52 protein-coding genes and 1 rRNA gene are annotated in these 56,540 nt (G+C 72.7%); 37 read left to right on the forward strand and 16 right to left on the reverse strand.

Annotated elements, in window-relative coordinates:
• A 5S ribosomal RNA gene (gene rrf, locus ACIRSS_RS38535) occupies positions 1-92 on the forward strand; the annotation flags it as partial.
• 326 nt (positions 93-418) lie between these two features.
• Here the strand turns inward: rrf and cobF are convergent.
• Positions 419-1,183, reverse strand: coding sequence for a precorrin-6A synthase (deacetylating) (gene cobF, locus ACIRSS_RS38540; RefSeq protein ID WP_400904068.1), 765 nt, complete (start codon positions 1,181-1,183; stop codon positions 419-421).
• A gap of 78 nt (positions 1,184-1,261) precedes the next feature.
• Here cobF and ACIRSS_RS38545 point away from each other — a divergent pair, with 78 nt between their 5' ends.
• From ACIRSS_RS38545 to ACIRSS_RS38555, 3 genes are read left to right on the forward strand one after another with little or no spacing between them, the layout of a single operon-like run.
• The gene (locus tag ACIRSS_RS38545) at positions 1,262-1,468 is read left to right on the forward strand and encodes a heavy-metal-associated domain-containing protein (RefSeq protein ID WP_400904069.1); all 207 of its coding nucleotides are present in this window, start codon (positions 1,262-1,264) and stop codon (positions 1,466-1,468) included.
• A gap of 3 nt (positions 1,469-1,471) precedes the next feature.
• The gene (locus ACIRSS_RS38550) at positions 1,472-3,514 is read left to right on the forward strand and encodes a heavy metal translocating P-type ATPase (protein WP_400904070.1); all 2,043 of its coding nucleotides are present in this window, start codon (positions 1,472-1,474) and stop codon (positions 3,512-3,514) included.
• Positions 3,515-3,571: 57 nt separating this feature from the next.
• Positions 3,572-3,853 (forward strand): metal-sensitive transcriptional regulator, encoded by a 282-nt coding sequence (locus tag ACIRSS_RS38555; RefSeq protein ID WP_086678475.1) that lies wholly within the window; start codon positions 3,572-3,574, stop codon positions 3,851-3,853.
• Here ACIRSS_RS38555 and ACIRSS_RS38560 read toward each other — a convergent pair.
• From ACIRSS_RS38560 to ACIRSS_RS38570, 3 genes are all read right to left on the reverse strand, one after another.
• Positions 3,850-4,533, reverse strand: coding sequence for a CPBP family intramembrane glutamic endopeptidase (locus tag ACIRSS_RS38560; RefSeq protein WP_400904072.1), 684 nt, complete (start codon positions 4,531-4,533; stop codon positions 3,850-3,852). The two genes, ACIRSS_RS38555 and ACIRSS_RS38560, sit on opposite strands and share 4 nt — an antisense overlap.
• A 127-nt stretch (positions 4,534-4,660) precedes the next feature.
• Complete coding sequence (locus ACIRSS_RS38565; RefSeq protein WP_400904074.1) at positions 4,661-5,923, reverse strand: DivIVA domain-containing protein; 1,263 nt, start codon at positions 5,921-5,923, stop codon at positions 4,661-4,663.
• Between the two features lie 120 nt (positions 5,924-6,043).
• The gene (locus ACIRSS_RS38570; protein WP_400904078.1) at positions 6,044-6,763 is read right to left on the reverse strand and encodes an MgtC/SapB family protein; all 720 of its coding nucleotides are present in this window, start codon (positions 6,761-6,763) and stop codon (positions 6,044-6,046) included.
• Positions 6,764-6,874: 111 nt separating this feature from the next.
• On the opposite strand from ACIRSS_RS38570, the gene ACIRSS_RS38575 reads away from it, so the two are divergent.
• Positions 6,875-7,540: a maleylpyruvate isomerase family mycothiol-dependent enzyme gene (locus ACIRSS_RS38575; RefSeq protein ID WP_400904083.1), complete on the forward strand. Its 666-nt coding sequence runs from the start codon at positions 6,875-6,877 to the stop codon at positions 7,538-7,540.
• 3 nt (positions 7,541-7,543) lie between these two features.
• Here the strand turns inward: ACIRSS_RS38575 and ACIRSS_RS38580 are convergent, their stop codons facing one another.
• The 3 genes from ACIRSS_RS38580 to ACIRSS_RS38590 form a co-directional block, all read right to left on the reverse strand.
• The gene (locus tag ACIRSS_RS38580) at positions 7,544-8,878 is read right to left on the reverse strand and encodes a copper resistance CopC/CopD family protein (protein ID WP_400904084.1); all 1,335 of its coding nucleotides are present in this window, start codon (positions 8,876-8,878) and stop codon (positions 7,544-7,546) included.
• A complete protein-coding gene (locus tag ACIRSS_RS38585; RefSeq protein WP_400904086.1) occupies positions 8,875-9,447 on the reverse strand; it encodes a hypothetical protein in 573 nt (190 codons plus the stop codon). Before ACIRSS_RS38585 ends, ACIRSS_RS38580 begins: the two co-directional genes overlap by 4 nt.
• Before the next feature lie 138 nt (positions 9,448-9,585).
• Positions 9,586-10,281 carry a winged helix-turn-helix transcriptional regulator gene (locus ACIRSS_RS38590; RefSeq protein ID WP_400904087.1) on the reverse strand — a complete coding sequence of 232 codons (696 nt, stop codon included), beginning with the start codon at positions 10,279-10,281 and terminating at the stop codon, positions 9,586-9,588.
• A 297-nt stretch (positions 10,282-10,578) separates the two neighbouring features.
• Between ACIRSS_RS38590 and ACIRSS_RS38595 the strand changes: the two genes are divergently transcribed.
• From ACIRSS_RS38595 to ACIRSS_RS38605, 3 genes are all read left to right on the forward strand, one after another.
• Positions 10,579-12,888 (forward strand): TOMM precursor leader peptide-binding protein, encoded by a 2,310-nt coding sequence (locus tag ACIRSS_RS38595; protein WP_400904089.1) that lies wholly within the window; start codon positions 10,579-10,581, stop codon positions 12,886-12,888.
• 45 nt (positions 12,889-12,933) lie between these two features.
• Positions 12,934-14,388 carry a SagB/ThcOx family dehydrogenase gene (locus ACIRSS_RS38600; protein WP_400904091.1) on the forward strand — a complete coding sequence of 485 codons (1,455 nt, stop codon included), beginning with the start codon at positions 12,934-12,936 and terminating at the stop codon, positions 14,386-14,388.
• Between the two features lie 76 nt (positions 14,389-14,464).
• A complete protein-coding gene (locus tag ACIRSS_RS38605; RefSeq protein WP_400904093.1) occupies positions 14,465-15,658 on the forward strand; it encodes a sensor histidine kinase in 1,194 nt (397 codons plus the stop codon).
• 53 nt (positions 15,659-15,711) lie between these two features.
• Here the strand turns inward: ACIRSS_RS38605 and ACIRSS_RS38610 are convergent, their stop codons facing one another.
• Complete coding sequence (locus ACIRSS_RS38610; protein ID WP_364466069.1) at positions 15,712-16,317, reverse strand: response regulator transcription factor; 606 nt, start codon at positions 16,315-16,317, stop codon at positions 15,712-15,714.
• 224 nt (positions 16,318-16,541) lie between these two features.
• Complete coding sequence (locus ACIRSS_RS38615) at positions 16,542-17,291, reverse strand: helix-turn-helix domain-containing protein (protein WP_400904094.1); 750 nt, start codon at positions 17,289-17,291, stop codon at positions 16,542-16,544.
• 456 nt (positions 17,292-17,747) lie between these two features.
• Here ACIRSS_RS38615 and ACIRSS_RS38620 point away from each other — a divergent pair, with 456 nt between their 5' ends.
• Both ACIRSS_RS38620 and ACIRSS_RS38625 read left to right on the forward strand, forming a co-directional pair.
• Entirely contained in the window at positions 17,748-17,933 is a 186-nt protein-coding gene (locus ACIRSS_RS38620; protein WP_400904095.1) for a hypothetical protein, read from the forward strand.
• A 512-nt stretch (positions 17,934-18,445) separates the two neighbouring features.
• Complete coding sequence (locus ACIRSS_RS38625; RefSeq protein WP_400904097.1) at positions 18,446-19,051, forward strand: DNA-binding response regulator; 606 nt, start codon at positions 18,446-18,448, stop codon at positions 19,049-19,051.
• Positions 19,052-19,615: 564 nt separating this feature from the next.
• Here the strand turns inward: ACIRSS_RS38625 and ACIRSS_RS38630 are convergent.
• Both ACIRSS_RS38630 and ACIRSS_RS38635 read right to left on the reverse strand, forming a co-directional pair.
• Positions 19,616-21,976 carry a sensor histidine kinase gene (locus ACIRSS_RS38630; RefSeq protein WP_400904099.1) on the reverse strand — a complete coding sequence of 787 codons (2,361 nt, stop codon included), beginning with the start codon at positions 21,974-21,976 and terminating at the stop codon, positions 19,616-19,618.
• 186 nt (positions 21,977-22,162) lie between these two features.
• Positions 22,163-22,675: a DUF899 family protein gene (locus ACIRSS_RS38635; protein WP_400904101.1), complete on the reverse strand. Its 513-nt coding sequence runs from the start codon at positions 22,673-22,675 to the stop codon at positions 22,163-22,165.
• Between the two features lie 145 nt (positions 22,676-22,820).
• Between ACIRSS_RS38635 and ACIRSS_RS38640 the strand changes: the two genes are divergently transcribed.
• Entirely contained in the window at positions 22,821-23,441 is a 621-nt protein-coding gene (locus ACIRSS_RS38640; protein WP_400904103.1) for an L-threonylcarbamoyladenylate synthase, read from the forward strand.
• 6 nt (positions 23,442-23,447) lie between these two features.
• On the opposite strand, the gene ACIRSS_RS38645 is transcribed toward ACIRSS_RS38640, so the two are convergent.
• Complete coding sequence (locus ACIRSS_RS38645) at positions 23,448-24,110, reverse strand: maleylpyruvate isomerase family mycothiol-dependent enzyme (RefSeq protein WP_400904105.1); 663 nt, start codon at positions 24,108-24,110, stop codon at positions 23,448-23,450.
• A gap of 144 nt (positions 24,111-24,254) precedes the next feature.
• Here ACIRSS_RS38645 and ACIRSS_RS38650 point away from each other — a divergent pair, with 144 nt between their 5' ends.
• Positions 24,255-24,638 carry a YciI family protein gene (locus ACIRSS_RS38650; protein ID WP_400905850.1) on the forward strand — a complete coding sequence of 128 codons (384 nt, stop codon included), beginning with the start codon at positions 24,255-24,257 and terminating at the stop codon, positions 24,636-24,638.
• 1 nt (position 24,639) lies between these two features.
• Positions 24,640-25,890, forward strand: coding sequence for an RNA polymerase sigma factor (locus ACIRSS_RS38655; protein WP_400904106.1), 1,251 nt, complete (start codon positions 24,640-24,642; stop codon positions 25,888-25,890).
• Positions 25,891-26,135: 245 nt separating this feature from the next.
• Here the strand turns inward: ACIRSS_RS38655 and ACIRSS_RS38660 are convergent, their stop codons facing one another.
• A complete protein-coding gene (locus ACIRSS_RS38660; RefSeq protein ID WP_400904107.1) occupies positions 26,136-26,834 on the reverse strand; it encodes a winged helix-turn-helix transcriptional regulator in 699 nt (232 codons plus the stop codon).
• A 63-nt stretch (positions 26,835-26,897) separates the two neighbouring features.
• Positions 26,898-27,704, reverse strand: coding sequence for a BTAD domain-containing putative transcriptional regulator (locus tag ACIRSS_RS38665; RefSeq protein ID WP_400904109.1), 807 nt, complete (start codon positions 27,702-27,704; stop codon positions 26,898-26,900).
• A gap of 486 nt (positions 27,705-28,190) precedes the next feature.
• Between ACIRSS_RS38665 and ACIRSS_RS38670 the strand changes: the two genes are divergently transcribed.
• From ACIRSS_RS38670 to ACIRSS_RS38750, 17 genes are all read left to right on the forward strand, one after another.
• On the forward strand, positions 28,191-29,096 hold the full coding sequence (locus ACIRSS_RS38670; RefSeq protein WP_400904111.1) for a helix-turn-helix transcriptional regulator: 906 nt from the start codon (positions 28,191-28,193) through the stop codon (positions 29,094-29,096).
• 30 nt (positions 29,097-29,126) lie between these two features.
• A complete protein-coding gene (locus tag ACIRSS_RS38675) occupies positions 29,127-30,122 on the forward strand; it encodes a DUF1702 family protein (protein ID WP_400904113.1) in 996 nt (331 codons plus the stop codon).
• Between the two features lie 95 nt (positions 30,123-30,217).
• Complete coding sequence (locus tag ACIRSS_RS38680) at positions 30,218-31,201, forward strand: DUF1702 family protein (protein WP_400904115.1); 984 nt, start codon at positions 30,218-30,220, stop codon at positions 31,199-31,201.
• Positions 31,198-33,171 carry an FG-GAP repeat domain-containing protein gene (locus ACIRSS_RS38685; protein ID WP_400904117.1) on the forward strand — a complete coding sequence of 658 codons (1,974 nt, stop codon included), beginning with the start codon at positions 31,198-31,200 and terminating at the stop codon, positions 33,169-33,171. Before ACIRSS_RS38680 ends, ACIRSS_RS38685 begins: the two co-directional genes overlap by 4 nt.
• Before the next feature lies 1 nt (position 33,172).
• Positions 33,173-34,177, forward strand: coding sequence for an enediyne biosynthesis protein (locus ACIRSS_RS38690; protein ID WP_400904119.1), 1,005 nt, complete (start codon positions 33,173-33,175; stop codon positions 34,175-34,177).
• Positions 34,174-35,550, forward strand: a complete 1,377-nt coding sequence (locus ACIRSS_RS38695) for a cytochrome P450 (RefSeq protein ID WP_400904121.1) — start codon at positions 34,174-34,176, stop codon at positions 35,548-35,550. The genes ACIRSS_RS38690 and ACIRSS_RS38695 overlap by 4 nt, the downstream gene beginning before the upstream one ends.
• A gap of 59 nt (positions 35,551-35,609) precedes the next feature.
• Positions 35,610-36,179 (forward strand): DUF5987 family protein, encoded by a 570-nt coding sequence (locus ACIRSS_RS38700; protein ID WP_400904123.1) that lies wholly within the window; start codon positions 35,610-35,612, stop codon positions 36,177-36,179.
• On the forward strand, positions 36,176-37,828 hold the full coding sequence (locus ACIRSS_RS38705; RefSeq protein ID WP_400904124.1) for a GMC family oxidoreductase N-terminal domain-containing protein: 1,653 nt from the start codon (positions 36,176-36,178) through the stop codon (positions 37,826-37,828). The genes ACIRSS_RS38700 and ACIRSS_RS38705 overlap by 4 nt, the downstream gene beginning before the upstream one ends.
• A gap of 71 nt (positions 37,829-37,899) precedes the next feature.
• Complete coding sequence (locus ACIRSS_RS38710; RefSeq protein ID WP_400904126.1) at positions 37,900-38,958, forward strand: carboxymuconolactone decarboxylase family protein; 1,059 nt, start codon at positions 37,900-37,902, stop codon at positions 38,956-38,958.
• A gap of 193 nt (positions 38,959-39,151) precedes the next feature.
• Complete coding sequence (locus ACIRSS_RS38715; protein ID WP_400904128.1) at positions 39,152-39,949, forward strand: TIGR03084 family metal-binding protein; 798 nt, start codon at positions 39,152-39,154, stop codon at positions 39,947-39,949.
• A 245-nt stretch (positions 39,950-40,194) separates the two neighbouring features.
• On the forward strand, positions 40,195-46,023 hold the full coding sequence (locus tag ACIRSS_RS38720) for a type I polyketide synthase (protein ID WP_400904130.1): 5,829 nt from the start codon (positions 40,195-40,197) through the stop codon (positions 46,021-46,023).
• Positions 46,024-46,025: 2 nt separating this feature from the next.
• Positions 46,026-46,478 carry an acyl-CoA thioesterase gene (locus tag ACIRSS_RS38725; RefSeq protein WP_400904132.1) on the forward strand — a complete coding sequence of 151 codons (453 nt, stop codon included), beginning with the start codon at positions 46,026-46,028 and terminating at the stop codon, positions 46,476-46,478.
• Between the two features lie 2 nt (positions 46,479-46,480).
• Positions 46,481-47,044, forward strand: a complete 564-nt coding sequence (locus ACIRSS_RS38730; protein WP_400904133.1) for a flavin reductase family protein — start codon at positions 46,481-46,483, stop codon at positions 47,042-47,044.
• A gap of 13 nt (positions 47,045-47,057) precedes the next feature.
• Entirely contained in the window at positions 47,058-48,116 is a 1,059-nt protein-coding gene (locus ACIRSS_RS38735) for an NAD-dependent epimerase/dehydratase family protein (protein ID WP_400904135.1), read from the forward strand.
• The gene (locus ACIRSS_RS38740) at positions 48,113-48,292 is read left to right on the forward strand and encodes a DUF6222 family protein (protein ID WP_400904136.1); all 180 of its coding nucleotides are present in this window, start codon (positions 48,113-48,115) and stop codon (positions 48,290-48,292) included. The genes ACIRSS_RS38735 and ACIRSS_RS38740 overlap by 4 nt, the downstream gene beginning before the upstream one ends.
• The gene (locus ACIRSS_RS38745; RefSeq protein ID WP_400904138.1) at positions 48,289-49,998 is read left to right on the forward strand and encodes an acyl-CoA carboxylase subunit beta; all 1,710 of its coding nucleotides are present in this window, start codon (positions 48,289-48,291) and stop codon (positions 49,996-49,998) included. Before ACIRSS_RS38740 ends, ACIRSS_RS38745 begins: the two co-directional genes overlap by 4 nt.
• 16 nt (positions 49,999-50,014) lie before the next feature.
• Positions 50,015-50,209, forward strand: coding sequence for an acyl-CoA carboxylase subunit epsilon (locus ACIRSS_RS38750; RefSeq protein WP_400904140.1), 195 nt, complete (start codon positions 50,015-50,017; stop codon positions 50,207-50,209).
• Between the two features lie 513 nt (positions 50,210-50,722).
• On the opposite strand, the gene ACIRSS_RS38755 is transcribed toward ACIRSS_RS38750, so the two are convergent.
• On the reverse strand, positions 50,723-50,935 hold the full coding sequence (locus ACIRSS_RS38755) for a hypothetical protein (protein ID WP_400904141.1): 213 nt from the start codon (positions 50,933-50,935) through the stop codon (positions 50,723-50,725).
• Between the two features lie 134 nt (positions 50,936-51,069).
• Here ACIRSS_RS38755 and ACIRSS_RS38760 point away from each other — a divergent pair, with 134 nt between their 5' ends.
• From ACIRSS_RS38760 to ACIRSS_RS38785, 6 genes are all read left to right on the forward strand, one after another.
• Positions 51,070-51,195 (forward strand): hypothetical protein, encoded by a 126-nt coding sequence (locus ACIRSS_RS38760; RefSeq protein WP_400904143.1) that lies wholly within the window; start codon positions 51,070-51,072, stop codon positions 51,193-51,195.
• 129 nt (positions 51,196-51,324) lie between these two features.
• Positions 51,325-51,675: a DUF6235 family protein gene (locus ACIRSS_RS38765; protein ID WP_400904144.1), complete on the forward strand. Its 351-nt coding sequence runs from the start codon at positions 51,325-51,327 to the stop codon at positions 51,673-51,675.
• Positions 51,676-51,940: 265 nt separating this feature from the next.
• Complete coding sequence (locus ACIRSS_RS38770) at positions 51,941-52,417, forward strand: DUF6423 family protein (protein ID WP_348957008.1); 477 nt, start codon at positions 51,941-51,943, stop codon at positions 52,415-52,417.
• Positions 52,418-52,436: 19 nt separating this feature from the next.
• Complete coding sequence (locus ACIRSS_RS38775) at positions 52,437-53,765, forward strand: FAD-dependent oxidoreductase (protein ID WP_400904146.1); 1,329 nt, start codon at positions 52,437-52,439, stop codon at positions 53,763-53,765.
• Positions 53,758-54,216 carry a DUF6187 family protein gene (locus ACIRSS_RS38780; RefSeq protein WP_400904147.1) on the forward strand — a complete coding sequence of 153 codons (459 nt, stop codon included), beginning with the start codon at positions 53,758-53,760 and terminating at the stop codon, positions 54,214-54,216. The genes ACIRSS_RS38775 and ACIRSS_RS38780 overlap by 8 nt, the downstream gene beginning before the upstream one ends.
• A complete protein-coding gene (locus tag ACIRSS_RS38785; protein ID WP_400904148.1) occupies positions 54,188-54,736 on the forward strand; it encodes a carboxymuconolactone decarboxylase family protein in 549 nt (182 codons plus the stop codon). The genes ACIRSS_RS38780 and ACIRSS_RS38785 overlap by 29 nt, the downstream gene beginning before the upstream one ends.
• A gap of 53 nt (positions 54,737-54,789) precedes the next feature.
• Here the strand turns inward: ACIRSS_RS38785 and ACIRSS_RS38790 are convergent, their stop codons facing one another.
• Entirely contained in the window at positions 54,790-55,209 is a 420-nt protein-coding gene (locus ACIRSS_RS38790) for an SgcJ/EcaC family oxidoreductase (RefSeq protein WP_400904150.1), read from the reverse strand.
• A gap of 259 nt (positions 55,210-55,468) precedes the next feature.
• Between ACIRSS_RS38790 and aroF the strand changes: the two genes are divergently transcribed.
• A complete protein-coding gene (aroF, locus tag ACIRSS_RS38795; protein ID WP_400904152.1) occupies positions 55,469-56,503 on the forward strand; it encodes a 3-deoxy-7-phosphoheptulonate synthase in 1,035 nt (344 codons plus the stop codon).
• Positions 56,504-56,540 lie beyond the last annotated feature (37 nt).

Raw genomic sequence — 56,540 nt, forward strand, 5'->3', positions numbered from 1 at the left:
CGCCCGGTCCCATTCCGAACCCGGAAGCTAAGCCTGACAGCGCCGATGGTACTGCAACCGAAGGGTTGTGGGAGAGTAGGACACCGCCGAACTTTCTTTACGGAAAGGCCCCGGTCGAGAACCAGAAATGGTTCTCCCGGGGCCTTTTCTTATGCCCGCGGCCGGCCGCCGGTTCGCGCAGTCGGCCGGGCGAACGGCTCCGCCAAGCAAGCCGACCCGCCCGGCGAGCCGCTCGCCAAAGCTCGGAGGGCGAAGCAAGGCCGCCGAGAGCAAGCGGGCGAGCGGGCCGCCGCCGAGTGGGGCCGCCGCCGAGTGGGCTCTCCCGCGAGCGGGCGCCCTCGAGTGGGGCCGCCGCCGAGTGGGCTCTCCCGCTAGCGGGCGCCCTCGAGTGGGGCCGGCGCCGAGCGGGCCGGCGCCGCTACTCGGCCGGGCGGCGCAGCAGGTACGTGTCCATGATCCAGCCGTGCCGCTCGCGGGCCTCCGCGCGCGTCACGCGGATCCGCTCGGCCAACTCCGGTGTGAGCGGGCCCGACAACAACACCTCGTCCGGAGTCCCCACGTACGCACCCCAAAAGATGTGCAAGCCCGAGTCCGTGAACTTCTCGAAAGTCGTGTTCGCGTCCAGCAGCACGAACACGTCGTCGACCCCCTCGGGCCAGCCCGTGGCCAGCCGGCGGCCCGTCGTCAGCTGGACCGCCCGCCCGATCTGGTTCATCGTCGTCCGGTGACGGGCCACCAGCGCCGAAATGCTGCTGATCCCCGGGACCACCTCGTACTCGAACGCCACGTTCCCCCGCGCCAGCACCGCCTCGATCAACGCGATCGTGCTGTCGTACAGCGACGGGTCGCCCCACACCAGGAACGCTCCTGCCGAGTCGGGGCCGAGCTCCGACAGCAGAAGCTCCTCGTACACCGACGCCCGGGCCTCGTGCCAGTCGGCCACCGCCGCTCGGTAGTCGGATGGCGTGCGATCCCGCGGCGGGTCCGAAGCCAGCACCACGCGGTAGTCCGTCCGCGTCACGAAGCGGTCGAGGATCTCCTGCCGCAACCGGACCAGGTCCGCCTTCTCCGAGCCCTTGTCGAGCACGAAGAACACGTCGACGCGGTTGAGGCGGTCGATCGCCTGGACCGTCAGGTGCTCCGGGTCGCCGGCGCCGATCCCGATCGCGTAGAGCTTGCGCATACCGCGAGTGTGGTGGGGGTCGCGAGTGAACCCCTACCCCCGATGGGTATAAAGGAAGGAGAGCGAAAGGACTCCGAGATGACCGAATCGAGCTACACCGTCGAGGGCATGACCTGCGGACACTGCGCCACCTCGGTCCGCGAAGAGGTCTCCGAACTCGAAGGCGTCCAGAGCGTGGACGTCGACGTCGAGAGCGGCCGCGTCACCGTGACCAGCGCCACCCCGCTCTCCGCCGACGCCGTCGCCGCGGCCGTCACCGAGGCCGGATACCGCCTGGTCGCCTGAACCATGACCACCGCGACCCGCGTCGAACTCGCCATCGGCGGCATGACGTGCGCGTCGTGCGCCGCGCGGGTCGAGCGCAAGCTCAACAAGGTCGACGGCGTGACCGCGACGGTCAACTACGCCACCGAAAAAGCCCAGGTCAGCTACCCGAGCGCGCTGTCCGTCGACGACCTCAAGGCGGTCGTCGAGGCCGCCGGGTACTCCGCGAAGCTGCCCGAGCCCGAAGCGCCCGATGAGACGCCCACGCTGCGCAAGCGTTTGCTCCTTTCGGCGGTCCTGACCGTCCCGGTGATCGCCCTCGCGATGGTCCCGGCCTGGCAGGTCGACCCGTGGGTCCTGCTCGCCCTCGCCGCCCCGGTCGTGACGTGGGGCGCGTGGCCGTTCCACCGCGCCGCGGCCGTCAACCTGCGCCACGCCACCGCCACCATGGACACGCTGATCTCGCTCGGCGTCGTCGCGTCGGTGGCCTGGTCGCTGTACGCGCTCTTCTTCGGCGCGGCCGGCGACCACCTGTACTTCGAGGTGGCCGCCGCGGTCACCACGTTCATCCTGGCCGGCCGCTACTTCGAGGCCCGCTCCAAGCGCCGCGCCGGCGCCGCCCTCCGCGCGCTCATGGACCTCGGCGCGAAAGACGTCACCGTCGTGCGCGACGGCGAAGAGCACCTGATCGCCGTCGAACAACTGCAGGTGGACGACGTCTTCGTCGCCCGGCCCGGCGAGAAGATCGCCACCGACGGCGTCGTCACCGAAGGCGGCTCCGCGGTCGACACCAGCATGCTGACCGGAGAGCCGGTGCCGGTCGAGGTCGGGCCGGGGGACGCGGTCACCGGCGCCACCGTCAACGTCGGCGGGCGGCTGTTCGTGCGCGCCACCCGCGTCGGCGGCGACACCCGGCTGGCGCAGATGGCCCGGCTCGTCGAGGCCGCGCAGAACGGCAAGGCCGAGGTGCAGCGGCTCGCCGACCGGGTCTCGGCGGTGTTCGTCCCGCTGGTCGTCCTCGCGGCGCTGGCCACGCTGGTGGTCTGGCTCGCGACCGGCGGGCGGCCCGACCAGGCGTTCACCGCCGCCGTCGCCGTGCTGATCATCGCCTGCCCGTGCGCGCTCGGCCTCGCGACGCCGACGGCGCTGCTCGTCGGCACCGGCCGCGGCGCACAGCTCGGCATCCTCATCAAGGGCCCCGAGGTGCTCGAGAACACGCGCCGCGTCGACACCGTCGTGCTGGACAAGACCGGCACGGTCACCACCGGCCGGATGACGCTGGTCGAGGGCGACGGCGAGCCGCTGCGGCTGGCCGGAGCCGTCGAGGCCGCGTCCGAGCACCCGATCGGCCGCGCCATCGCGGACGCGGCGAAACAGCGTTTCGGCACCCTCCCGCCCGTCAGCGACTTCCGCAGCATCCCGGGCGTCGGGGTGACCGGCGTGGTCGAAGGACGCACCGTCAGCGTCGGACGCGCCGGCGGCGCCGCGCTCGGCGTGACATGGGACGGCGAGGTCCGCGGCCACCTGGTCGTCGCCGACACGATCAAGCCGACGTCCGCGCAGGCGGTCGCCGAGCTGCGCGCACTCGGCCTGACGCCGATCCTGCTGACCGGCGACCACGCCGGCGCGGCCCGGGCGATCGCGGCCGAAGCGGGGATCGACGAGGTCGTCGCCGAGGTGCTGCCGGCGGGCAAGGTCGACGTCGTCAAGCGGCTGCAGGCCGAGGGGCGCGTGGTCGCGATGGTCGGCGACGGCGTCAACGACGCGGCCGCGCTCGCCCAGGCCGACCTGGGGCTGGCCATGGGCACCGGCACCGACGCGGCCATCGAGGCGAGCGACCTGACGCTGGTGCGCGGCGACCTGCGCGTGGCCGCCGACGCGATCCGCCTGGCCCGCCGGACGCTCGCCACCATCAAGGGCAACCTGTTCTGCGCGTTCGCGTACAACGTCGCGGCGCTGCCGCTGGCCGCGCTCGGCCTGCTGAACCCGATGATCGCCGGCGCGGCGATGGCGTGCTCGTCGGCATTCGTGGTGAGCAACAGCCTCCGGCTGCGCCGGTTCCGCTGAACCCCCGGAGGGTATAGTCGGTGGTCAGGGACGGGTGACGACGGGGACAGGTGGGCGATGACGGGTTACGGCACCGAGCGGGAGGCGTACCTCAAGCGCCTGCGCCGGATCGAGGGGCAGATCCGCGGGCTGCAGCGCATGGTCGAGCAGGACAAGTACTGCATCGACATCCTGACGCAGGTCTCGGCGGCGACGAAGGCCTTGCAGTCGTTCTCGCTCGAGCTGCTCGACGAGCACTTGGCGACGTGCGTGGTCCAGGCGGCCGCGGCCGGCGGCGAAGAGGCGGACCTGAAGGTGCGCGAAGCTTCGGACGCGATCGCGCGGTTGGTGCGTTCCTAGCGCACCAGCACCGCCAGGGTGAGGCCGCCGGCGTTGGTCGTGAAGTGCACGATCACCGACGCCAGCACGCCCCGGCCCGTGTGCCGCCACCAGTGCAGGAAGATCCCCGCGACGCCCGCCGCGGCCATGGCCAGTACCTGGAGCACCACCACCGGGGTCGCGCCGAACACCGCGTGGACCGCCGCGTTGCGGCCGATCGCCAGCGCCGGGAGCGCGTGCCACAGGCCGAACAGCGCCGCCGCGCCGAGGATCGGTGGCCAGCGCCAGCGGTCGTCCGTCGCGCCCAGCAGGCCCGGCAGCACGCCGCGGAACGCCACTTCCTCGATCAGCACCGTCCCGAACAGGATGCGGCCGCAGGTCAGCCACAGCAGCTGCCCGAGGTCGGGGTCGCCGACGCGGCCGTCCTGGTACACCGTGCGCAGCGCCGGCACCGCCAGCGCGATCCCGAACACCACCGCGATCAGCCCCGCCCCGGCCAGGCCGACCAGCGCGGGCCGGCGGAGCGTGCCGAGCCCGAGGCCGGTCCACGTGCACCCGGCGGCCCGGCCGAGCGCCACCAGGATCGCCGCCGCGACCAGCCCGCACACCGGGTACGCCCAGCCCGGCAGCACGCGGTTGGCCAGCGTCGTGGACGCGGCCAGCACGACGACCGCCGCGACCAGGGCGAACGGTCGCGTCAAGGGAGGATGTCCCGCGAGTCGAGCGCGTGGGGCAGCCGGTCGCGCAGCGCTGCCGCCGACGCTCTCGGCGCGGTTCTCGGGGACCTCACCCGACGATCATGGGGGCTGCCCGGGCGGCGGGCAACCGTCAGCCGACGGCGTCGGTGAGGTCGGCGGGTGAGCGCCGCTGGACCGGCACCCGCTTCGACATCGGCAGGGTGGCTTCGGGATCGAAGGGCGCGGGCCGGTCGTCGAGGGCGACGGCCGCGTCGGCGAGCAGCGACCGGCAGCCGGTGAGGCTCGCCTGGAGCTTGTCGCGGACCTCGGTGAGGGCCGTGACCTGGCGCTGGGCCGCTTCGACGAGGGATTCGCTCCGGGTCGTGGCTTCGGTGACCAGGCGTTCGGCCTCGGCTTCCGCCGTGGTGACGAGCTTCTCGGCACGGGCTTGGGCGGTGGCGAGCTGCTTTTTCGCTTTGGTTTCGGCAGTCGTGAGCTGCTGGCTGGCCTGGGCTTCGGCGGTTGTGACCAGCTTCTTGGCCTTCGTCTCGGCGGTGGTGAGCTGCTCGCTGGCCTGGGCTTCCGCGGTCGTGACCAGCTTCTTAGCCTTGGTTTCGGCGGCGGTGAGCTGCTCGCTGGCCTGCGCTTCGGCTGTCGAGACCAGCTTCTTGGCCTTCGTCTCCGCGGTCTTGACCAGCTTCGCAGCCTTGGCCTCTGCCGTCTCGACCTGTGTCTTGGCTTCGGCTCGGGCGGTGCTCACCAGGCGTTCGGCCTGGGCTTGCGCGGCCGCGAGCTTGCGTTCGCCCGTCTTGACCAGCTGATCCGCCTTCGCGCGCGCGGCCGCTTCCTCCTCGGCCAGCGTGCGCATCGAGTCGGCGCGGCGGACCGTCATCGCGTGCGTGTGATCCTCTTCCTGCTGGGCACGGCGGTGCGCGGCGGCCTCGTCGAGCTCGCGGCGGCGCTGCTCGGCCGCGCGGAGGAACTCCTCGTGCTCCACGCGCCGGCGCTCCGCCTCGGCCTCGGTCTCGGCGACCAGGCGGCGTTCCTTCTCCGTGAGCCGGATCGCCTCCTGCTCGGCCTCGCGGACCAGGCGCTCGGCCGTTTCCGTTGCCCGCGCGGTGATTTCGGTCGCTTCCTCTCGGGTCAGCTCGATCATCCGGCGGGAGCGCTCCTGCAGCGCGTCCGGCTCGATCGGGGTGCGGCTGATCCGGTCGATCTTCACGCGGAGCTCACGGTTGTCCTCGACGAGCGCGGTCACGCGCTGCCGGGCCGAGTCGCGTTCGGCGGCGAGTCTGCGCATCTCGGCTTCGGCCCACGCGACGTACTCGGCGACCTGCGCGCGGTGAAAACCGCGCCACACCAGGTCGAATCCGGGCTGCGTGCGCACCACGTCCTCGCCACCGCCGGGGGCCATGCCTCACCTCCGAATTGGATGGTTTCTCCTCGGCCGCACGTTTTCCTTGCGGTACCGGGGAATTCCGCGTCCACCCCAGTGTGCCGCAAACCCGCCCCCGCGCGCTGCCCGGGCGGGCGATCATTCGTCGAGCGGTTCTCCCGGACCGGTGGACGTGCTCCGGACGCCGGGCAGTTCGGCGAGCTCGGCGGCCAGGTCGTAGAGATCACCGCGGCCGTCGAGGCGCAGCGTCACGACCGCGATCCGTTGCCCCTCTTCGGAAATCGGTTCGTGATCCACGTCCACGTGGTGCACGCTCCAGCCGCGTCCGGTGCACGCGGCCAGCGCCGCGCGCAGCACGCCGTGGCCGTCGAGGTAGCTCAGCCGCACGACCGGCGGCTCGCGGCGGTGCCGCGCGACGAACCGCTGCAGCGGCGGGAAGCCGCGGGTCACCACGAAGTGCCCGATCGTCGTGCCGACGGCGAGCACCGGCAGCCCGGCGCCGCACGCCGTGCCGACCGCGGCGGTGAGCCAGATCGTCGCCGCCGTCGTCAGGCCACGCACGGCGTCGCGGCGGACGAAGATCAGGCCGCCGCCGATGAAGCCGATGCCGGAGACGATCTGCGCGGCGATCCGCGACGGGTCGAGCGAGATGTGGTCGGTGCTCAGCAGGTCCGCGAAGCCGTACTTCGACACGAGCATGAACACGGCCGAGCCGACGCCGACCAGGCTGTGCGTCCGCAGCCCGGCGGCCTTCATGCCCGCTTCGCGCTCGAGCCCGATCGCGACGCTGAGCACCAGCGCGAGCAGGACCGGCGGCAGCAGGTCCCACTGCGCCGAGGTGGACCACAGAGTGGTCAAGATCACTACCTCCCGGGGGTCTTCGGTGTCGGCAAGCGAGGAGATTCGCCGGGGCCGCCACCTGGGCATACTGGGCCGGAAGCCCCGATCGTGCCAGGTGAGGTGGGACGCGTGACAGCGAGTCGGCCGGCCCCGGACTTCGTGGGCTACCCGGAGGTGCGGCGCGGTGTCCGCGCCCTGCTCGGCGGCCGCGACGGCGTCGGCGGGCGGCGGGTGCCGGCGTGTCCGGAGTGGACCGTCGCCGACCTGCTGGGCCACCTCACCGGGATCGCCGAGCGCGTCCTCGCGCGCCACGGCGGCCCGGTGCCGGCTTCGGCGGCGTCGACGGTCCCCGAGCTGCTCGACCACTGGGACGACGTCGGCGAGGACCTCGACCGCCGCCTCGCGGAGGCGGGCGGCCGCAGCGGCGAGGTCATGGTGATGGACGCCTACACCCACGAGCTGGACCTGCGCGCGGCGCTGGGTGTGCCGCCGCCGGTGGAGCACGCGGCCTGGGCGCCGAGCTTCGAGGTGCTGGTCCGCGGGTTTTCGGGCTCGGTCGCCGGCCGCGAGCTGCCGGCGTTGCGCCTGCGCACCACGGGCGGCTCCCAGTGGACGGCGGGCGCCGGCCGGCCCGCGGCGACCCTGACGGCGCCGGCGCACGAGCTGTACCGCGCGCTGGCGGGCCGGCGGTCGCTCGCCCAGCTGGCGGGGCTGGAGTGGAGCACGGCGCCGGGGCCGTGGCTGCCCGCGTTCAGCTGGGGCCCGTTCAGCCCGCCGCGCTCACCGGGGGTCTGAGGTTCAGCCGCCCGGCGGGGTGGCCGACAGCACCGCCGCCAGGGCCAGGACCACCGAGGCCAGCGCGACCTCGGCCGTCACCGCCAGCCGCAGCCGGCGCAGCTCCACCGTCAAGACGGCCGTGCCGCCATCGCCGCCCGTCACGCCGCGCTGCACCGCGCGGCGGGCCACGTTCGCCACCAGGAGCAGCGCCGCGAAACCGGCGATCTTGCCCAGCAGGAGGAGCCCGTACGTCGTCGTCCACAGCGCGGACACCGACGGCACGATCCGCAGCGCCAGCACCCCGCCGCTGATCGCGATCAGCGCCACGCAGTTCATCGCGAGCCGGGAGAACCGCGTCACCACCGGCCCGAGGTCCGGCGTCCGGCGGACCAGGCACAGCGCGAGCTGGACCAGCCCGCCCGCCCACACCGCGATCGCGCCCCAGTGGACCAGGTCGGCCGCCACCGAGAAGTACAGCACCCGGTCGGTCACCGGGTGGCCGCTCGCCGAGAAGCTCAGCAGCGCCGCGAACCCGGTGATCATCGCCAGGTTCTCCAGCCGGCCGCGGCGCGCCGACGCCGGCTGAGCCGCCAGGACGCGCGGGAGCACCGCTGCCAGCACCCCGGCCGCGACCAGCCGGACCAGCAGCAGCTTGCCGTAGGACAGCCGGAGCGTGTCAGCGAGCAGATTCGGGTCCAGCAGCGCGCCCAGGCCGCGCCCGGCCGCGTACGGGCCCTGCAGCACGAACGTCGCGACCGCCGTCCCCGCCGTCAGCCGGACGCCCGCCTTCAGCAGCCGCCGAGCCCGGGGGTCGGTGCGCCCGGCCGGGTGGCACGTCAGCAGGAACACCAGCCCGCCGAGCAGGACGATGCCGGCGAAGGACAGCCAGCGCACCACCGTGGACACCACGTCGACCGCCGGGTCCGTGCCGGTCGCCGCCGCGACCGCGCCCGCCGAGGTGATCAGCGGGCCGGCGCCGACGACGAAGGCGAACGTGCCGCGCACCGGGTGGGAGTCAGTCGAGATGAAGGCGTATTCGACGAGGTAGCTGCCGTCGGGCAGGTCCGGCTTCAGCCGGACGGCCACCTGCTCCGCGACGTCGCCGGGCTGGAACACCGGCCCGGTGTCAACGGCGGTGCCTCGGGTGTCGACGACCTTGAGCGAGCCCGGCTGGATGCCGACGTTCTCCGACAGCGTCACCGACACCTGCGCGGGCGCCGCGGTCAGCCGCGAACCGTCGCCGGGGGTGGTCGAGACGATCTCGACGTGCGCCGACGCCGGTGCGGCGGTGAGCACCAGCCAGCCGGCCAGGAAGGCCAGCAGGGCCAGTGCCCGCCGCGCGGCCCGGCCGCTCACGACGCGGCGAGGGCGGGCGGGCGCAGCCCGCAGGTGCAGCCGGTCAGCTCGTGCTCGGCCACCGACGCGCGCCGGTGCAGCACGACCGCGACGATCATCGGGATGGTGACGATCGTGTTGTAGAACAGGTGCAGCTCGACCCGGGGCACGAGCAGCTGGATGATGCTGGTCGGCACCTTCTGCCCGGCCAGCCGCCAGCCGGTCTGCGCCTGGATGAACAGCAGCAGGTGCTCGATGTGGTGCCAGAACTGGATGGCCAGCGCGAGGTTCCACCACTGCCGCGACCGCCCGGCGAAGCCGTGCCGCAGGATCCACAGGAACACCAGCATGACGAGCGCGTAGCCGTAGTGCAGCCACTCGGAGCTGATCAGGGCCGGGAACGGCATCCCGAGCACGCCGCGCGCCTTCGGGGTCGGCCAGCCGAGCACGTAGATCTGGAACGCCTGCACGATGTGCTCGGCCCAGTGCCCGATCACGACCACCATGAACACCGCGAGCGCGCGGTGGTGCCAGCGGCTGTTGAGCGGGCGGAGGAACCCGGACGGGCGGGCGAGTTCGGACGTCGACATGCAGACCCCAGTTCACCAAGACGACGATGTGCGTCGACGATAGCCGTTCCCGGAGTGGCTTCCGTTACTCCGGATTGCTGATCCCGCAAGGGAAGTTGCGACGCCCGGCGGATTGCGTACCGCCGGGCGGCGCCGCGCTCAGTGGACGGAGAGCCCGGTCGGGCGCTCCGGGGCCGGCGGGATGTGGAACAGCCGGGTGAACAGCTCGAGGTGCGCCGGGTCGCCCTGGACGCGGACCTTGCCGCTGGAGATGGCGTCCTGGGCGGACAAGCTGCCGTTGAGCAGGTCGAGGATCGCCGGGCCCTGCGGCTCGATCACCAGGTCGGCCGCGGGCAGCGAGCCGGCGGAGGCCTTGAGCGAGCCGTCGTCGACCAGCGCGTGCACGATCATCTCGCCGCCGAGGTGGTGCAGCTCGTAGTTGACGTGCACGCCCGCGGCTTCCTCCTCCTGGAAGGTCGTGTAGAGCGAGATGATCGCGGTGTCGAGGGTGTAGACCTCGTCGGCGCGCGGGTAGGTCAGCGACCGGGCGCCCCACAGGCCGAGGTCCAGCACGATGTGGTCGAGTTCGCAGCCGTACTCGGTGAGCTCGTAGACGACGCCCGCGTCCAGCTGCGACAGGACGCGGCGGCGGATGACGCCCGACTCCTCGAGCTCGTTGAGGCGCGAGGTCAGGATGCTCACGGGGATCCGCGGCAGCGTGCGCTGCAGGTCGTTGAACCGCTTCGGGCCGAGCATGAGGTCACGGATGACCAGCAGCGACCACCGCTCGCCCACGATCTCGAGCGCCCGGGCCAAGCCGCAGAACTGTCCGTACGTGCGAGCAGAGGTAGGCATACTCGGGTCCTCACTATGTCTCGGGTGCCAGACCGGGCGCCACCGCGTTCGCGCGGGAACGCGAGTTCGGTTACGGTGCCCCCGACGCACCGTGCCGCCACGGGCGTCGCTGTCTACGGTGACGGTTCCCCGCCGGGTGCGGCCAGTGAGCGACGCACCGGTGCCCCATGCGTTTTCCATGCCAAACCATGCGTTTCGCACGACTTGCCGGTGCTTTGAGCACTGGCTGAGTAGACCTGTCGTGGAGCAGGATTTCCTTCTCTCGTCCCGCCCAGCCCCGGATCGGCAGGAGGGCCCATGCGCACGACAGCGGTGGACGCGCACGGCAGCGGCGCCACGGACGTCCCGGTGCCGGTGCGCGCCCCGGCGTTCCGGCGGCACCTGCGCGCGGAGGTGCGCGAAGGCAAGGGGGCGTACCTGTTCTCCGAACAGGGCGTGATCGCGATGCGCGGCGCGAAGATCGAGTCGCTCGCGGCGTTGCTCGACGGCACCCACGACCTCGACCGGCTGCTGCGCGGCCGGCCCGGCGGGATGGCGCCGGAGGAGGTCGCCGCGCTCCTGGCCCAGCTCGTCGACGCCGGGCTCGTGACGTTGCGCAGCCCCGGCACCGACGACGTCCCGGGCGACGAACGCGCGCTGGCCTACTGGGACGCCTGCGGGGTGGACGCCGACGTCGTCGCCGCGCGGCGGGGCACCGTGCGGCTGACCGCGGTCGGCGACAGCGCCGACGGCGTCGACTCCGGCGCCGTCGAACGCGCGCTGGCCGGCGCCGGGCTCGAAGTGGTCCGCACGGACACCGGCACCGCCGACCTGTCGGTCGTGCTGTGCGCCGACTACCTCGACCCGCGGCTGGCCGGGATCGACGCCGAGCACCGCCGCGCCGGGCGGCCGTGGCTGCTGGCCCGCCCGTCCGGGGCCCAGGTGTGGATCGGCCCGGTGCTGCAGCCGGACGGCGCCTGCTGGCACTGCCTGACCCACCGGCTCTGGGGCCACCGGCACGCCGAGGCGTGCGTGCAGGAGGAGCTCGGCCACGCCGGCCCGGCGCGCCGCCCGGTGCCCGCGCTGCCGCCGCTCACCTCGGCCGCGGCCCACCTCGTCGCGCTCGAGGCGGCCAAGTGGGTGGCCGGGTACCGCCACCACGGCCAGCAATGCGTCTGGACGCTCGACACGCTCGACCTGCAGGGCAGGCTGCACGAGCTGCACCGCCGCCCGCAGTGCCCGCGCTGCGGCGACCGGTGGCTGGTGACCTGGCGCTCGGTGCGCCCGGTCGAGCTCCGGCCGGCGAAGAAGGCGACCACCGGGGGCGGCGGGCACCGCACGGCGACGCCGTCGCAGATGCTCGAGCGGCACCGCCACCTGGTCAGCCCGGTCACCGGGATCATCAAGGAGATCCGGCGGGACCCGGACGCGCCGTGGTTCGCCAACGCCTACCGCTCCGGGCCCAACGTCGCCCGCGGCGTCACCGCGATGGCCGCGTTGCGCGCCAGCCTGCGCTGCGAAAACGGCGGCAAGGGCGTCAGCCCGCTCGACGCCGAGGTCAGCGCGCTCTGCGAGGCGGCGGAACGGTTCTCCGGCAACTTCCAGGGCGACGAGCTGCGCATCCGCGCGTCCTTCGAAGAGCTGGGCGAGGAAGCCGTGCACCCCAACGCGTGCATGCTCTTCGCCGACCGCCAGTACGCCGGCCGCGCGGACTGGAACGCCGAGCACGCGGCCTTCCAGCACGTCCCGGAGCCGTTCGACCCGGCCGCCGTCGTCGACTGGACGCCGGTGTGGACGCCGGCCGGGCGCCGCCGCCTGCTGCCGACTTCCTACCTGTACTACGGGATCCCGCGCGAGAGCGCGGCCCCCGGGGTGCGCGCGGACTCCAACGGCACCGCGGCGGGCAGCAGCCTGGAGGACGCGGTCCTGCAGGGCGCGCTGGAGCTCGTCGAGCGCGACGCCGTGGCGCTGTGGTGGTACAACCGCACGCCGGTGCCGGGCGTCGACCTCGCGTCCTTCGCCGACCCGTGGCTGGACGAGATGGCCGCCGGCTACGCGGGGATCGGCCGCGAGATGTGGGTCCTCGACGTGACGTCGGACCTGGGGATCCCGGTGACCGTCGCGGTTTCGCGGCGGACCGACGGGCCGCACGAGGACATCATGATGGGCTTCGGCGCGCACCTCGACCCGCGGATCGCGGTGCGCCGCGCGGTGACCGAGCTCAACCAGATGCTGCCCGCCGTGCAGGCCGCGGGCCACGACGTCGACGACCCGGACGCGCGGCGCTGGCTCCGGTTCGCCACCGTCGCGAACCAGCCGTACCTGCGGCCGGTGGCGGGCGAGCGGATGCGGACCGCCGCGGACTTCCCGTTCGTCAACCGCGCCGACGTCCGGGACGACGTCGACGCGCTGACCCGGGTGTTCGACCGCGCCGGCGTCGAGCTGCTGGTGCTCGACCAGACCCGCCCGGACGTCGGGATCCCGGTGGCGAAGGTGCTCGCGCCGGGCCTGCGGCCGTTCTGGGCGCGGTTCGCGCCCGGCCGGCTCTTCGACGTCCCGGTCCGGCTCGGCCGGCTCGACGCGCCGACCCCGTACGAACGGCTCAACCCGTTCCCGATGTTCCTCTGAGCGCCACCACGGGCTCGGTTTCGCTGTTCGCTTGAGGAGTTGGCCGTGCCTGCTTACCGCCCGGAGGGGATCCCGGAGACCGTCCGGCTCTGGTCCCTCACCGAAGACACCCTGCTGGAGGCGGGGGACGACGACACGCTCGTCGCGATCACCTGGTGGGGCGAGTACGAGCTGGCGGACGTGCCCCGGCCGGTCCGCGAGTCGCTGGGCCGGATGGCGCTCGGCCCGATCTCGATGGGGAACCTCGCGACGTCGGCGGGCAACGGCGCCGAGGCGTGGGCGGGGACGCTGCGCAAGGTCCTCAACCAGCTCTCCGGCTCGGTCGTGCACTCGCTCGCGCTCAACGATGGCCGCGGACCGCTGCTCTCGGCCATCCCGGTGACCCAGGCGCCGGTCTTCCCGGCCGACGCGGTGCCGCCCGGCCGGCTGATCAAGCTGTCGCGGTACTCGGCGATGCGCCCGGACGGCGGCGGGCTGCTGCTGGAGTCGCCGCGCGCCCGGTACCGCGTCGCGCTGCTGCGGCCGCCGGCGGTGGCCGTGGCGTCGTCGCTGGCGGGGCCGGTGACGGTCGCGCAGGTCGCCGAGACCTGCGGGCTGCCCGAGGTGGTCGTGGCCGACGTCGTCGCGTACCTGGTGGCGGCCGGGGTCGTGCTGCTGGCCGACGACTGGGCCGAGTTCGCCGAGGACACCGACACCGACCTCGCCGTCTGGTCGCCGGACGACCTGCTGTTCCACGCTCGCAGCCGAACGTGGCTGAAGGGCGGCCCGCCCGACCCGGAGGCGCACCGGGCGGGCGCCGAGCCGCCGGTGGTCAAGCAGATCACCGCGGGCCCGACCTTCCCGCTGCACCGCCCCGACCCGGCCGTGCTCAAGGCGACCGACCCGACGCTCGCGACGCTGCTCGAACACGACCACCGGTGCCCCGAGGTCACCGAGCGCGCGCTGTCGGCCGAGCAGGTCGGGGAGTTCCTCTTCCGCGCGGCGCGGGTGCGCTCGATCGGGCCGGCGTACCTGCCCGGCGGTCCCGGCCACGAGGCGTCGCAGCGGCCGTACTTCAGCGTCGCCTGCCTGTACGAGCTCGAGATCTACGTCGGGATCAACCGGTGCGCGGACCTCGCGCGGGGGATCTACCACTACGACCCGCTGTGGCACACGCTGACGCTGATCAACGACGACCTCGGCGTCCTGGACGGCATGCTGGACCTGGCGATGGTCGGGGCGGGCAGCCACCGCCGGCCCTCGGTGCTGCTGACGATGACCGCGCGGATGTCGCGGATCGCGTGGGTGCTCGGCAGCGCCGCGTACGCGACGACGCTGGTGCACGTCGGCGCGCTGCAGCAGGTGCTCTACCTGGCGGCCAAGGCGATGGGGCTCGCCGCGCACGCCGTGCCGGTCGACGCGGGCGACCGGGTGGACCGGTCGCTGAAGCTGGAGTGGCCCGCCGAGGTCAGCGTCGGCGAGTGCGTCCTCGATTTCCCCCTCGGTAACGCTTCCGGCTGACCGGGCGAAGCCTCCGTCGTGACCGTTCGCCCTGTTACCGTTGGGGATCTGGGGTGCGGCTGAGGTGGGAGGCGCCGTGGCATATCCGGTTCGGCTGCGGGGGAAGTTCCGGATGCGGGCCGTGCCGCCGGCGGAGCGGCCGGACTTCCGCGGGCTCGTCGCGGCCGGTCCGGTGGCGGCGGCCGCCGCGGTCGCGCTGAGCGCGTTGCTCCCGGTGCTGGCCGAGCGGACGACCTGGACCCCGCGGCTGCTCGCGCTGGCCTGCGCGGCGGCCCTCGCGGGCGTGCACCTGACCGCCTTCGCGCACGGCCGCGTCCGGCGTCCCGGCCTGGCGCTGGCCGCGCAGGCCCTGCTGGCGTACGGGCCGATGCTGCAGCTGGGCGCCCTGTGGAGCGCCGCGGGCGGGTTCCTCGCCGGCGGGCTGCTGCTGGCCGTCCGCCCGGTCCGGGCGGTGCCCGCGGCGGGGCTCGTGTGCGTCGGTGCCGGGCTGTTGTCGGCCTGGGCGGCGGGAACCGCGGACGCCGGCCTGACGGGCGCCGTGTCCGCCGCGATCGCCGCGCTGGCGCTGTCCGGGACGGGCGCGGCCGTGCGGCTGACCGCCGAGCGCGAAGAGGAACGCCGCGAGCTGAAGCGCAACGCGATCGCCGAGGAGCGCAAGCGGTTCTCCCGCGACGTCCACGATCTGCTCGGCCTCAGCCTGTCGGCGATCACCCTCAAGGGTGAACTCGTGGACCGGTTGGTGATCGGCCAGCCGGGCCGGGCGAAGGAGGAGCTGGCCGAGCTGCTGACGATGTCGCGGCGCGCGCTGGCCGACGTCCGCACGGTCGCGGCGGGCTACCGCGAGCTGTCGCTGGACGACGAGTGCCGGGCCGCCGCGGCGGTGCTGAGCGCGGCCGGGACGCGGGTGACCGTCGCCCGTTCGGGGATCGCGGACCTGCCGCCGGACGTGGCGACCGCGCTCGCCGCGGTGCTGCGCGAAGGGGTGACGAACGTGGTGCGGCACAGCACCGCGAGCTGGTGCGCGTTCTCGGTGAGCAAGGAGGACGGGACGGCCTGGCTGGAGATCGTCAACGACGGCGCCGGCGGCCCCGCCGACCGCGGCGCGGGTTCGGGATCGGGCCTGCGCAACCTGGTCGACCGCGTGGAGTCCCTGGGCGGGACGCTGGCGGCGGAGTCCTGCCCGGACGGCACGCACCGGCTGCTGGCGGCGGTTCCGGTGGCGTGCGGCCGGGTGCGCCGGCACCGGGCGGCGGACGAGCTCACGGCGTAAGCGCTTTCCGGCCGGTTTTCCGGGCGCGGCCGCCGACGTTCACCCGTTGGGAGCTAAAGCCATTCCGCTTCGGTCGCGATGCGGATCGCGTGGACCCGGTTGCGGGCGTTGAGCTTCGTGACCACGGCGGCCAGGTAGTTGCGGACCGTGCCGGCCGACAGGAACAGCTCGGCCGCGATGTCGGCCACGTTGCGCCCGCGCGCGGCCAGCGACAGGATCTCGATTTCGCGCGGGGTGAGCGGGCAGTCGTCGGTTTCCCAGGCGGCCAGCGCCAGTTCGCTGTCGATGACGCGGCGGCCGATCGCGACCGAGCGGACCGCGTTCGCCAGCTTGTCCGACGGCGAGTCCTTGAGCAGGAAGCCGTTCACCTTCGCGTCCAGCGCGCGGCGGACCGTGCCCGGGCGGCCGAGACTGGTCAGGATGAGCGTGTGGACGTCCGGGAGGCTCTCGTGGATCTCGACCGCCGCCGACAGCCCGTCCTTGCCCGGCAGGTCGATGTCGATCACCGCGACGTCGGGCTGGGCCGCCTTGGCGGCGGGCAGGATCTGGTCGCCGCTGGACACCTCGGCGACCACCTCGATGTCGGACTCCAGGTTGAGCAGGGCGACCAGGGCGCCGCGGACCATGTGCATGTCCTCGGCCAGCAACACCTTGATCACGACGGTACCTCGCACCCCAGTCCGTTGACTCCGAACCGCAATTGTACGCCATTGCCCGGCCGCGACGGTGTTTCGCGCAAGCGCACCCGAGGTGAATGGCCGGGAATTCGCCGCCGGTGCCCGCCGGCCCGGCTGGGCCGAATGGCTGCCGGGAAGGCGGACCTGGTTCGTTCGCCGCGAACGGATTAACGAGCGGCGGATTCGGTGCGCCGGAATTGCACGCCTCAGACCGCCATCGGGCGGGCGACCGCGGGCTGGCGCAGGTCGGGCAGCGCGAGCAGGACCGGCGGGTCGAAGCCGTGCCGCGGCCGCAGCCGGACGTCGGCCAGGCTCGCCGTGACGCCGCGGTGGACGGTCACCGGGCCGGCGAGGCCGGTGTAGGGCCGCAAGGTGTGGTTGTCGACCTCACCGCAGCCGTAGGCGTGGGTGAGCACGTACCAGGAGCCCAGCGGAACGTCTGCCAGTGCATACGGTCCCGGCCCGGGCAGGACGGCGAACCGGGCCGGCGCGCCTTCGGCGATCCGGGCCGCGAAGAGCCCGACGAACACCGGCCCGACCTCGGCCGACGGCGCGACGCGCAGCTGGCCGCGCACGGTCGTCCCGGAGCCCGGCGGGGCCTGCCGGTCGGCGAGCCGCGGCGCCGTGCCGCGCAGCTGCCGGTAACCCGACGGCGAAACGCCGACGCTGCCGCTGAAGCGGGCGCTGAACGTGCCGACGCTGTTGTAGCCGACCTGGTGGCTGATGTCGGCCACCGAGATAACCGTGGTCGCGAGCAGGCGCTTGGCCTCCGCGAGCCGCAGGGCCGACAGGAACCGGCCCGGCGACAGCCCGGTGACCCGCAGGAACACCCGGGTGAAGTGGAACTTGCTGAACATGGCCGCGCGGGCGAGGTCGTCGATCGTGAGCCGCTCACCCAGGTTGTCTCGCATGGTCACGATCGCGCGTGCCACGGCTTGCCGGACGATCTCATCCATGGTGGCCGTCCCTCCCGGTCGACAATGCCGCTCGGTCGTCTTCCCGGTGAAGGCGTCCGGTGCGGGGGATGTGATTTCGACCAAAACTGTAGGTCCGCGGGCGTCTACTTCTTAAGTGCTCTGTGCACCGGTCCGGATGGATTTCACCGGTCCCGGACATGCGTTTTGCACATCGGGTGTGAACGGGGCCGGGAACGGGAACACCGAGGGATGACGCACATGCGTTTCTCACACCCTCGGTAGCGGGCCGGATGCGCGCGAGCGCGCAAAGTGACGAAAACCGGGGTGTTCGACGGGGTTCGACCCCCTTGCTAGCCCGTTCGGAGTCTTCTCCGAAACCGCACGGACCATGTGTAAGCCACATCACGGCGATGATGCGGGCACTGGTTGATGTTGCGTCCGTTGGCGACGATTTATGGCACGTGAAGCATTCATCTTCGCCACTGGGAGCAGAGCATGTCCGCACAGGTTTCCGCCGACGTCCGCGCGCTTTTCACCGATTTGGGGATCGAGTTCGAAAAGACGGGGTCGGACCTTGTGATCGACCGTTTCGAACAATTCAGCATCGAGGCCGGCGTGGGGACCGTCCGGGGCTGCGGGACCACCTGCTACTGCCGGGCCGACGTCCTCGAAGCGGCTTGATGCGCGTTTGCGCAGTTCTCGCCGTCGCGAGCCGGGCGCGGGGGGGGGCCCCCCCCCCCCCCCCCCCCCCCGGGGGGGGGGGGGGGCCGGGCCGGGCCCCCCCCCCGCCCGGGGGGCGCCCAATAACCGCGGGGGGGGGGGGGCCCCCCCCGGCCGGGGGGGGCCCTGCGCCCGGGCGGGGGTTGGGGGGGGGGGGGGGGGGGGCGCCCGGGGGGGGGGGGGGGGGGGGGGCCCCCCCCCCCCCCCCCCGCGGCCGGCTCGTCGCGCGTGGACCGGCGCGGGAGGCCGCGAATGGCGTGGCCGGAAAATTTCCGACACGGGTGACGGGAACTCCGCGGCACTCGTGACGGCTGGTAGCCACCCGGGCGCGACTAGGCGTTTTTAACCTGGTCCTAACCCGTGCATGTGCATTTCGCGGCGGCGCCGCAAAAGTGGTGCCCGAATGGTGCAACCGATTCGTCAAGCAGAATGATTGACTGGGCTTCTGGGGAATCGTGAGTGCGGAGGCACCCGTGATCAGAGTGCTGGTGGCCGAGGACATGCACATCGTGCGGGGAGCACTGGTGGCGCTGCTGCGGCTCGAACCCGACATCGACGTGGTCGCCGAGGTCGCCTCCGGGCTCGAGATCCTGCCCGCCGCGCGCGCCAAGCAGGCGCAGGTGGCCGTCATCGACATCGACCTGCCCGGCAAGGACGGCCTCACGGCGGCCGGTGAGCTGCACGAGCACCTGCCGGACTGCCGGACCCTGATCCTGACCAGCCTGGGACGTCCCGGCACGCTGAGGCGGGCGCTGGACGCCAAGGTGGGCGGGTTCCTGCTCAAGGACGCCCCGCCCGACAAGCTGGCGAACGCGGTCCGCGGCGTGCTGGCCGGCCGCCGCATGGTCGACGGCGACCTGGCGCTGGCCGCGTGGGACACGGTGGACTGCCCGCTGACGGCCCGCGAGCTGGACGTGCTGCGGATGACCGCGCAGGGGTACGGAACGGTGGAGGTGGCCGCCCGGCTGTACCTTTCCGCCGGGACAGTACGGAACTATCTCACGACGGTGGTGGCGAAACTCAACGCCCGCAACCGGGTTGACGCGATCCGGATCGCGGAGGAGTCCGGCTGGCTGTGAGTCGGGCAGAGGTCCAGACCAGAGGATTGGTCCAGTCCGAAAGGGTTCGTCCGCTTCGACGGGTATGAGGGCGCGATCCTGGTCGGCTGGAGCGCGCGGGTTCAGGCGGGGACGACGGCGCGGAGCCGGAAGCGGCCGTCCGGTTCGACTCCTGCGGTCAGCTCGCCTCCGAGGTCGGCGACCCGGTGCGAGAAGTTGCCCTGCCCGGGATCCCGCCGCGCGGGGTTCAGCCTTCGCGCTCGCGTCGGCGGAAGCAGCTTCAGGCCGGGACGACCACGCGGAGCCGGAAGCGGCCGTCGGGTTCGACTCCCGCGGTCAGCTCGCCTCCGAGGTCGGCGACCGGGTGCGAGAAGTCGCCCTGCCCGGGATCCCGCCGCGCGGGGTTCAGCCTCCGCGCTCGTGTCGGCGCTGGAGCGCGCGGGTTCAGGCGGGGACGACGGCGCGGAGCCGGAAGCCGCCGTCCGGTTCGACTCCCGCGGTCAGCTCGCCTCCGAGGTCCGCGACCCGGTGCGAGAAGTTGCCTGCCGGGGTTCAGCCTTCGCGCTCGCGTCGACGGAAGCAGCTTCAGGCCGGGACGACGGCGCGGAGCCGGAAGCGGCCGTCCGGTTCGACTCCCGCGGTCAGCTCGCCCCCGAGGTCCGCTACCCGGTGCGACAGGTTCCCGATCCCGCTCCCCGGCGACGAATCCCGCGGCACCGCCGCCGTTCCGGGTTCCGGCACCACCGGCTCCTCCGCCCTCTGCCCGTTGCGCTCCACGCCGTCGTTGACTATGTCGAGGCAGATGCCGCCGTCCGTGCGGCGCATCGCGATCTCGCAGCTCTCCACCTTGCTGTGCCGCAGCACGTTCGTGACGCCCTCGCGCAGGACCACCGCCAGCACCGTGCGCACCGGGGTCGGCAGCTCGTCGCCGAGCATCTCCATGCGGACGCGGACGTCGGCGGCCGCCAGTACCGACTTCGCCGTGCGGGACTCGCTGTCCAGCGACAGCTCGCGGTAGCCGCTCGCCACCGACCGGACGTCCGACAGGGCCTGGCGGGTCAGCCCGAGGACCTCCGACAGCTCCTCCGCCGCGCGGTCGCGGTCCAGGGGCAGCACCCGGGCGGTCAGCTCGCTCTTCAGCGCGATCGCCGACAGGCTCATGCCGAGCAGGTCGTGCAGGTCGCGGGCGAACCGCAGCCGCTCCTCGGCCAGCGCCATCTCGGCCAGCCGGCGCCGGGTGGCGGCGAGCTCGGTGACCAGCCGGACGAGCCACAGCAGCCCGAACACCGCCAAGCTCGTCATCACGGTCGCGGCGGTGTAGAAGATCGTGGACGTGAGGTCCGCGCCCGAGAGCCGCTGGATCTCCGCGAAGGCGGCGATGTTGAGGACGAAGAACGCCCAGCCCGCGACCGGCGGCAGCACCAGCAGCGCGTTGCCGATCAGCAGTCCCGGCAAGCTGACCCAGTTGGCGCCGAGCGGCAGCAGCGGCAGGTAGATCAGGCAGGCCTGGACCAGGAGCATCCCGTAGCTCTGGGCGGACCGCAGCTGGGTCGAGGGCCGGTTGAAGTACGAGAACTGCAGCGCCAGCAGCGCCACGATCGAGCCGATGGCCAGCGCGATCTCCCACGGCCGCGGGGCCAGCTGCACCAGGTGCGCCGTCGCGCCGATGCCCATCAGCACCATGACCACCGGCAGCAGGCGGCGGATCTCCTTCGACGCGCTCTCCGAGCGCTCCCCGGTGTCCTCCGCGGCCGCGGCGCCCAGGCCGCTGGGCAGGGGGAGCTCGACGTGCAGCCGGAACCGGCCGTCCGCGCCGGTCTTCGCCGTCGCCGAGCCGCCGAGCGCGGCGACCTCGTCGGGCAGCGCCGTCAGCGCGCTGCCCGGGGCGAGTGCCGGGTCGTCGGCCGCGACGCCGTCGTTCACGATCTCGAGGACGACCTTGCCGTCCTGGTGGCGGACGTCGATCTCGCAGTGCTCGACGTCGCTGTAGCGCAGCACGTTCGTGACGCCTTCGCGCAGGACCTTGGCCAGCAGCGTGCGGACCTGGACCGGCAGGTCGCCCTGGTCGAGGTGGATCCGCACGGCGATCTCGGACGCCGACAGCAGCGATTCGGCCGTCCGGGACTCCTTCTCCAGCGACAGCTCGCGATAGCCGTGGGACACGGCGCGGACGTCGGAGAGCGTGCGCTGGGCGGTGGCGGTGATCTCGCCGAGCTCGGCCTTGGCGCGCTCGGCCGACTTGCGCATCAGGCGCGTCACGAGCTCGCCCTTGAGCGCGATCGCCGACAGGCTGAGCCCGAGCAGGTCGTGCAGGTCGCGGGCGAACGCCAGGCGCTGCTCGGCGACCGCCCGCTGGGCCAGCTCGGTGCGCGCCGCGTGCAGCTCGTGGACCATCCGCGCGAGCCGCGACAGCAAGTAGAAGACCAGGATGTAGAAGAGGATCCCGAACACGTTGTAGAAGGTGTTCGTCGGCTTCACGCCGAACACCTGGTAGATCGCGGCGGTGCTGAGCAGGGCCACGACGACCGCCACCCAGCCGTAGCGCCGGGGGAAGACCAGGAGGCCGGTGCTGCCGACGTACACGAGCATGGACACCCACGGCAGCCCGAAGGTCAGCAGCGGCACGTAGGCGAGCGCGGCCATGACCGCGAACAGCGCCCGGCCGGCCGGGGAGTCGAGGCGGGTCGACGGGCGGCTGAACCACAGCAGCTGGATCGCCAGCAGCGCGGCGGCGGCCACGACGGCGTACCCGGCGTGGAAGGCGTCGACCGACCTCGGCAGCAGGTTGACGACGCCGATCACGCTGAACCCGGTGACGACCACGACGATGATGGCGGCGGCGAGGTACGCCGCCAGCCGCGGGCGCCGGTCGGCCGCGGTGGTGCCGCGGGGTTCGGCGGTGGCGGACAGCTCCGCGGCCGGCTCGAGCGCGGCGACCGGCGACATCAGTGCGGAACCCCCGGGGTCTCGGCGGTGGCCGGGGCGCCCCAGGTGGCCCGGCCAGGGCGTGGTGTGCGTTCTGCTGCCGACCGATCGTAACCCACCGGACGTCCGGTCCCTTGCGCCGAAAAGACGTGGCGAGGGGGCGCGGCGGACGCGGGGGGACGGCACGGCGGCGGCCGAGGTGCGGGCTCAGCGCCGGCCGGACGCGGACCGCAGGCGGTCCGGGACGCCGAGCAGGCTCAGGAAGTCCAGCCGGGACAAGGCGACCGACCCGGTGTGCAGCACGGAACCGCGCTCGTACCGGAAGAAGCCCAGCGCCGACTCGAGGTCGTCCCAGAACTCGCCGCCCGCGGTCTCGGGCAGCCGCCGGGTCACCGGGAAGTCGGCGGTGAACGCGCGGCTCGCCGAATACGTGGTCAGGTCCCGGCCGAAGTGCCGCCGGTACCGCTCGAGCTCGGCGTAGGGCGCGGTGGAGACCAGCACCAGCCGCAGGCCGGGGTCGTGCAGCGCGGCGGCGACGTCGGCGGCGGCCGCGTCGCCGAAGGGGCCGCTGTGGCCCGGCATCGTGTGGTGCACCGCGAGCCGCGGGCGCCCGTCGAAGAGGTCGGCCAGTGAGATGCGGCCCTGCGGGCCCTCGAACAGGTACTTCGCCGCGTTGACGACCCGCGGCCGGTCCAGCTCCGGCACGGTCAGCTCCGTCATGGCTCGCCCTCCCTGGGTGTGGTCCCGATCGGAGTGTGGCCCGCGGGCCCGGGCGGCTCCCAGCGTTCGGCCCGGGAACGGCAAGCTGGGAGACGCGCGGCCCTCGCCGTGCCCGGCGGGTGCGCGGACCCTAGGCTCTGCGGCCATGGCACGTTATTTCGACCTGCACCCGGAGAACCCGCAGCGCCGGTCGCTGGGGCAGGTCGTCGAGATCCTCCGCGCCGACGGGCTGATCGCCTACCCGACCGACTCGTGCTTCGCGCTCGGGTGCCGGCCGGGCAACCGCGACGGGCTCGACCGGATCCGCTCCATCCGCAAGCTCGACCACCGGCACCACTTCACGCTGGTGTGCCAGGACTTCGCCCAGCTGGGCCAGTTCGTCATCATCGACAACGCGGTGTTCCGCGCGATCAAGGCGGCGACGCCCGGCAGCTACACGTTCATCCTGCCCGCGACCAAGGAGGTGCCGCGGCGGCTGATGCACGAGAAGAAGAAGACGGTCGGCGTGCGGATCCCCGACCACCGCGTCACCCAGGCGCTGCTGGCCGAGCTCGGCGAGCCGCTGCTGTCGAGCACGCTGCTGCTGCCGGACCAGGCCGAGCCGATGACGCAGGGCTGGGAGATCAAGGAGGAGCTGGACCACCAGCTCGACGCGGTGCTGGACTCGGGCGACTGCGGGGTCGAGCCGACGACGGTGGTCGACTTCTCCTCGGGCGAGCCGGAGATCCTGCGGATCGGGGCGGGCGACCCTGCGCCGTTCGAGTGACGCCGGTCAGTTCTCCAGCAGCTCCAGCCATTCGGCGGTGTGCTCGCCGCTGAACGTCAACCCCAGGTCCTCCGCGTGGCGGCGACCCGTCACCAGCAAGCAGAAGTCCTCGGCCGGGCCGGTCACCCGATCGGCTGCCTCTTCCGGCCCGAAGTCCCACCGCGTCCCCGACGGCGCCAGCAGCTCGAAGCGGAACGGCCCCGGTGGCTTCCGCTGGTGGCGGCGGTACGCGCGGTCCCTCGTGCGGACGCCGTAGTAGGCGACGTGGCCGATCGCGTCGTCGCGGCGGGGTGGGACGCCCAGCGCGTCCGCGATGTCCTGGCCGCACGCGAACAGCTCCGTCAGCGCCGCCGCCGCGAGGACCGACGGGCGCAGCGGCCCGTCGCTCCACGGCAGCTCCGGCTTCGCCGGTGCCGACGCGAGCAGCGCGTTGGCCTTCCGCTGCTCGATCAGCCACGTCACGATCGCCTCGTCGAGCGAGTCGTAGGAGATCTGCGGGGTGACGCCGAACGCGCCGGGGTTCTCGGCGCTGAGCCGGACCAGCCGCGCGGTCGACGTCAGCCGGGCGAAGTGCCCGGTGAGGTCGGGGCGGGGGCCGTACCCGCGGCGCTCGGCCAGTTCGGCCAGCGCCTCGGTCTCGGTCTGCAGGTCCGTGAACACGTCGGCCATCGGTGCCACCCTCCTGGGTCCGGGTAACCGGTATCCCAGGCTGGCAGGCGGGCCCGCGGCGGCTCCACTCCGCGCTTGCGACGTGACGCCACGGGCGGCGGCGGGGTCGGCTATGTTCATGCCACCGACGATGGGAGCGTGGGCGTGAAGTACCTGCTGGCGATGTACCTCAACCCCGACGTGATGGCGAACCTGTCGCAGCAGGACATGGACGCCATCATGAGCGGGCACCAGGACTTCATCCGCACGATCCGGGAGTCCGGCGAGATGATCGGCACGCAGGCGCTCGCGCCGGTCGCCGACAGCACCGTCGTGCGGGTGCGCGGGGGACTGCCGGCGGTCACCGACGGCCCGTTCCTCGAGTCGAAGGAGTTCCTGGCCGGCTACTACCTCGTCGACTGCGCGAGCAAGGAGCGCGCGGTCGAGCTGGCCGCGATGATCCCCGACGCCGCGTTCGACGGCATGGGCGTCGAGGTGCGGGAGATCGTCTTCTTCGCCGACGCCGAAACCGAGATCCCCGGTTCGTGACGTGACCGCGCCCGCCCCGGTCGCCGAGGTCCTGCGCCCGCTGGTGCCGCAGGTGCTGGGCGTGCTGGTGCGCCGGTACGGCCAGTTCGACGCGTGCGAGGACGCCGTCCAGGAGGCCCTGCTGGCGGCGAGCGAGCAGTGGCCCGCGGAGGGCGTCCCGGACAACCCGCGCAGCTGGCTGGTCACGGTCGCCACCCGGCGGCTCACCGACCACTGGCGCAGCGAGAGCGCGCGGCGGCGGCGCGAGGAGTCGGTCGCCGTGCGGGAGCCGGTGACCGTCGTCGCCGGGCCGGGCGAGGAGCAGCCCGCCGGCGAGGACGACACGCTGAAGCTGCTGTTCCTGTGCTGCCACCCCGCCGTGTCGCCGCCTTCGCAGGTCGCGCTGACGCTGCGCGCGGTCGGCGGCCTCACCACGGCGCAGATCGCGAGCGCGTTCCTGGTGCCCGAGGCGACGATGACCCGGCGCATCACCCGCGCCAAGGAGAGCATCGCCGCGGCGGGGTCGACGTTCAACGAGCCGTCGCCGGACGACTTCGGCGACCGGCTGCGCGTCGTCCTGCAGGTGCTGTACCTGATCTTCAACGAGGGGTACACGGCGACGTCGGGGGAGAACCTCGTGCGCGCGGAGCTGGCGGCGGAGGCGATCCGGCTGACGCGCGCGGTGCACGCGCTGACCCCGGGCGAGGGCGAGGTCGCGGGCCTGCTCGCGCTGATGCTCCTGACCGACGCGCGGCGCGAGGCGCGCACGGGCCCGAACGGCGAGCTGGTGCCGCTGCAGGACCAGGACCGCGGCCGCTGGGACGCGGCGCTGATCGCCGAGGGCGAAGCGCTGGTGGACGCGACGATCGGCCACGCGGCGCTCGGGCCGTACCAGGTCCAGGCGGCGATCGCGGCGCTGCACGCCACCGCGCCGAGCACGGAGGAGACGGACTGGCCGCAGATCGTCGAGCTGTACCACGTGCTGCAGGCGCTGATGCCGAGCCCGGTGGTGACGATCAACCAGGCGGTGGCGGTGGCCCAGGCCTCCGGCCCGGCGCGCGGGCTCGAGCTGCTGGACACGGTCGACGCGAAGCTCGATGTGGGCCGCCGGCTGGACGCGGTTCGCGCGCACTTGCTGGAGCTGGCGGGCGATTTGCCGGGCGCGCGTGAGCACTACTTGAAGGCGGCGCAGCGGACGGCGAGTTTGCCTGAGCGGCGGTACTTGATGAAGCGGGCCGGGCGGATCGCGCCGGCGGATCCCGCGCAGAACTGACTGGGACCGACCGAGGTCGGCGGGAGCGGGAGGCCGGAGGCCGCTGCGGATAGCGCACGCGCGGAAGTGAGCGCGGCCCGGCTCCGGTCCGAGGCGATGTGGTTCGCGCGCACTTGCGCAGCGGACGGCGAGCCTGCCTGAGCGGCGGTATTTGATGAAGCGGGCCGGGCGGATCGCTCCCGCGGATCCCGCGCAGAACTGAGCGGGGCCCGCCCGGGGCCGAGCCGGGCGGGCCCGCCGAACACTCAGCGGACCACGATGCCCGACGGGGGCTCCGGGGCCGCCGGGACGTGGAACAGGCGGGCCAGCAGCTCGAGGTCGGCCACGTCGCCCTCGATCGACAGCTTGCCCGTGCGGACCGCTTCCGCCGCCGTCACGTGACCGCTCATCAAGTCCAGCATCGCCGCGCCGCTCGTGGCCTTGACCACCAGGTCCGCGCCCGCGAAGCGGCCTTCGCCCACCTTGACCGCGCCGTCCTCGACCAGCGCGTGGACGATCATGCGGTCGTCGTAGCGGATTTCGTACGTGATCTGGACGCCCTCGGCCACGTCGGCGCGGAACGTCGTGTACAGCGACAGGATCGCCGAGTCCAGCGTGAACACGTCGTCCGGGCCCGGCTGGTTGAGCGACCGCGCGCCCCACAGGCCGAGGTCGAGGAGGATGCTGTCGAGCTCGCTGCCGTACTGGGTCAGCTCGTAGACCAGGCCCGCGTCGAGCTCGGCGCGGACGCGGCGGCGCAGCACGCCGGTCGCCTCGAGCTCGTTGAGCCGGGCCGACAGGATCGACGGCGGGATCTTGGGCAGGCCGGCCTGCAGCTCGTCGTAGCGCTTCGGACCGAGCACCAGGTCACGGACGATCAGCAGCGACCAGCGTTCGCCGATGATCTCGAGAGCGCGGGCGAGGCCGCAGAACTGGCCGTAGGCGCGGGTGGTGGGAGCGGGCATCGAACTTCCTCACTTCTTTCTCGGGCGGAGCGGGGTGATCGGCCGGAGCCGGGGAAGCGTGGATCAGCGGTGGTCGCCTTCGGAGATCAGCTCGCGGTGCAGCACCTGGAGGTCGTCGCACGGTTCGACGCCCAGCTCGCCGGCCAGCCGCGACCGCAGCCTGCGGTAGACGGCCATCGCGTCGGAGCGCCGCCCGCTGCGGCCGAGCACGCGCATCAGCTGGCCGTGCAGGGCTTCGTCGAGCGGGCTGCCGGTGGCCAGCGAGCGCAGCTCGCCGATCAGCTCGCGGTGCTTGCCGCTGGTGATCTCGGCTTCGATCCGCAGGTGCAGCACGCTGCGGCGCTGCTCCAGCAGCTCGGTGCGGTACGCCGACAGGATCGGTCCACAGTGGACGTTCGCCAGCGGCGGCCCGGACCACAGGTCGAGCGCCGCGCGGTAGGCGTCGGCGGCCGCGGCGTGGTCGCCGGCGTCCTGGTGCTCGTGGCCGCGCTGCTGCAGCCGGACGAACCGGTAGGTGTCCACTTGGGACGGATCGATGTAGAAGGTGTAGCCGGACTGCTTGGTGGCCAGCATCTTCTCACCGTCGGCCGCCAGCCGGTTCTGGTCGATGCACCGGCGCAGGTGGTAGACGTAGGTGTGCAGCGTCGTCCGCACCGTCCGGGGCGGGTTGTCCGACCACAGCTCCCGGATGAGGGTGTCGATGTGTACCATCTTCCCCGGGCGCATCACCAGTACGGCGAGCAGCTGCAGGACCTTCGGCGTGGTCGGCGCGTAGTCGACGCCGGAGCGCAGCACTTCCAGCGGGCCCAGAACGGTGAACGTCACGCCACCGTCGTCGGGTGCTTCCGTTGGCGGCAGTTCGGAGTACATGGCAGGCCTCCAGCGTCATCAATGCGTCCTCGCGCTCCCCAGTCGAGCCGCGCGGGGTCGGGGGACGGCCGACTCCGGGCTTCTATCCGAATGTGACAGAGCGTCCTTCCGTCGACCAGTGAGTCACCCACCAGAGTCAACGTGCGTTTGCCCCGTGGCCCCGTGGGTTCCGCAGGTTCGCGACGTGCGTTCCGCATGGTCCGCCATCCGGCCCAACCTGCGGCTCCGCGCCCGGCGGCGTCGCTGGAACGGACCAGGCGCGGGTGCGGCGGGGCCGCCGCGGATCATCCGGGCGGGCGCCGCGCACGCCGGCGCCGTGCGTTCCGCACGGACTGTCCGGTGTGGATCACCCGTGGCCGCGCGGGGTTCGCCCGACCGGGTGCGTTTCGCCCGGGACCCCTCCATCGCTCGTCGATCGTCCTGCAAGGCCCGGCGTCTTCCCTGACACCAGGAGAACTGCCATCAGGGGAATTCGAGGTTGGACGGATGATGTTGCGGTCTATTGCGGCTGTCGGACACGACAGCGAGTTCGACGAACCGCCCCGGGTGCCCGCCCTCGAGCGGGTCGAGAAGTCGGTCCGGCCCGCCGTGCTGCAGGCGATCTCGTCGATCCAGGAGCGGTACTTCGAGCCGATCACGCTCGCGGAGCTTGCGTCGGAGGTGTTCGTCAGCCGGTTCCACTTCTCCCGGATGTTCGCCGACGCCACCGGGGTCACGCCCGGCCGGTTCCTCACCGCCGTGCGCCTGTTCGAGGCGAAGCGGCTGCTGCTGACGACGTCGCTGAACGTCTCCGACATCGTGTGCAGCGTCGGCTACAGCAGCGTCGGCACGTTCACCAGCCGGTTCTCGCGCGCGGTCGGGATGACGCCGACGCAGTACCGCGAGCCGCAGGTCGCCGAGCTGCTCGTGGCGATCTCCCCGACGTTCCAGCGGCTCCCGCCGCTGCGCACGCTGCGCGCGGCCGGGCGCAGCTGCGCCTCGCTGCAGACCGGCACCGGGGTGCTGTCGATGCGGCTGGACATGCCGCGCGGCTCGGCGCCCGCGGACACCCTCGTCGGGCTCTTCGCCGACCCGGTGCCGCAGTGCGGGCCGGTCGCCTTCGGCGGCATGGCCAACATGAGCTCCGGTGAGCTGACCATCCACGGCGTGCCCGCCGGGCGGTGGACGGCGATCGCGGTCGCGCAGCACCAGGCGGGCGCGGGCGGTCCGCGCTTCTCGATCGGCTACCAGGGCGTGACCGTGGCGCCCTACGGCCAGTCCACCGCGCGGGTGGGCCTGCGCGCACCGGCCGCGACCGACGCGCCGATCGCGATCACGCTGGCGTCGAAGCAGTCGCCGTTCACCCAGCGCATGCTCGCCGCCCAGCGGCCGCACCTGCGCGCCGTCGCCTGATCTTCCCGCCGACCAAAGGACGACAACAGCATGTCCACCGTTATCGGAGTGCTCCGCAAGCGGTTCCTCGCTCCGTCGCTCGCCTCCGTCGGGTTCGCCGAACGCGGCTTCCCGGTGACCCACACGGACGCGACGGCCCGGCTGGAGGCGGTGCCGCAGGCGGTCGTGTGCGGGTTCGAGTGGGCCATCGAAGGTGCTTCCCTCTGGGAGATCGAACGCCGGCTCGCGCTGATCGAGCCCGAGCAGCGCGGGTTCGCCTACGAGGGCGCGACGATGGGCTACACGATCCTCGACGCCATGCCGGGCGGCGGCCGCGACCGCACCCGCGAGCTCCTGGAAGGACCCGGGCGCCCGCACATCTTCCTGACCTACATCGGGATCGGCTTCGCGATGGCGCGGCTGCCGCGTCCACTGTGGAAGAACATCCTGCCCGAGCTGACCGGGGTCGCCCACCACCCGGTGATGAGCTGGCTGGCCGTCGACGGCTACGGCTTCGACCGCGCCTACTTCGACACGAAGAAGTGGGTCGACGAGCAGGCCGAGCCGGTGCCCTACCCGTGGGCGGGCCGGCCGGAGTACTTCGGCCGGGCGTTCGACCAGGGGGTCGGCCGCGCGCTGTGGTTCATCAACGGCGGCAACCCGGACGCCGTCGCCGCGGCGGTCGGGCGGTTCGCCGAGCACCGCCGGGCGGACCTGTGGAGCGGGGTGGGGCTCGCCGCGACGTTCGCCGGCGGCAGCGACCAGGGCGGGCTGGGCCGGCTGCGCCGGGCGTCCGGGGAGCACTACGACGAGCTCGCGCTCGGCGTGGTGTTCGCGGTCAAGGCGCGGACGTACTCCTCGTACGTGCCCGCCCACACCCACCTCGCCGCCGGCGTGCTCACCGATCTTTCCGTGCAGGGCGCGCAGAACCTCGCCGACCGCACCGAACAGGCCGACGGCGACGACGGCCCGGTGCCGCCGTACGAGCTGTGGCGGCAGCGGATCCGGGCGGAGTTCGACCCGGCCGTGCGGCGGCGCACCGCGTGAACCCGTGATCGCCGGCAAGCGCGGAGTAGAGCGCTGACCAGCGAATCTGTGACCGTAGAGGGAACATCCCAGTCGACCCTAAGGGGGAGAGTGCGTTGGGCAATGGTTGGCGTACGCTCAGGCGCCGCATCCTGACACCGAACGTCTCGGAGACCTTGCTGGAGAAGCGGGGCTTCCACCGGAAGAGCCCAGCCGCACAGGAAAGGCTCGAGACCGTCGGGGAGAAGTTCCTCCTCGGGTACGCGCACGCCGTCGAAGCGAAGTCGGTCGAGCAGGCCGAGGAATGGCTCGAGCGCATCCCCCCGCAGTTCCGCGGATTCGCCTACGAGGGCGCGGGAATGGGGTACGGCGTGCTGGACGGGCTGCCGTTCGGCAAGAGCACGAACATCGCCGAGTTCCTGGCCGGCCCGGGCGAGAAGCACGACTACATCATCTACGTCGGCGTCGGCTGGGCGATGTGCCGGCTCCCGCGGTTCGCGTGGCCGAAGGCTTCGGCGTTCGACCCGCTGCTGCGCTGGCTGGTGCTCGACGGCTACGGCTTCCACCAGGCCTACTTCAAGACCGACAAGTACATCCGGAACCAGTACCAGGAGCCGGGCTTCTCGTGGCCGGACCGGCGTTACGACGGTTACGCGCTGCGCGCCATCGACCAGGGCATCGGCCGGGCGCTGTGGTTCATCTGCGGCACCGACGTCGAACTGGTGGCCAAGACGGTCGAGGAGTTCCCCGAGTCGCGCCACGGCGACCTGTACGCCGGGATCGGGCTCGCCTCGACCTACGCGTGCGGCGTCACGGCGGACGAACTGGCGGAACTGGTCGACCGGGCCGGGATCCACCACGGGCAGCTGGCCCAGGGGAGCGCTTTCGCCGCCGAGTGCCGGGTGCGCTCCGGCCTGCTCATCCCGGAGACCGAGATGGCGGCCCAGGCGATCTGCGGGTTGTCCGCCGAGCGCGTCGCGGCCATCACCCAAGAGGTCCGGCCGGCCGTGGTCGTCGACGGTGACGACGTCCCGGCGTTCGAAACCTGGCGGCAGCGGATCGCCGAAGAAGTGCTGACCCACGGAGGGAAGAAGAAATGACCGCGACCTTCGGCTGGCTGCGCAAGCAGCTGGCGGGCATCGTGGCGCTGGTGCTGATCCTCGGCCTGTTCCTGGTCGCCCGGCTGCCCAGCGTTTCCGCCGCCGAGCAAGACTCGATGGCGGCCAAGTTCCACTTCACCCCGATGACGATCGCGCTGCCGGCGGCCAAGAAGTCGCAGTCGATCCGGACGGTGAACAAGGAGTACGAGAAGATCGCGGCTTGGATCTCCTCGGTCGGCGCCGCGATCGCGATCAACGACATCAGCGGCAGCGGCAAGCCGAACGACCTCTGTCTCGTCGACCCGCGCAGCGACCAGGTCGTCATCACGCCGGCGCCGGACTCCGGCCCGCGCTACGCGCCCTTCGCGCTCGACCCCTCGCCCACCCTGCCGACGTGGGACTACATGGCGCCGATGGGCTGCGTCCCCGGTGACTACAACGAAGACGGCCGCACCGACGTGCTCGTCTACTACTGGGGCCGGAGCCCGGTCCTGTTCCTGCAGAAGGCGAACGCGACCAAGTTCGACGCGTCCGCGTTCCAGCCGACCGAGCTGGTGCCGGGCAACCACCGCGGCCCGGACGGCAAGTACAGCGGTCCACTGTGGAACACCGACTCCGTCACCATCGGCGACTTCGACGGCGACGGGCACGTCGACGTCTTCGTCGGCAACTACTTCCCGGACAGCAAGGTCCTGGACCCGACCGCCGACGGCGGCATCACGCTGAACCAGTCGATGTCGCACGCGACGAACTCGGGGGGCAAGTACATCTTCCGCTGGACCGGGGCCACGGCCGGGGCGAACCCGAGCGCGAGTTTCGTGGACGCGTCGCAGGGCATCCCCGAATCCGCGCGGCTGGGCTGGACGCTGGCCTCGAGCGCGACCGACGTCAACGGCGACGGCCTGCCGGAGCTCTACATCGCCAACGACTTCGGGCACGACCACCTCCTGTACAACAAGTCCACGCCGGGCCACGTCGAGCTCGCCGAGGTCACCGGGGTCCGCGGGATCGCCGACCCGAAGTCGAAGGTGCTGGGCCACGACTCCTTCAAGGGGATGGGCGTCGACTTCGGCGACCTGAACCACGACGGCCTCTACGACCTGTTCGTCAGCAACATCACGACGTCGTGGGGCATCGAGGAGTCGAACTTCCAGTTCATGAACGAGGCCAAGGACAACGCGGACCTCACCAAGCAGTTCCAGAACGGTGTCGCGCCGTTCCACGACGACAGCGCCGAGAAGGGCACGGCGTGGTCCGGCTGGGGCTGGGACGTCAAGATCCAGGACTTCAACAACAGCGGGGAGAACCAGATCGCGCAGGCGACCGGGTTCGTCAAGGGCCAGGTCAACCGCTGGCCGAACCTGCAGGAGATCGCCACGGCCCACGACGGCCTGCTGTCCAACCCGTTCTGGTGGCCGAACGCCCGCGCCGGGGACGACATCGGTGGTGACCAGACCCTGCACTTCTTCGTGAAGAGCTCGGACGGCCGCTACACCGACCTCGCGCCGAAGCTGGGGCTCGCGGTGCCGGTGCCCACCCGCGGTATCGCGGTCGGTGACACCGACGGCGACGGCCTGCCCGAGTTCGCGGTCGCGCGGCAGTGGGAAGAGCCGATCTTCTACCACAACGACAGCCCGAACCCCGGCAAGTACCTGCAGCTGAGGCTGACCACCGACGCCCCGGTGGCGCCCGGTCCGCTGCCCGCGGCGGGCAACCCGGCGATCGGCGCCGAGGTCACCGTGACGACCTCGGACGGCAAGAAGTACCTCGGCCGGGTCGACGGCAGCAGCGGCGAGGCCGGCCGGCGCAGCTTCGACGTCCAGATCGGCCTCGGCCAGAACGTCAGCGGCCCGCTCGACGTGCACCTGCAGTGGCGGGACCGGACCGGGCAGCTGCGGACGCAGGACCTGAAGCTGCAACCCGGTTGCCACATGTACCAGCTCGGCTCCACGGCGAAGGAAGCGATGTGACATGGCCAGCCCGACTCTGACCAAGGTGGACACCGCGCCACCGAAGCGGACCAACAAGGTCATCACCGCGCTGCGGCGCTTCGCGATCTCGATCACGATCTTCAACATCATCGGCTACACCGTGCTCGGCTTCGAGCAGCCGTGGCTGTACCCGTTCGTCGCGCTGGCGACCGCGTACACCACCGAGATCCTCCTCGAGATCATCAACGCCCGCGTCACCCACCGGGACGTCCGGTTCCGGGGCAACGGGTTCAAGGGCCTCATGGAGTTCCTGCTGCCGGCGCACATCACCGGCCTCGCCCTCAACATGCTGACCTACGTCAACGACCAGATCTTCGTGATGATGTTCGGGGTCGCCGTCGCGGTCGGTACCAAGTGGATCCTGCAGGCGCCGGTGTACGGCCGCATGCGGCACTACATGAACCCGTCGAACTTCGGCATCACGATCATCCTGCTCGTGTTCCCGTGGGCCAGCATCGCGCCGCCGTACCACTTCACCGAGCAGATCCCCACCTGGGGCGGCTGGCTGATCGTCGGCATCATCCTCGTGTCGGGCACGGTGCTCAACGCGCTGCTGACCAACCGGATGTTCCTCATCGCGGGCTGGCTGAGCTTCTTCGTCGTCCAGGCCTTCGTCCGCGGCTGGCTCTTCGGCACGTCGATCCCCGGCGCGCTGGCGATGGGCACCGGCGTCGCGTTCGTGCTCTACACCAACTACATGGTGACCGACCCGGGCACGTCGCCGTCGAAGAGGGGCTCGCAGTTCGCCTTCGGGGCCGGGGTGGCGCTCACGTACGGCTTCTTCACCGCCGTGCACGTGGCCTACGGGCTGTTCCTGGCCACCGCGACCGTCTGCCTGATCCGCGGCATGTTCCTGTGGGGCCTGCACTTCTCGAACAAGGCGCGGATCAAGTTCGAGGCCGAGCAGGCCGCGCAGAAGGCGAAGCTGGAGCTCGCCTCGGCGTCGCCGGCCGGCGACGAGAAGCCCGGGGCCATCGCGGCATGACCGGTCCTTCGGACGAGGCCCGGGCGGCGCGCACCGCGCCGCCCGGGCCGCCGCGCCGGGCGACGTTCCGGTTGCTGAAGCAGCTCTTCACCGACCGGCTCGCGCTCATGGGCGACAACGCCGAGGCCTACGGCGACGTCGTCCGCATCGCCATCGGACCCAAGGCGATGTACCTGGTGAACCACCCGGACCTGGCCAAGCACGTCCTCGCCGACAACGCCGCGAACTACCACAAGGGCATCGGCCTGCAGGAGGCCCGCCGGGCCCTCGGCGACGGCCTGCTCACCAGCGACGGCGAGACGTGGAAGAAGCAGCGCCGGACCATCCAGCCGGTGTTCCAGCCCAAGCGGATCTCGCGGCAGGCCGCGGTCGTCGCGTCCGAAGTGGACGCGCTGGTCAAGCGGCTGGCCACGCACGAGGGGCCGGTCGAGATCCTGCACGAGATGACCGGGCTGACGCTCGGCGTGCTCGGCAAGACGCTGCTCGACGCCGAGCTGGGCGGGTACGAGACGCTCGGCCACTCGTTCGAGGCCGTGCAGGACCAGGCCATGTTCGAGGCGGTCACGCTGAGCATGGTCCCGCAGTGGGTGCCGCTGAAGAAGCAGCTGCACTTCCGGACCGCCCGCCACGACCTGCGCCGGATCGCCGATGAGCTCGTCGAGCAGCGGCTGGCGAACCCGGTCGAAAACGGCGAAGACGTGCTGTCCCGGCTGATCGCGTCCGGGTCCGAGCAGGGTGCGTCGCGCGAGCGCATGCGTGACGAACTGATCACCCTGCTGCTGGCCGGCCACGAGACCACGGCGAGCACGCTCGGCTGGGCGTTCCACCTGATCGACGAGCACCCCGAGGTCGGCGAGCGGCTGCACGCCGAAGCCGTCGAGGTGCTCGGCGACCGGCTGCCCGAGCACGAGGACCTGCGGCGGCTGACGTTCACCGTCGCGGTCGTCGAGGAGGTCATGCGGCTGTACCCGCCGGTGTGGCTGCTGCCGCGGATCGCCCAGGCCGACGACGAGATCGGCGGGTACCACGTGCCGGCAGGCTCCGACGTCGTCGTGGTGCCCTACACGCTGCACCGGCACCCGGACTTCTGGACCGACGCGGAGCGCTTCGACCCGGGCCGGTTCACCGCCGCGGAACGGCCACCGCGGTACGCCTACCTGCCTTTCGGGGCCGGGCCGCGGTTCTGCATCGGCAACAGCCTCGGGGTGATGGAGGCGGTGTTCGTGCTCGCGATGGCCGCCCGGGACCTGGAACTGCGCAAGGTGGCGGGGAAGGTCGTCGAGCCCGAGGCGATGCTTTCGCTGCGGGTGCGCGGCGGGCTGCCGATGACCGTGCGGCGCCGGGACCGGACGCGGCGGTCGGCAGCAGCCTGAAGTCTGCGGCGGCGAGCCGCCCGAGCTCTATTGTGGACATTCGATGAGGAGGTAGGCCGGTGCAACCCGAGGCCACCGAAGAAGAACGCGTCAAGAACATGACCCTCGAGGCCTACGCGGACACGATCGTGCCGGGGGAGAAGCGGTACCCGGAGGACCGGGCGATCGCCGGGGCCGCGCCCGGGCCCGGCTCGGTGGAGGCGGGCGCGCTCGAGCTGCTGAACTTCGAAGCGACCGGCGTCACGGCCGGCCTGCCCTACCTCGCGCAGTCGCTCAACGACCACGCGAAGTCCTACGCGGGCGAGGTGGCGCTGGAGCTCGACCACGACGTCCCGCCGTTCGTCGCGCTGCCGTACGAGCACCGCCGCGAGCTGGTGCGCCGGCTGACCACGCCCGGGCACCCGGAGAAGGACGGCTGGGTCAGCCTCGCGCTGTTCTGCAACATGGCCTACGACAGCGCCCCGCACCTGCACACCGCCGACGCCATCCGCGACGGGCACCCCGGCCTGCTGGCGCTGGGGTACAAGGCCCCGGACGCCGACGGCTTCTGGCGGTTCCCGAAGTTCGGCTACGGCCGCAAGCTGGCCGAGCTCCACCCCGACACGACGCCTTCCGGGAGCCCCGCATGAGCGCGATCGACCAGACCGACGTCGTCATCGTCGGCAGCGGCTTCGGCGGGTCCATCCCGGCCTACCACCTCGCCGCGGGCGGGGCGAAGGTCACCGTCCTCGAGCGTGGGCCGTGGCTCGCCGCGGCCGACTTCGAGCACGACTACCTGCTCGGCTCGTCCTACACCCGCGCGTTCGACTTCGTCGTCGGCGACGGGATGAGCGTGCTGGGCGGCAACTGCGTCGGCGGCGGCAGCGTGGTGTACTTCGCCGCGATGCCGCGGGCGCCCCGCTTCGTGTTCGAGCGCCACGGCAGCATCGGGCGCCGGATGTGGCCTTCGGTCATCTCCCGCGACACGCTGGAGCCGTGGTACGACCGCGTCGACGAGTCGATCCCGGTGTCCAAACAGGACTGGAGTGACGTCTCCTACGCCGGTGGCCTGTGGGCGGCGGCGTGCCACCACTCGGGGCGCACGGCGAACCCGGCGCCGGTCGCCGTGGACAACGACACCTGCGTCAACTGCAACTTCATGATGGCCGGCTGCAAGTTCGACGCCAAGCGGTCGATGCTGACGAACTACCTGCCCGCGGCCTTGGCGCACGGTGCGGAAATCCGGCCGCTGCACGAGGTCCAGCGCCTCGAGCGGACCGAGGACGGCGGCTACCGCGTCCACTTCGACCTGATCGACGAAGAGGACTACCGGATCCACACCGGCACCGGCGTCATCGAGGCGAAGGTCGTCATCATCGCCGCCGGCGCCGGCGCGACGCCGGTGATCCTCCAGCGTTCGGAGGCCGCGCTCGGCACCATGCCGCACGGCGTCGGCCGGTACTTCTCCGGCAACGGCGAGCGGCTCAACACCGCGATCATCGACGAGGACCGCGTCCGCGAGGTGCTCGGACTGTCCCGTGAGGACGGTCCGGTGTACTCGGCCAACCACATCGGCAAGGGCCCGACCGTCGCGAACTGGGACAAGCTCGACGGGTCGCTGCCGGAGTACGAGCGGTACTCGCTGGAGCAGCTGTACTTTCCTCCGGGGTTGGGGACGATTCTCGCCCAGGTGCCGGGCGGCGACGAGCCGCGCTGGTACGGGGCGCAGAAGAAGGAGATCCTCAACCAGTGGGCCAACTGGCTGACGATCTTCCTGATGACCGAAGACGACAACGAGGGCGTCTTCGGCACCCCGCCGCCCACGGGGAACGCGTACCGCATCTCGCAGCAGATGCTCGGCCGCGGCGCGCTGCGCTACGACCCGACGCCGAACACGCGCCGCGGCTGGGCGCTCGCGGACGCGGACTGCAAGGCGATCATCGAGAAGGACGGTCTGGCTCGCGTGGCCCCGTGGACGAACGACGTGGTCGGGGCGTACACGGTGCACCCGCTGGCGTCGTGCCGGATCGGCGACGACGCGGCGACGTCCGCGCTGCACCCGAACCACGAGCTGCGCAACCACCCGGGCATCTTCGTCACCGACAGCGCCTCGGTGCCGGGCGCGCTGACGGTGAACCCGGCGATGACGATCGCGGCGCTGGCCGAGCGGTCGATCCCGGGCATCGTCCGCGAGCTGCAGTCGCGCGGCGTCGCCGTCAAGTACGGGGCGCCGTCGCCCGATGGCTCGATCACGGGCCGGCGGGCGGTGTCCAAACTGGACCTGGTCGCCGGCAGCTGATGCACGGGTACTTCGAACTCGCGCTCCTGGGTTCCTGGGAGCGCGAGTTCGCCCATTCTCGAGGAGGAACCATGGCGCCCGGACTGGTGCGGTTCGCCCTGCGGCGGACGCTGCGGGACGTGAAGCACGTCGAGGCCGTGCGGCCGCGGCGGGCGCGGGGGCTCGTGCGGGACGTCTACCGGCAGGTCGAACGGGACTTCGGGATGCTCGCCCCGCCGATCGCGTTGCACTCGCCCGCGCCGGACGTGCTCGCCGCCGCGTGGCTGGTGCTGCGGGAGTCGCTCGTCGCGGCCGGGACCGCGAGCCGGGCGGACAAGGAGGTCGTCGCGGCCGCCGTGTCGGCCGCGAACTCCTGCCCCTACTGCGTCGAGGTGCACGGCATGGCGCTCGGTTCGCTGGGCGAGCCCGACGCCGCCGCGGCCATCGAAGCCGGTGACACCGGGGCCATTCCGGACCGCGACACGCGCGCACTGGCCGCGTGGGCGCGGGGCGAGGGCCGGCTGCCCGCCGACGTCCCCGCCGACACCGCCGCCGAGTTCACCGCCGTGGCCGTCGCGTTCCACTACCTCAACCGGATGGTGAGCGTGTTCCTCGGCCCGTCGCCGCTGCCGGACGCCGTACCTCCCCAGGCGCGGGCGAAAGCCAAGGCAGTACTGGGATACCTGCTCAAGCCGGGCACCGCGCCACCCGCCGGGGAGGCGCTGGGCCTGCTGCCCGCGGCCGCCGTCGACGGCCCGGGCTGGGCGCCACCGGGCGGTACCCTGGCCGACGCCTTCAAGCGCGCCACGGCGGCGATCGAAGCCGCCGGGGAACGCTCGGTGCCGGCGCGCGTGCGGGAGCTCGTCCGCCGGGAAGTCAAGGCGTGGGACGGGAAACCGCCCGGGCTCAGCCGTGCGTGGGCCGAGCCGGTGCTGGCCGAACTGCCCGACCACGAACGCGCGGCGGGCCGGCTCGCGCTCTTCACCGCCAAGGCGGCGTACCAGGCCGAGGCCGGCGTCCGTCCGGAAAGGACGGACGATCGGGCCCTGGTGGAGCTGGTGTCGTGGGCGGCTCTCACGGCGGCCGTGGCGGCCGGTGAGCGGCTGCCGCACCGCCCGCGAAGAGAAGACTCCGCAGGTCGGCGCGGGTGATGATCGAAAGGTCAGATCGCCCGCCGGGGCGCGCAGCACCGGGACACAACGAACATTCCGGTCCGTGACGCCACCCCGGCCGGTCCCGGTCTGCCGGACGGCGGTCGCCGCGACGGTGGCTCCCCTTACCCCGCCACCTCCGCGGCGGCCGCCGTCCCACGACAAGACGTCGCACCGGTGAGAGGACAGACAGGTGACTGACACCACGGGCGTGATCGCCGACCTGACCGCCGAGGCCGCCGAGGTGGACGCGCTCGTCGCCGGCCTGCCCGACGCGGGGTGGGACACCCCGACCCCGGCGCCGGGCTGGGCGGTCAAGCACCAGATCGCGCACCTCGCGTTCATCTTCCGGATCGCCGGCCTCTCGGCCGCGCAGCCGGAAGCCTTCGTCCAGATGACCAAGGCGGTTGCGTCCATCGGTTTCGAGAACGCCGTCGAAGGCGCGCTGCAGGAGTTCATCCACGACCCGGCCGAGGTGCTGCTGACCCGCTGGCGCGCCGAGCGCGACGCGGGCATCAAGGCCCTCGCCGCGGTGCCCGGCGACCAGCTGGTGCCGTGGCTGGTGAACCCGCTGCCGCCGTACGTGCTGGCGTGCGCCGGGATGATGGAGCTGTTCGGCCACGGCCAGGACGTCGCCGACGCGCTCGGCGTGCGCCTCCAGCGCACCGACCGCATCAAGCACCTGGTCGGGTTCGCGGTGCGGGTCCGGGACTTCGGCTACGAGGCGCGGAACCTGACGCCGCCCGCGGAGGAGTTCCGGTACGAGCTCACCGCGCCCTCGGGCGCCCTCTGGACGTTCGGCCCCGCCGACGCGGCCCAGCGGGTGAGCGGCAGCGCCGAGGACTTCTGCCTGCTCGTCACCCGGCGGCGGCACCGCTACGACCTCGACATCCGGGCGAAGGGCACGCTGGCGGACCAGTGGCTCGACATCGCCCAGGCCTACCGCGGGCCGGCCGGCCAAGGCCGCCGCCCGGGGCAGTTCAACGCCTGACCAGTCCACTTTAGACGATGAGGATCGTTGTCCCAGCGTGCTGATGTGCGGGCCGGGGGCAGGGAGAAAGAAGACGGTCCGCACCGCCCGGGAGATGCTGGACCCCGGCGGCCCGGCGGGCCGGGCGAACCGGGCGGCGCCGCCGCCCGAGGACGACAGACCGGCGGCGGGACCGCGCCGGAGGACAGCGGGGACCTGATGGTTCCGGTGATACGGGGCTCGAGAGCCAGTGGGAGTGCGGTGGCATGAGCGTAGAGCGGATTTCGATCGTCGGTATCGGTCTCCGGTACCCCGACGCGAGTTCTCCGGAGGAGCTCTGGGAAAACGTGCTGGCCGGGCGCCGGGCGTTCCGCAGGCTGCCGGACGAGCGGATGAACCGGGCGGACTACTACTCGCCCGACCCGAAGGCGCCGGACCGCTTCTACGCGCAGAAGGCGGCCGTGCTGCGGGACTACGAGTTCGACCGGGTCGCGCACAAGGTCGCCGGCAGCACGTTCCGGGCGACGGACACGACGCACTGGCTCGCCCTCGACGTCGCCGCGGCGGCCCTCGCGGACGCCGGCTTCGGCGAGGGTGAGGGTGCCCCGCGGACGACCACCGGTGTCGTCATCGGCAACAGCCTCACCGGCGAGTTCTCCCGCGCGAACATCATGCGGCTGCGCTGGCCGTACGTCCGCCGCACGGTCGCGGCGGCGCTGAGCTCCCGCGGCTGGGAGGACGAGGAGACGGCGTCCTTCCTGCGGGAGCTGGAGATCCAGTACAAGGAGCCGTTCCCCGAGATCAACGAGGACACCCTCGCCGGCGGCCTGGCGAACACCATTGCCGGCCGCGTGTGCAACCACTTCGACTTCGCCGGCGGCGGGTACACCGTCGACGGCGCCTGCTCGTCTTCGCTGCTGTCCGTGGTGACCGCGGCCAACGCGCTCGCCCAGGGCGACCTCGACCTCGCCGTCGCCGGCGGTGTCGACCTCTCGATCGACCCGTTCGAGGTGATCGGCTTCGCGAAGACCGGCGCGCTGGCCAAGCGCGAGATGAAGGTCTACGACGCCGACTCCAACGGCTTCTGGCCCGGTGAGGGCTCGGGCATGCTCGTCCTGATGCGCGAGAGCGACGCGCTGGAGCAGGGCAAGCGGATCTACGCGTCGATCGGCGGCTGGGGCGTCTCCTCCGACGGCAAGGGCGGCATCACCCGGCCCGAGGCCGCCGGGCACCGGCTGGCGCTCAAGCGCGCCTACGACCGCGCGGGCTACGGCGTCGAGACCGTCTCCTACTTCGAGGGCCACGGCACCGGCACCGCGCTGGGCGACGCCACCGAGATCGAGGCGCTGTCCACCGCCCGCCGCGACGCCGACCCGCTGGCCAAGCAGGCCGCGCTGTCGACCATCAAGGGCAACATCGGGCACACCAAGGCCGCGGCCGGGGTCGCCGGCCTGATCAAGGCGACGCTGGCGGTGTACCACCAGGTCATCCCGCCCGCCACCGGCCACTACGAACCGCACGAGTCGCTGACCGGCACGTCGGCGCGGATGTACGTCCCGCGCGACGCGTCGCTCTGGCCCGAGGACCAGCCGGTCCGCGCCGGGGTCTCGGCGATGGGCTTCGGCGGCATCAACTCCCACGTCACGGTCACCGAGGCGCCGACCGCGGCCCGCCGCCGCGAGCTCGACGAGCGGGCCCGGACGCTGGTGGCCGGCCGGCAGGACGCCGAGCTGCTGCTGTTCGACGCCGACGACGTCGCGACCCTGCGCGGCGACATCGCCGCGACGCTGGAGGTCGTGCCCAAGCTGTCGTTCGCCGAGCTGACCGACCTCGCCGGCGAGCTGGCCGGGAAGCTGGGCGGCCGCTCGGTGCGCGCCGCGGTCGTCGCGGCCAACCCGGAGCACGCCGAGCGCAAGCTGACGAAGCTGCTGGAGCAGCTGGAATCCGGTGACTCGGTCTTCGACTCGACCGACGGCATCTTCGCGAGCAGCCGCGGCTCCGCGCCGAAGATCGGCTACCTGTTCCCGGGCCAGGGATCCGGACGCGGGGGCGACAGCGCCCTGCGGCGCCGGTTCGCCGTGGCCGACGAGATCTTCCGCGCCGCGGGGCTGCCCGCCAGCGGCGACCAGGTCGCCACCGAGGTGGCGCAGCCGCGGATCGTCACCGGTTCGCTGGCCGCGCTGCGGGTGCTGCGCTCGTTCGGCATCGAGGCCTCGACCGCGACCGGGCACAGCCTCGGCGAGCTGACCGCCCTGCACTGGGGCGGCGCGCTCGACGAGCGCGGGCTGCTGGAGCTGGCGAAGGTCCGCGGCAAGGTGATGGCCTCGACCACCGGCGACGGCACCGGCGCGATGGCCGGCATCGCCGCTTCGCCCGGCCGCGTCGAGGAGCTGGGCCTGGGCGACGACGTCGTCATCGCCGGCTACAACGCGCCCGAGCAGACCGTGATCTCCGGGCCGGCCGGCGCGATCGACAAGATCGTCGCCCGGGCGAAGGCCCAGGGCGTCGGCGCGACCCGCATCAAGGTCTCGCACGCCTTCCACTCGCCGGCTGTCGAGCCGGCCGCGAACGCCATGACCGAGAAGCTGGGCGAGTTCTCCTTCGCCCGGTTGGAGCGCCCGGTCGTCTCGACGGTCAGCGGCGACGTGCTGCACGCCGCCGAGAACCTGCCCGAGCTGCTGCGCGACCAGATCGTGCTGCCGGTCCGCTTCCGCGAGGCCGCCGCCAAGGTGGCCGAGCGCAGCGACCTGGTGGTCGAGGTCGGCCCCGGCCGGGTGCTGACCGGGCTCTTCGAGGAGATCGCCCCGGACACCCCGGTGCTCGCGATCGACACGGACAACGCGTCGCTGCAGGCCCTGCTGCGGATCGTCGGCGCGGCGTTCGCTCTCGGCGCCCCGATCGCTACGGACGCGCTGTTCGAGGGCCGCGTCGTGCGGGCGCTGCCCGCCGACGGCGAGTTCAGCTTCCTCGCCAGCCCCTGCGAGGCGGCGCCGTCGATCGACAGCGAGCTGGCCGCCGAACTGGCCGCGGAGAGGGCCCAGGCCGCCGAGGCCGACGCCGGCACCGCGGAAGGCGACTCCGGCTCGACGCTGGACCTGCTGCGCAAGCTCGCCGCCGAGCGCGTCGAGCTGCCGCTGGAGGCGGTCACCGCCGACACGCACCCGCTCGACGACCTGCACCTGTCGTCGATCACGGTCGGGCAGCTGGTCAACGACGTCACCCGCGCGCTGGGCCGGCCCGCCCTGGAGGGCATGCCGAACTTCGCGACCGTGTGCCTCGGTGAGCTCGCCGAGATGATCGACGAGCTGGCGCAGACGGCCAAGCCGACCGACACCCACGTCGGCGAGGCCCCGGGCGTCGGCCCGTGGGTCCGGCCGTTCGCGGTCGAGTACGTGCCCGCGCCGCGGCCCGCCGCGGACCTGACGCCGGGGACCGGCCGCGCCGAGTGGCAGGTGTTCTCGACACCGCGGCACCCGCTCGCCGAACCGCTGAAGGCCGCGCTCGCCGCGTCCGGCGCCGGCGACGGCGTGCTGCTCTGCCTGCCGGCGGACTGCGACTCGAGCCACGTCGGGCTGTTCCTCGACGCCGGCCGCGCCGTCATGGCCGCCCCCAACGGCACGCGCTTCGTGGTCGTGCACCACGGTTACGGCGCGGCCGGCCTGGCCCGGACCCTGCGGCTCGAGGACCCCTCGGCGAAGACGACGATCATCGACTTCGCGGACCCGGCACCGTCCGATGTGGACGCGGTCGCGGAAGCCGTGCACACGGTGGTGGCCGAGGTCGCCGCGACCACGGACTTCACCGAAGCCCGCTACGGCGCCGACGGCGGCCGCACGGTGCCGCGGCTGTCCGCGCTGGCCGCGCCGAAGCCCGGCCCGATCCGCGACTCGCTGGACGCCACCGACGTCCTGCTCGTCACCGGTGGCGGCAAGGGCATCACCGCGGAAAGCGCCCTGGCACTGGCGAAGGACTCCGGCGCCCGGCTGGCCCTGCTCGGCCGCTCCGACCCGGAGTCCGACACCGAGCTGGCCGAGAACCTCGACCGCATGGAGGCGGCGGGCATCCGCTACCGCTACGAGCGCGCCGACGTCACCAGCGCCCCGCAGATCGCCGAGGCGGTCGCCCGGGTCCAGGCCGACCTCGGCCCGGTCACGGCGATCCTGCACGGCGCGGGCCGCAACGAGCCGGCCGCCCTCTTCAGCCTGACCGAGGACAGCTTCCGCAAGACACTCGCCCCGAAGATCGGCGGGCTCAACGCGGTGCTCGCCGCGGTCGACCAGGACCGCATCAAGCTCCTGGTCACCTTCGGCAGCATCATCGGCCGGGCGGGCCTGCGCGGGGAAGCGCACTACGCCACGGCGAACGACTGGATGACCGAGCTGACCCTGCGCTTCGGCCAGGAGCACCCGAAGGCGCGGGCGATCGCGCTGGAGTGGTCGGTCTGGTCCGGCACCGGCATGGGCGAGAAGCTCGGCGTGGTCAGCGCCCTGATGCGCGACGGCATCACGCCGATCCCGACCGAGGAGGGCATCACCATCCTCCGCCAGGTACTGGCCGACCCGGCCGCGCCGCCGGTGCTGGTGGTCTGCGGCCGCACGTCGGGCCTGGCCACGCTGCCGATCCAGAAGCGGGAGCTGCCGCTGACCCGGTTCGTCGACCGCGCGGTCGTGCACTACCCGGGCGTCGAGCTGATCACCGAGGCCGACCTGTCCGACGGCGCCGACCCGTACCTGACCGACCACCTGCTCGACGGGCAGCTGCTGTTCCCGGCGGTGCTCGGCATGGAGGCCATGACGCAGGCCGCGGCGGCGACGCTGGACCGCACCGGCACCCCGGTGCTGTCGGACGTCGAGTTCCTCCGGCCGATCATCGTCTCGCCGGGCGGGTCCACGACGGTCCGGCTGGCCACGCTGGCCCGCGACGCCGACACCGTCGACGTCGTGATCCGCAGCGACGAGACCGGCTTCAGCGCCGACCACTTCAAGGCGCGGCTGAGCTTCGCCCGGCCGGAGCAGATCGGCGAGTGCGTCCCGCGGGACGTCGCGCTGCCGCCGGTGCCGGTGGAGCCGATCAGCGAGCTGTACGGCTCGGTCCTGTTCCAGGGCAAGCGGTTCCAGCGGGTCCTCGGCTACCGCCGGGCGAGTGCCCGCCACGCCGTCGCCGAGATCTCGACGAACGCGGACCACTACTGGTTCGCGCCGTTCCTCCCGCAGGAGCGGCTGCTGGCCGACCCCGGCACCCGGGACGCGATGATGCACGCGATCCAGTGCTGCGTCCCCGACGCGACGCTGCTGCCGCAGGGCATCGAGAAGCTGTACCTGGCCGAACCGGGCAAGCAGCACGACGAGTACGTCCTGCTGGACGCGAAGGAACGCTTCCAGGACGGCGACAGCTACGTCTACGACCTCGACGTGCGCAACCCGGACGGGACGCTGGTCGAGCGCTGGGAAGGCCTGAAGCTGCGCGCGGTCCGCAAGCGCGACGGCGCCGGGCCGTGGGTCCCCTCGATGCTGGGGTCCTATGTGGAGCGTGCGTGTGAGCGGCTGCTCGGCGGGACGCGGTCGGTGGTGCTCGAGCCGGACCCGGCCGGGCGCCCGGCGGAGGGCATCGCCGAGCGGAGGGCGCAGACCGCGCTCGCCGCGGGCCGTGCGCTCGACAAGCCGGTCGAGGTCCGCTACCGCCCCGACGGCAAGCCGGAGTGCGACGGCGGCGTGCACGTCACCGCGTCGCACACCTCGGAGCTGACCCTCGTGGTCGCCGGCGCCGACCAGGTCGCCTGCGACATCGAGACGGCGATCGAACGCACCGAAGAGGACTGGGCCGGGCTGCTGGGCGAAGAGCTCCTCGCCCTCGGCCGGCTGCTGGCCGCGGACACCGGCGAACCGATCAGCGTGGCCAACACGCGGGTCTGGAGCGCGCTGGAGTGCGTCCGCAAGACCGGCTCGATGACCCAGGCCCTCACCGTGCGCCAGGTCGACGCCGACGGGTGGGCGCTGCTCGCCTCCGGTGGGGCGCGGATCGCCACCTGGTCGACCACCGTCAACGACCGGACCGACCCGATCGTGTTCGCCGTGCTCCACGCAGAGGGGAACTGAAGATGTCCGACTACTACGAGATCCGCCACACGGTCGGCTTCGAAGAGACCAACCTGGTGGGCAACGTCTACTACGTGAACTACGTGCGCTGGCAGGGCCGGTGCCGCGAGATGTTCCTCAAGGAGAAGGCCCCGGCGGTGCTCGAAGAGGTCCGCCACGACCTCAAGCTGTTCACCCTCAAGGTGGAGTGCGAGTTCTTCGCCGAGATCACCGCGTTCGACGAGCTGTCCATCCGGCTGCGGCTGGAGGAGCTCACCTCGACGCAGATCCAGTTCGCGTTCGACTACGTGCACCTCACCGAGGGCGGCGACGAGCGCCTGGTGGCCCGGGGACGGCAGCGGATCGCCTGCATGCGCGGGCCCAACACGGCCACCGTGCCGTCCCGGGTCCCCGAGCAGCTGCGCGAGGCGCTGGTGCCCTACTGGACGGCCGCGGTCAACGGCAAGGGAGTCTGAAAGTGGGCTACGAATCGGAGCCTCACGTGCTGAAGCGGCTGCCGAAGTCGCCGGCGCGCCGCGGCCTCTCGGCCCAGCCGGGACTGCGGCAGGTGATGGCGCAGTTCGCCACCGGGGTCACGGTGCTGACGGCGGGCGGGGAGGACGCGCACGGCATGACCGCGAACGCGTTCTCGTCGGTGTCGCTGGAACCGCCGATGGTGCTGTGCTGCGTGTCCAAGGCGGCCCGGATGCACGCGGCGATCGTCACCGCCGGCTCGTTCGGGGTGAACATCCTCGCGGCCGACCAGCAGGACACGTCGAAGTACTTCGCCGACTGGCGCCGGCCCGACGGGATGGCCCAGTTCGAGGCCGTCGGCTACACGCCGGGCGGCAAGACCGGGGCCCCGCTGCTGAACGGGGCGCTGGCCTGGCTGGAGTGCGAGCTCGCGCAGGTGCTGGAGGGCGGTGACCACTCGATCTTCCTGGGCCGGGTGCTCGCCACCAGCCGCGGCACCGGTGAGCACGCGCTGGTCTTCTACGGCGGCGGCTACTACCACGTCGACGGCAAGGCCCGCGCGGCCTGAGGGAGGGAGAGTCATGCTGATCGCGGTCACGGGCGGCACCGGCTTCCTGGGCGTCCACACGGTCGCGGCGCTGCTGCGGCGGGGGCACCGGGTCCGGCTGCTCGCCCGTGACCCGGTCGGCCTGGCCCGGCCCGGCGTCGAGGTCGTCGGCGGCGACGTCACCGACGTCGTGGCGGTCCGGCGGCTGGTGGCGGGGGCGGACGCGGTGCTGCACGCGGCCGGCGTCTACACGTTCGACAGCCGGCGCCGCGACGAGCTGTGGCGGGTGAACGTGCGGGGGACCGAGGTGGTCGTGGCCGCCGCGCGCCGCGCCGGTGCCGTGCGGATCGTGCACGTGTCGACGGTCGGGGCGCTGTACCCGGCGACCGCGCCGTCGATCGGGGTGGCGAGCCCGGTCGGCGAGTCGCGGGAGCCGTACCTGGCGTCGAAGGCGGCGGCCGAGCGGATCGCGCGGCAGCACCGGTCGGCCGGCGCGCCGGTCGTCGTCACGTACCCGCCGGCGTTGCTCGGGCCGGACGACCCGCGCCTGGGCGACCAGAACGCGCGGCTGCGGGACGTCCTGCGCGGGCTGACGCCGATCTGGCCGGGCGGCGGGCTCCCGGTCGGGGACGTCCGCGACTCGGCGGAGCTGCACGCGCGGATCCTGGACGGGTCGGTGTCCGGGACCGCGTTCTTCGGGCCGGGGCACTTCTTGACGACCCGCGAGTACCTGGCCGTCGCCCGCGAGGCCACCGGGCGCGCGTTGCCGGCGGTGGTCCTGCCGCCGCGGGCGCTGTACCCGGTGGGGCGCTTCGCCGACGGGCTGCAGCGCGTCTGGCCGTGGGCGCTGCCGGTGCAGTACGGCGCGATCCACGTCTGCGCGACGGCGGTGCCGGTCGCCGCGGACGCACCCAGCGGCGGGGTCGCGGCGCGGCCGGTGCTCGAGACCGTGCGCGACACGGTGGCCTGGTTGCGCGCGAGCGGGCGGATCACCGGCCGGCAAGCGGGCGCTCTGTCCACAGTGGACGTCAGACACGCAGTTCTCACCGGTCCCGGACCCGGGGCCGTCCAGACCGAGGAGGTTCTGCCATGACCACCAGCGACGCCGGGCACGCGGACACCGGTGACCGGCAGCCCGCGGTGACCACGCCGCCGCCCGTCGAGGCGCTGGTCCGCCCGATGCCCCGGCTCGGCCGCGGCATCGTGTGGTCCGACATCGTCGCCGAGATCGAGCGGGACCACCGGGCCCGGATGAGGGATGCCGCGTGAGCGGAAGCCAGGAGTCCGGCGCGGCGCGGGCGGACGACGAGGAGGTGGTGCCGGTCCCCGACGGGGTCCGGCGCCGCCGGCTCGGCCGCCCGGCGCCGTCCGGGGACGCCCAGGTCATCGAGCTGGCCCGCGCCGCCGACCTGGCGCGGCCGGAGCCGGCCGACATGCCGCTGCTGCGCCGGCGCCGCGAGGAGCTGCGCGCGCACATCCACGAAGGCAAGCTCGACGCCGTCCGCCGGCAGCACTCGCTGGGCAAGCTGACCGCGCGCGAACGGCTCGCCCTGCTGCTCGACGACGACTCCTTCACCGAGATCGAGCCCTACCGGCGTCACCAGGCGACCGGGCCGGGCCTGGCGGGCAACCGCCCGCACACCGACGGCGTCGTCGCCGGCTCCGGCACCATCGACGGGCGCCGGGTGTTCGTCTACGCCCAGGACTTCACGCTCTTCGGCGGGTCGCTCGGCGAGGCGCACGCGGCGAAGATCCACAAGGTGCTCGACCTCGCGGTGGCCAACGGCGCCCCGGTGATCGGGCTCAACGACAGCGGCGGCGCCCGGATCCAGGAGGGCGTCCTCGCGCTCAACGGCTACGGCGGCATCTTCCGCCGTCAGGTCGAGGCGTCCGGGGTGATCCCGCAGATCAGCGTCATCCTCGGCCCGTGCGCGGGCGGCGCGGCGTACTCGCCGGCGTTGGCGGACTTCACGTTCATGGTGCGCGACACCGCGCGGATGTACCTGACCGGGCCCGACGTCGTCGAGGCCGTGAGCGGCCGGCGCGTCACGCACGAGGAGCTCGGCGGCGCGGACGTCCACGGCAGCGCGTCGGGCGTCGCGACGGTGGTGCACGACGACGAGGAGAGCTGCCTCGCCGACGTCCGGTACCTGGTGTCGCTGCTGCCGTCGAACTACCTGGACCCGCCGCCGACGACCGCGCCGACGAACGCGACGGACGACTATCGCCCTCGCCTGGCGGACCTGGTGCCGGTGGAGCCGAACCAGCCGTACGACATGCGCGACGTCTTCGCCGAGGTCGCCGACGACGGCGAGTTCTTCGAGCTGCACGAGGGCTGGGCCCGCAACGTCCTGTGCGCGCTGGCCCGGATCGACGGCCGCGTGGTCGGCCTGGTCGGCAACCAGCCGGTGGTGTTCGCCGGCGTGCTCGACGGACCGGCGTCCCAGAAGGCGGCGCGGTTCGTGCGGTTCTGCGACGCGTTCGGCATCCCGCTGGTGAGCCTGGTGGACGTGCCGGGGTTCCTGCCGGGGGTGGAGCAGGAACGCGGCGGCATCATCCGCCAGGGGGCCCAGTTGCTGCACGCGTACTGCGAGGCGACGGTGCCCCGGATCCAGGTGATCCTGCGCAAGGCGTACGGCGGCGCGTACATCGTGATGGACTCGCGGTCGATCGGCTGTGACCTGTCGCTGGCGTGGCCGACGAACCAGATCGCGGTGATGGGCGCGGAGGGCGCGGTGAACGTGCTGTACCGCCGCGACTTGGCGGCTTCGTCGGATCCCGCGGCGTTGCGCGCGAAGCTGGTGGCGGAGTACACGGAGGAGTACTTGAACCCGCAGTACGCGGCGGAGCGCGGGCTGGTGGACGACATCATCGACCCGGCCGAGACCCGCGCGGCGGTGGCCCGCGGGCTGGCGATGCTGAAGGACAAGCGCAAGCCGACGCCGGGTCGCAAGCACGGCAACCTGCCGATCTGAGGGGGTGGTGGTCGCGATGTCCGCGATCCGCGTGGTCAGGGGCGCCCCGGACGACTGCGAGCTGGCGGCGTTGGTGGCGGTCCTTTCGCTTTCGGCGGTCCGCCCGCCGGAGCCGACGCCGCGGCCGTCGGTGTGGGGGGATCCGTCGTGGCGGGGTCGTGATGTGCGGCCCGCGGTGGGAGCTTGGCGGCTGTCGGGGTTGCCCCACTGAGGTAGGTGCTTCCGGGTTCACCGGCATGACGAGCCGAACCGGCGCGCCGCGAGGTGCTGGCGGCGGCCGACGCTGCCTCGGCGCTCGGCGCCGCGGGGTAACAGGTCGAATCGGCGGCCCGCGGCGGGTGCTGGCGGTGGCTGGAGGGCAAAGTTTCGCCGTCGGTGGGGTGGCGGCCGATCCTGCCGCGGCGCCTGGCGCGCGGCGCCCGCGCGCGGCGGGGCGTTGGCGCGGTAGTCGGTCGAATCGGCGCGTGGCTGGATGCTGGCGGTGGCTGGACGCAAGGTTTCGCCGCCTGTGGGGTGGCGGGCGATCCTGCCCCCGCGCCCCGCGCCCCGCGCCCCGCGCCCCGCGCCCCGCGCCCCGCGCCCCGCGCCCCGCGCCGGCGCTGCCGGGGCGTGCGGCGAATCGGGCGTTCCGCGGGTTCGGGGCGTTGCCGAGGAAAGCCGCGCCGAAACCCCGGCAGCCGCGCCAAACCCGCGACCGGCCAGTCGGGGCAAGCCCGCGCCGCCCTCAGGCCGCCTGGCCCCGCAACCTTCGCTCCGCAGCCCGTTCCCGGCTCGGTGAGTGCGTCGTGTGTCCCGGGTGCACCGCCACGTACCGCACCGCCCCGTCCGAAAACGCTTCCACCTCCGTGCGCTCGCCGCGCCTGAACTCCGCTCCGCACACCGCGCACGTGCGCTGCCGGTCGGCCGCGCCGCCGAGGAACCCCTGCTCTTCCGCCATGCCACAACCTCGCCCTCGAGTCACTTCCAGTGCACCTCCCGGACCCCTATCCCGACCACTCAAAAGCTGCGCACGTCCGATCCTCGACACCGGTGGCGCATGGTGGACCCACACCGAAAGCACGGAGGAACGCCATGACAGCAGCAGCGGTCCCGGCCGACGACTGGACCCCGCCACCCGCCGAAGAACCCCGTGGTCTCCGGCTCGTCGAACCACTCGAACCGGACGTCGAAGAGCACATCGTGCTCGGCTACAACTGAGCCGCGGGAGCTCCGGCGCCGGACACGGACGGTGCCGGAGCGCACGCTCGGAGATGAGCACCCCGCCGTCCGCCCAGGAGAATCGATGGTGTTCGGGCCGGAGTGTCACCGCAGCACGGTGGCCCATGCGTGACGGCGATCTGCGACGTTCGGTTGGGAGGCCGGCGGATGGCAATGCGCCTCCAGCTCACGGCGGGCCTCGAGGTCCTCGAAAGCTGGGCCGAGACGGCGTCGCAGGCGGAGCGGAACGTCGTCTACGAAGCCTTGTTCGCCGTCGGTGACGGCTCCGCTTTTCTCGTTTACGACATTTTCGGCGACCCCCGCGATCCCGGCAATTTCATCGTCATGGTGAAACCGGGGCTGGTCATGAAAGTGATGGTGCAGCGCGCCGATTCCGCCTTCGAAATCCGCTATGTCGGAACGGTCGAAGACGGGGTCGATGCCGCCGCCGCACCTCAGGAGACATCCAGCCCGGAGTGATTGCTCTTCGAAAGTGCTGAGCTGAACGGACCAATCCGCGTTCCGCACCCGGGTGCCGGTACTTCCGCTGATCGGCCGCCGATTATCGGCTTCCCGGACGTGCATTCCTCACCTTGACAGTGTCTCCGGCGATGTGAAAGCCTTTGCGTGTTCGCTGGTCAGGCCGCTATTTCTGGGGTGGGTAAACGTAGGAGGCTGCACCATGTCTTCACCCGAATTGCCAGGACTCGACGTTTCCAGCCGGGTGCGCGCCCGGGACGTCCAGATGACCGGGACCGCCGACGTCGGCCGCCGGGTGCTCATGATCACCGGGGCCATCGACACCACCGACCACGACGTCTCGGTGAGCGTCAACCTCCCCGAGCCCGGCCGCTGGCAGGTCATCAAGGCCGAAACCAACCTCACCGACCAGACCTGGGTCGCGATGCAGGCCGTCATGGACGAGGACTCCACGTTCCTCGACGACGAAATGCTGATGTCGCCGCAGTTCTCCAAGAGCTTCATGACGCCCGACCAGCGCCGCCTCACCTTCTACGACGGCGAGGTCCGCCCCGGCGAGACCGTCCTGAAGACGTACTCGATGGAGACCAGCGGCCGCAAGCCGACGTACTTCTACTCGCGCTACAGCCCGATCGCCACCGACAGCGCCGAGCAGTCCCAGCAGACGCTGGACGAGCTCGTCACCAACGGGATGAGCCAGCGGCCGGTCGTGGAGCTGATCGTCCCCGTCACGGTGCTCTGAGCCGGCGGCGGGGCGAGCAGTGATCACGTTCGTACCGGAGCCGCACCTGCTCGACTCGCCGCGTGGCCGCGCCTGGCCCCGCCCGCCCGCGCCACCGTCCCCGGCGCGGGGGGCGTCGCCCGCGCCGGCCGCGGACGTCGTGATCGTCGGGGCCGGCCCGGCCGGCCTCGCCGTCGCCTCCGCCCTGTGGCACCACGGCGTACCCGACGTCGTCGTCGTGGACCGCACCGGCCGCCCGTGCGGGCGGTTCTTCGGCCGGATCGACCTGCTGGGCCAGCGCGTGCTGCGCTCGCCCTACGAGCACCACCCCGGCGTCGAGGGATTCCGCGACTGCGAGCTGCTCGACTTCGCGCGGCTGCACTGGGGCCGGCTGACGCCCACCGAGCGCCGCGAGATCCGGATGTCGCAGTCCGGGCACCGCTCGGTCGTCCCGGTCGACGTCTTCGACGCCTACTGCGCGCACCTGGTCACCACCCACCACGTGGGGGAGAAGACCTGGCAGGCGACCGTGCGCGAGGTCGTGCCCACCCCCGAAGCCGTCACCGTGCACACCGACCGCTTCTCCGTCGCCGCCCGCCACGTCGTGCTGTGCCCCGGCGAGGAACGCCGGCCCGCGCCGGAAACCTGGTGGGGCGGCGGCCACCCGCCACGCGGAGTGTCCTTTTGGGACGAATCGGTGCCGGCGGGCGCGCGCTGCCAGGTGGTCGTCGGCGCCGGGCTCACCGCGGCCCACCTGATCACCGGCGCCCTCGAAGCCGGGCGCGAGGTGCACTGGGTGGTGCGCGAGACCGGCGAGCGCTACCAGTGCGCGGACGTCAACTCCACCTTCTTCCGGCCGGAGGGCCGCAAGCGCTTCGACGGCGTCGGCTGGGCCGAGCGGCTCGAGCTGATGGGCCGGTTCCGGCGCGCGTCGATCATGTTCGAGTTCCGGCCGCTGCTCGAGCGCGCCGAGGCCGAAGGCCGGCTGGTCGTGCACCGCGGCGAAGCGGTCAAGGAGATCGCGCCCGCGGTCGGCGGGAGCGTGGTGCTGCGGCTGGAGAGCGGCCGGCGGGTCGCGGGCGACCACGTCGTGCTCGCGCTGGGCACGACGCCGTCGATCGGCACCGGCCTGCTGCCCGACGAGCTCGTCGACGCCCGCGACGGCTGGCCGTCCCTGGACGAGCGCACGCTGTCCTACCGCCGGGAGTCGCGCGTGTCGGTGGTCGGGGCCGCCGCCGGGATGGTGCTCGGCCCGGCCGCCCGCAACATCGACGGCCACCGCGTCGCCACCACCCGGGTCGCCGCGGCGATCGCCGCACAGCTGCGCGGTGTGGCCACCGCGCCGGCCGAGGCGGTCGTCGGTGTCTGACTCGCGGTTCGCCCTGCCGGACGTCGACGCGCCCGGCACCACCGAGGCCGGGATCATCCTGCTGGGCCTGGACGCCGACCGGCTGCTCGCCGGCCTCGCGCTCGCCCGGCTCGCCGACGACCCGGCCCTGGTCACGCAGGTGGTCGACCAGGCCCGCCACGGCTCGGCGCGGTTCGGCCTCGGCGGCCTGCTGGAGTCCGGCCGCGAGCACTGGCTGGCCCTGCGCGACCAGGTCGGCGACCCGCCGTCGACGTCGTCGCCGGGTTCGTTGCGGCGGGAATGGGAGCGCCGGCTGGACCTCGTCGCGGCGGCGGTGCCCGGCGCCGGCGCGGGCACGATCGCGTACCTGACCGCGTGCGCGCTGCGCGGCACCGAGGTCGACCAGCTCGCCGCCGGGCTGGCGGACGGAAAGGAACCCTTCGATGTCGTACCTGAAGTCCCTGCCGGCTGAGACGACGCTGCTGCAGGTCTTCCGGGCCTACCCGGGTCCCGCCAAGCACCTGCTGGCCTTCCACGAGGAGCTGCTGCGCGGCGAGTCCCCGTTCACGCCCGGCGAGCGCGAGATGATCGCGGCGTACGTGTCGGGGGTCAACGCCTGCGGCTACTGCCACGGCATCCACACGGTGACGGCGGAAGCGTTCGGCGTCCCCGAAGGCGTGCTCGCCGCGGCGGTCGCCGACCTGGACTCGGCGCCGGTCGAGGAGAAGCTCAAGCCGGTGCTCGCCTACGTCGGCAAGCTGACGCGGACGCCGTCGCGGATGACCGAGGCCGACGCCGAAGCCGTGTTCGCGGCCGGCTGGGACGAGCGCGCGCTGCACGACGCCGTCCTGGTCTGCGCGCTGTTCAACTTCATGAACCGGATGGTCGAGGGACTCGGCATCGAAGCCGACGCGGCCTACACGGTGACGTCGGGGGAGCGCCTCAAGGAAGGCGGCTACGCGGGCCTGGCGGGCCTGCTCGCCGACGCCTGACCCGGACACGACGGAGGCCACCAGGACCGCGGTCCTGGTGGCCTCCGGCGCGTTCAGTTCTCGATCGGGGTGTTCTGGTAGGCGGCGATCAGCCATTCGCCGTCCTGCTTGGCCAGCACCCAGATGGCGCGCACCTGGCGGGCCGGGCTGACCTCGGTCTCGCCCGGGGCGAGGACGCCGCCGAGGGTGATGACGACCGCCGCCTCCTCGCCCAGGAACTTGAGGTCGACGGGCTCGCCGAAGACGCGGGTGCCCTTGTAGGGGCCGGCGTACCCGGCGCCCATGAACGCCTTGATGCCGTCACGGCCCTTGACGAAGACGCCGCCGGGGAGGGCCATGGTGCCGTCCTCGGTGAAGGCCTTCGCGAAGGCGTCGGCGTCGTTGTCCGCCCACGCCGCGACGATCCGCTGCGGGACGGCGGCGACGGCGGCCTGTTCGGTGGCCACGGTGGACGTGCCATTGCTGGTGGACATACCGGGATTCCCTCTCCCTCGGTGGGCGCGAGTCCTTCGAGAGTAGGTGCCGCGGTCCCCGCCGGACTACCTGCCGGTTGCGGGAAACCGTTGTCCCGCAATGGTTCCGGGCGACTGCGCACGCGAGCGGATGCGCAACCGTGGAGACGTGGCTATGCGCGGGCAGGCCGGATCATGAGGTGACCGGGACCACGACCGGCGCCCGCCGGCCGGACACGGCCCGGAACGCTGAAGGGGTTGTCGACTCATGGTGATCGTCATGGCCACGCACGCCACGGCCGAGGACGTCGAGGCGGTCGTGGAGCGGGTGGAATCGGCCGGCGGGGAAGCCTTCGTCAGCCGCGGGGTGAGCCGGGTGATCATCGGCCTGGTCGGCGACGTCGACCGGTTCGAGACGCTCAACCTCGGCGGCCTGCCCGGCGTGCAGAGCGTCACGCGGATCTCCGCCAAGTACAAGCTGGTCAGCCGGGAGCACCACGCCGAACGGTCCACTGTGTACGTCGGCGGGGTGCCGATCGGCCCGGACACGGTCACGCTGATCGCGGGGCCGTGCGCGGTGGAGACGCCGGAGCAGACCCTGGAAGCGGCGCGGATGGCCCAGTCCGCCGGCGCGGTCCTCCTGCGCGGCGGCGCGTACAAGCCGCGCACGTCCCCGTACGCCTTCCAGGGCCTGGGAGAGCTGGGCCTGAAGATCCTGGCCGACGTCCGCGCCGAGACCGGCCTGCCGGTGGTCACCGAGGTGGTCGCCGCGCACGACGTCGAGATGGTCGCGCGGTACGCCGACATGCTGCAGATCGGCACCCGGAACATGTCGAACTTCGGGCTGCTGCAGGCGGCGGGCGAGGCGGGCAAGCCGGTGCTGCTCAAGCGCGGCATGAACGCGACGATCGAGGAGTGGCTGATGGCGGCGGAGTACATCGCCCAGCGCGGCAACCTCGACATCGTGTTGTGCGAGCGCGGCATCCGCACGTTCGAGACGGCGACGCGCAACACGCTCGACATCTCGGCGGTCCCGGTGGTCCAGCGGCTGTCGCACCTGCCGGTGATGATCGACCCGTCCCACTCGGGCGGTCGCCGGGACCTGGTGCTGCCGCTGTCCCGCGCCGCGATCGCGGTGGGGGCGGACGGCGTGCTGGTGGACGTGCACCCGAAGCCGGAGGAGGCCCTGTGCGACGGCCCGCAGGCGCTGGTGACCGAGGACCTGCGGCGGCTGTCGGCGGAGCTGGACGACCTGACGGCGGTGGTCGGCCGCCGCCCGTCGACGTGGTGGCACCGCCGCCTGCTGGCCGGCTGAAGGACAGACCACGAAGAACGGCCCCCGGTGCGCGCAC

The organism is Amycolatopsis sp. NPDC101161, assembly GCF_044768185.1.
Taxonomy (GTDB): Bacteria; Actinomycetota; Actinomycetes; order Mycobacteriales; family Pseudonocardiaceae; genus Amycolatopsis.

Coding starts and splice junctions, on each gene's coding strand:
- ACIRSS_RS38735 (WP_400904135.1), top strand. CDS start 47,058: ATGCTGATCGCGGTCACGGGCGGCACCGGCTTCCTGGGCGTCCACACG.
- ACIRSS_RS38550 (WP_400904070.1), top strand. CDS start 1,472: ATGACCACCGCGACCCGCGTCGAACTCGCCATCGGCGGCATGACGTGC.
- ACIRSS_RS38620 (WP_400904095.1), top strand. CDS start 17,748: ATGTCCGCACAGGTTTCCGCCGACGTCCGCGCGCTTTTCACCGATTTG.
- ACIRSS_RS38660 (WP_400904107.1), bottom strand. CDS start 26,834: ATGCCCGCTCCCACCACCCGCGCCTACGGCCAGTTCTGCGGCCTCGCC.
- aroF (WP_400904152.1), top strand. CDS start 55,469: ATGGCCACGCACGCCACGGCCGAGGACGTCGAGGCGGTCGTGGAGCGG.
- ACIRSS_RS38640 (WP_400904103.1), top strand. CDS start 22,821: ATGGCACGTTATTTCGACCTGCACCCGGAGAACCCGCAGCGCCGGTCG.
- cobF (WP_400904068.1), bottom strand. CDS start 1,183: ATGCGCAAGCTCTACGCGATCGGGATCGGCGCCGGCGACCCGGAGCAC.
- ACIRSS_RS38750 (WP_400904140.1), top strand. CDS start 50,015: ATGTCCGCGATCCGCGTGGTCAGGGGCGCCCCGGACGACTGCGAGCTG.
- ACIRSS_RS38720 (WP_400904130.1), top strand. CDS start 40,195: ATGAGCGTAGAGCGGATTTCGATCGTCGGTATCGGTCTCCGGTACCCC.
- ACIRSS_RS38760 (WP_400904143.1), top strand. CDS start 51,070: ATGACAGCAGCAGCGGTCCCGGCCGACGACTGGACCCCGCCACCCGCC.
- ACIRSS_RS38695 (WP_400904121.1), top strand. CDS start 34,174: ATGACCGGTCCTTCGGACGAGGCCCGGGCGGCGCGCACCGCGCCGCCC.
- ACIRSS_RS38635 (WP_400904101.1), bottom strand. CDS start 22,675: ATGACGGAGCTGACCGTGCCGGAGCTGGACCGGCCGCGGGTCGTCAAC.
- ACIRSS_RS38785 (WP_400904148.1), top strand. CDS start 54,188: ATGTCGTACCTGAAGTCCCTGCCGGCTGAGACGACGCTGCTGCAGGTC.
- ACIRSS_RS38590 (WP_400904087.1), bottom strand. CDS start 10,281: ATGCCTACCTCTGCTCGCACGTACGGACAGTTCTGCGGCTTGGCCCGG.
- ACIRSS_RS38675 (WP_400904113.1), top strand. CDS start 29,127: ATGTCCACCGTTATCGGAGTGCTCCGCAAGCGGTTCCTCGCTCCGTCG.
- ACIRSS_RS38740 (WP_400904136.1), top strand. CDS start 48,113: ATGACCACCAGCGACGCCGGGCACGCGGACACCGGTGACCGGCAGCCC.
- ACIRSS_RS38615 (WP_400904094.1), bottom strand. CDS start 17,291: ATGGATGAGATCGTCCGGCAAGCCGTGGCACGCGCGATCGTGACCATG.
- ACIRSS_RS38725 (WP_400904132.1), top strand. CDS start 46,026: ATGTCCGACTACTACGAGATCCGCCACACGGTCGGCTTCGAAGAGACC.
- ACIRSS_RS38770 (WP_348957008.1), top strand. CDS start 51,941: ATGACCGGGACCGCCGACGTCGGCCGCCGGGTGCTCATGATCACCGGG.
- ACIRSS_RS38630 (WP_400904099.1), bottom strand. CDS start 21,976: ATGTCGCCGGTCGCCGCGCTCGAGCCGGCCGCGGAGCTGTCCGCCACC.
- ACIRSS_RS38705 (WP_400904124.1), top strand. CDS start 36,176: ATGAGCGCGATCGACCAGACCGACGTCGTCATCGTCGGCAGCGGCTTC.
- ACIRSS_RS38645 (WP_400904105.1), bottom strand. CDS start 24,110: ATGGCCGACGTGTTCACGGACCTGCAGACCGAGACCGAGGCGCTGGCC.
- ACIRSS_RS38685 (WP_400904117.1), top strand. CDS start 31,198: ATGACCGCGACCTTCGGCTGGCTGCGCAAGCAGCTGGCGGGCATCGTG.
- ACIRSS_RS38755 (WP_400904141.1), bottom strand. CDS start 50,935: ATGGCGGAAGAGCAGGGGTTCCTCGGCGGCGCGGCCGACCGGCAGCGC.
- ACIRSS_RS38665 (WP_400904109.1), bottom strand. CDS start 27,704: ATGTACTCCGAACTGCCGCCAACGGAAGCACCCGACGACGGTGGCGTG.
- ACIRSS_RS38555 (WP_086678475.1), top strand. CDS start 3,572: ATGACGGGTTACGGCACCGAGCGGGAGGCGTACCTCAAGCGCCTGCGC.
- ACIRSS_RS38585 (WP_400904086.1), bottom strand. CDS start 9,447: ATGTCGACGTCCGAACTCGCCCGCCCGTCCGGGTTCCTCCGCCCGCTC.
- ACIRSS_RS38690 (WP_400904119.1), top strand. CDS start 33,173: ATGGCCAGCCCGACTCTGACCAAGGTGGACACCGCGCCACCGAAGCGG.
- ACIRSS_RS38545 (WP_400904069.1), top strand. CDS start 1,262: ATGACCGAATCGAGCTACACCGTCGAGGGCATGACCTGCGGACACTGC.
- ACIRSS_RS38790 (WP_400904150.1), bottom strand. CDS start 55,209: ATGTCCACCAGCAATGGCACGTCCACCGTGGCCACCGAACAGGCCGCC.
- ACIRSS_RS38595 (WP_400904089.1), top strand. CDS start 10,579: ATGCGCACGACAGCGGTGGACGCGCACGGCAGCGGCGCCACGGACGTC.
- ACIRSS_RS38565 (WP_400904074.1), bottom strand. CDS start 5,923: ATGGCCCCCGGCGGTGGCGAGGACGTGGTGCGCACGCAGCCCGGATTC.
- ACIRSS_RS38710 (WP_400904126.1), top strand. CDS start 37,900: ATGGCGCCCGGACTGGTGCGGTTCGCCCTGCGGCGGACGCTGCGGGAC.
- ACIRSS_RS38670 (WP_400904111.1), top strand. CDS start 28,191: ATGATGTTGCGGTCTATTGCGGCTGTCGGACACGACAGCGAGTTCGAC.